Origin of the sequence: Mesorhizobium sp. M7A.F.Ca.CA.001.08.2.1 (genome assembly GCF_003998455.1) — a bacterium.
GTDB lineage: Bacteria > Pseudomonadota > Alphaproteobacteria > Rhizobiales > Rhizobiaceae > Mesorhizobium > Mesorhizobium ciceri.
The window spans coordinates 1-45,801 of record NZ_RZPW01000001.1 but is presented as its reverse complement, the minus strand read 5'-3'; the positions used below and the strand labels follow the sequence as shown (position 1 = coordinate 45,801).

41 protein-coding genes, 1 tRNA gene and 4 pseudogenes are annotated in these 45,801 nt (G+C 57.0%); 10 read left to right on the top strand and 36 right to left on the bottom strand.

Annotated features, from left to right (window positions below; genetic code table 11):
* Window positions 1-246 precede the first annotated feature (246 nt).
* Window positions 247-354, top strand: coding sequence for a DUF982 domain-containing protein (locus tag EN914_RS39945; protein WP_081714269.1), 108 nt, complete (start codon window positions 247-249; stop codon window positions 352-354).
* Here EN914_RS39945 and EN914_RS38930 read toward each other — a convergent pair.
* The 3 genes and pseudogenes from EN914_RS38930 to EN914_RS00225 all read right to left on the bottom strand — a co-directional run bounded on the left by EN914_RS38930 (window position 351) and on the right by EN914_RS00225 (window position 1,159).
* A pseudogene (locus EN914_RS38930) lies at window positions 351-627 on the bottom strand (hypothetical protein). The gene EN914_RS39945 and the pseudogene EN914_RS38930 sit on opposite strands and share 4 nt — an antisense overlap.
* Window positions 617-934, bottom strand: coding sequence for a hypothetical protein (locus EN914_RS00230; protein WP_024503113.1), 318 nt, complete (start codon window positions 932-934; stop codon window positions 617-619). Before EN914_RS00230 ends, EN914_RS38930 begins: the two are co-directional and overlap by 11 nt.
* Window positions 935-949: 15 nt before the next feature.
* On the bottom strand, window positions 950-1,159 hold the full coding sequence (locus EN914_RS00225) for a hypothetical protein (RefSeq protein WP_024503112.1): 210 nt from the start codon (window positions 1,157-1,159) through the stop codon (window positions 950-952).
* A gap of 260 nt (window positions 1,160-1,419) precedes the next feature.
* On the opposite strand from EN914_RS00225, the gene EN914_RS00215 reads away from it, so the two are divergent.
* Window positions 1,420-1,761, top strand: a complete 342-nt coding sequence (locus tag EN914_RS00215; RefSeq protein WP_245265323.1) for a hypothetical protein — start codon at window positions 1,420-1,422, stop codon at window positions 1,759-1,761.
* Window positions 1,762-1,906: 145 nt separating this feature from the next.
* On the opposite strand, the gene EN914_RS00210 is transcribed toward EN914_RS00215, so the two are convergent.
* Complete coding sequence (locus EN914_RS00210; protein ID WP_024503110.1) at window positions 1,907-2,623, bottom strand: SOS response-associated peptidase; 717 nt, start codon at window positions 2,621-2,623, stop codon at window positions 1,907-1,909.
* A gap of 57 nt (window positions 2,624-2,680) precedes the next feature.
* Here EN914_RS00210 and EN914_RS00205 point away from each other — a divergent pair, with 57 nt between their 5' ends.
* The 3 genes from EN914_RS00205 to EN914_RS00195 all read left to right on the top strand — a co-directional run bounded on the left by EN914_RS00205 (window position 2,681) and on the right by EN914_RS00195 (window position 4,501).
* Window positions 2,681-2,953, top strand: coding sequence for a hypothetical protein (locus EN914_RS00205; protein ID WP_127218527.1), 273 nt, complete (start codon window positions 2,681-2,683; stop codon window positions 2,951-2,953).
* Between the two features lie 416 nt (window positions 2,954-3,369).
* Window positions 3,370-3,933, top strand: a complete 564-nt coding sequence (locus tag EN914_RS00200) for a recombinase family protein (RefSeq protein WP_024503108.1) — start codon at window positions 3,370-3,372, stop codon at window positions 3,931-3,933.
* Window positions 3,934-3,976: 43 nt separating this feature from the next.
* Entirely contained in the window at window positions 3,977-4,501 is a 525-nt protein-coding gene (locus tag EN914_RS00195; protein WP_024503107.1) for a hypothetical protein, read from the top strand.
* A 40-nt stretch (window positions 4,502-4,541) separates the two neighbouring features.
* Here the strand turns inward: EN914_RS00195 and EN914_RS00190 are convergent, their stop codons facing one another.
* The 19 genes and pseudogenes from EN914_RS00190 to EN914_RS00100 all read right to left on the bottom strand — a co-directional run bounded on the left by EN914_RS00190 (window position 4,542) and on the right by EN914_RS00100 (window position 22,316).
* Window positions 4,542-5,804 (bottom strand): hypothetical protein, encoded by a 1,263-nt coding sequence (locus EN914_RS00190; RefSeq protein ID WP_032899138.1) that lies wholly within the window; start codon window positions 5,802-5,804, stop codon window positions 4,542-4,544.
* Window positions 5,805-6,076: 272 nt separating this feature from the next.
* Window positions 6,077-6,256 (bottom strand): annotated as a pseudogene (locus EN914_RS00185) (MucR family transcriptional regulator); the annotation flags it as partial.
* Window positions 6,257-6,295: 39 nt separating this feature from the next.
* Entirely contained in the window at window positions 6,296-6,616 is a 321-nt protein-coding gene (locus EN914_RS00180) for a hypothetical protein (RefSeq protein WP_024503105.1), read from the bottom strand.
* A gap of 83 nt (window positions 6,617-6,699) precedes the next feature.
* Window positions 6,700-7,752, bottom strand: a complete 1,053-nt coding sequence (locus tag EN914_RS00175; protein WP_127218525.1) for a hypothetical protein — start codon at window positions 7,750-7,752, stop codon at window positions 6,700-6,702.
* A 667-nt stretch (window positions 7,753-8,419) separates the two neighbouring features.
* The gene (locus tag EN914_RS00170; RefSeq protein WP_024503103.1) at window positions 8,420-8,755 is read right to left on the bottom strand and encodes a hypothetical protein; all 336 of its coding nucleotides are present in this window, start codon (window positions 8,753-8,755) and stop codon (window positions 8,420-8,422) included.
* A 150-nt stretch (window positions 8,756-8,905) separates the two neighbouring features.
* Window positions 8,906-10,030: a hypothetical protein gene (locus tag EN914_RS00165; protein WP_127223434.1), complete on the bottom strand. Its 1,125-nt coding sequence runs from the start codon at window positions 10,028-10,030 to the stop codon at window positions 8,906-8,908.
* A 54-nt stretch (window positions 10,031-10,084) separates the two neighbouring features.
* The gene (locus EN914_RS00160) at window positions 10,085-10,552 is read right to left on the bottom strand and encodes a MucR family transcriptional regulator (RefSeq protein ID WP_024503101.1); all 468 of its coding nucleotides are present in this window, start codon (window positions 10,550-10,552) and stop codon (window positions 10,085-10,087) included.
* A gap of 499 nt (window positions 10,553-11,051) precedes the next feature.
* A complete protein-coding gene (locus EN914_RS00155) occupies window positions 11,052-11,687 on the bottom strand; it encodes a hypothetical protein (protein WP_127388982.1) in 636 nt (211 codons plus the stop codon).
* Between the two features lie 38 nt (window positions 11,688-11,725).
* Complete coding sequence (locus EN914_RS00150; protein WP_024503099.1) at window positions 11,726-12,853, bottom strand: hypothetical protein; 1,128 nt, start codon at window positions 12,851-12,853, stop codon at window positions 11,726-11,728.
* Entirely contained in the window at window positions 12,843-13,844 is a 1,002-nt protein-coding gene (locus EN914_RS00145) for a hypothetical protein (RefSeq protein WP_024503098.1), read from the bottom strand. Before EN914_RS00145 ends, EN914_RS00150 begins: the two co-directional genes overlap by 11 nt.
* A gap of 251 nt (window positions 13,845-14,095) precedes the next feature.
* Window positions 14,096-15,325 (bottom strand): hypothetical protein, encoded by a 1,230-nt coding sequence (locus EN914_RS00140; RefSeq protein ID WP_024503097.1) that lies wholly within the window; start codon window positions 15,323-15,325, stop codon window positions 14,096-14,098.
* A gap of 1 nt (window position 15,326) precedes the next feature.
* A complete protein-coding gene (locus EN914_RS00135) occupies window positions 15,327-15,806 on the bottom strand; it encodes a hypothetical protein (protein ID WP_024503096.1) in 480 nt (159 codons plus the stop codon).
* 69 nt (window positions 15,807-15,875) lie between these two features.
* Complete coding sequence (locus EN914_RS00130; RefSeq protein WP_127218523.1) at window positions 15,876-16,388, bottom strand: hypothetical protein; 513 nt, start codon at window positions 16,386-16,388, stop codon at window positions 15,876-15,878.
* 21 nt (window positions 16,389-16,409) lie between these two features.
* Window positions 16,410-17,222, bottom strand: a complete 813-nt coding sequence (locus tag EN914_RS00125) for a hypothetical protein (RefSeq protein WP_127218521.1) — start codon at window positions 17,220-17,222, stop codon at window positions 16,410-16,412.
* A 72-nt stretch (window positions 17,223-17,294) separates the two neighbouring features.
* Window positions 17,295-18,455, bottom strand: coding sequence for a His-Xaa-Ser system radical SAM maturase HxsC (gene hxsC / locus EN914_RS00120; protein WP_024503094.1), 1,161 nt, complete (start codon window positions 18,453-18,455; stop codon window positions 17,295-17,297).
* Window position 18,456: 1 nt separating this feature from the next.
* Window positions 18,457-19,914 carry a His-Xaa-Ser system radical SAM maturase HxsB gene (gene hxsB / locus EN914_RS00115; protein WP_024503093.1) on the bottom strand — a complete coding sequence of 486 codons (1,458 nt, stop codon included), beginning with the start codon at window positions 19,912-19,914 and terminating at the stop codon, window positions 18,457-18,459.
* Window positions 19,907-20,239 carry a His-Xaa-Ser system protein HxsD gene (gene hxsD, locus EN914_RS40075; RefSeq protein WP_024503092.1) on the bottom strand — a complete coding sequence of 111 codons (333 nt, stop codon included), beginning with the start codon at window positions 20,237-20,239 and terminating at the stop codon, window positions 19,907-19,909. The genes hxsB and hxsD overlap by 8 nt, the downstream gene beginning before the upstream one ends.
* Window positions 20,239-20,499, bottom strand: coding sequence for a hypothetical protein (locus EN914_RS00105; RefSeq protein WP_127218519.1), 261 nt, complete (start codon window positions 20,497-20,499; stop codon window positions 20,239-20,241). Before EN914_RS00105 ends, hxsD begins: the two co-directional genes overlap by 1 nt.
* A 152-nt stretch (window positions 20,500-20,651) precedes the next feature.
* The gene (locus EN914_RS00100) at window positions 20,652-22,316 is read right to left on the bottom strand and encodes a RecQ family ATP-dependent DNA helicase (RefSeq protein ID WP_081714267.1); all 1,665 of its coding nucleotides are present in this window, start codon (window positions 22,314-22,316) and stop codon (window positions 20,652-20,654) included.
* Between the two features lie 361 nt (window positions 22,317-22,677).
* Here EN914_RS00100 and EN914_RS00095 point away from each other — a divergent pair, with 361 nt between their 5' ends.
* Window positions 22,678-22,992, top strand: a complete 315-nt coding sequence (locus EN914_RS00095; protein WP_127218517.1) for a hypothetical protein — start codon at window positions 22,678-22,680, stop codon at window positions 22,990-22,992.
* A gap of 129 nt (window positions 22,993-23,121) precedes the next feature.
* On the top strand, window positions 23,122-23,937 hold the full coding sequence (locus tag EN914_RS00090; protein WP_024503089.1) for a hypothetical protein: 816 nt from the start codon (window positions 23,122-23,124) through the stop codon (window positions 23,935-23,937).
* A gap of 91 nt (window positions 23,938-24,028) precedes the next feature.
* On the opposite strand, the gene EN914_RS00085 is transcribed toward EN914_RS00090, so the two are convergent.
* The 5 genes from EN914_RS00085 to traA all read right to left on the bottom strand — a co-directional run bounded on the left by EN914_RS00085 (window position 24,029) and on the right by traA (window position 31,632).
* Window positions 24,029-24,895 carry a hypothetical protein gene (locus EN914_RS00085; RefSeq protein ID WP_024503088.1) on the bottom strand — a complete coding sequence of 289 codons (867 nt, stop codon included), beginning with the start codon at window positions 24,893-24,895 and terminating at the stop codon, window positions 24,029-24,031.
* A gap of 99 nt (window positions 24,896-24,994) precedes the next feature.
* Window positions 24,995-25,798, bottom strand: coding sequence for a hypothetical protein (locus EN914_RS00080; RefSeq protein ID WP_024503087.1), 804 nt, complete (start codon window positions 25,796-25,798; stop codon window positions 24,995-24,997).
* 432 nt (window positions 25,799-26,230) lie between these two features.
* A complete protein-coding gene (locus EN914_RS00075; RefSeq protein ID WP_081714266.1) occupies window positions 26,231-27,961 on the bottom strand; it encodes a DUF6538 domain-containing protein in 1,731 nt (576 codons plus the stop codon).
* Between the two features lie 277 nt (window positions 27,962-28,238).
* Window positions 28,239-28,454 (bottom strand): AlpA family transcriptional regulator, encoded by a 216-nt coding sequence (locus tag EN914_RS00070; protein ID WP_081714265.1) that lies wholly within the window; start codon window positions 28,452-28,454, stop codon window positions 28,239-28,241.
* A gap of 127 nt (window positions 28,455-28,581) precedes the next feature.
* Complete coding sequence (gene traA / locus EN914_RS00065) at window positions 28,582-31,632, bottom strand: Ti-type conjugative transfer relaxase TraA (protein ID WP_024503085.1); 3,051 nt, start codon at window positions 31,630-31,632, stop codon at window positions 28,582-28,584.
* A gap of 172 nt (window positions 31,633-31,804) precedes the next feature.
* On the opposite strand from traA, the gene EN914_RS00060 reads away from it, so the two are divergent.
* Together EN914_RS00060 and EN914_RS00055 are read left to right on the top strand one after the other, a co-directional pair.
* Window positions 31,805-32,131, top strand: a complete 327-nt coding sequence (locus EN914_RS00060) for a conjugal transfer protein TraD (protein ID WP_024503084.1) — start codon at window positions 31,805-31,807, stop codon at window positions 32,129-32,131.
* Between the two features lies 1 nt (window position 32,132).
* Entirely contained in the window at window positions 32,133-32,381 is a 249-nt protein-coding gene (locus EN914_RS00055) for a conjugal transfer protein TraD (RefSeq protein ID WP_024503083.1), read from the top strand.
* Between the two features lie 379 nt (window positions 32,382-32,760).
* Here EN914_RS00055 and EN914_RS00050 read toward each other — a convergent pair whose 3' ends face one another.
* The 8 genes and pseudogenes from EN914_RS00050 to EN914_RS00010 all read right to left on the bottom strand — a co-directional run bounded on the left by EN914_RS00050 (window position 32,761) and on the right by EN914_RS00010 (window position 45,337).
* The gene (locus tag EN914_RS00050; protein WP_081714277.1) at window positions 32,761-33,783 is read right to left on the bottom strand and encodes an IS110 family transposase; all 1,023 of its coding nucleotides are present in this window, start codon (window positions 33,781-33,783) and stop codon (window positions 32,761-32,763) included.
* A 163-nt stretch (window positions 33,784-33,946) separates the two neighbouring features.
* Entirely contained in the window at window positions 33,947-35,287 is a 1,341-nt protein-coding gene (locus EN914_RS00045; protein ID WP_024503081.1) for an HlyD family type I secretion periplasmic adaptor subunit, read from the bottom strand.
* Complete coding sequence (locus tag EN914_RS00040) at window positions 35,284-36,984, bottom strand: type I secretion system permease/ATPase (protein ID WP_024503080.1); 1,701 nt, start codon at window positions 36,982-36,984, stop codon at window positions 35,284-35,286. Before EN914_RS00040 ends, EN914_RS00045 begins: the two co-directional genes overlap by 4 nt.
* Window positions 36,985-37,168: 184 nt before the next feature.
* Entirely contained in the window at window positions 37,169-40,735 is a 3,567-nt protein-coding gene (locus EN914_RS00035) for an S-layer family protein (protein ID WP_164756382.1), read from the bottom strand.
* 773 nt (window positions 40,736-41,508) lie between these two features.
* A pseudogene (locus EN914_RS00025) lies at window positions 41,509-42,423 on the bottom strand (IS91 family transposase); the annotation flags it as partial.
* Window positions 42,424-42,697: 274 nt separating this feature from the next.
* A complete protein-coding gene (locus EN914_RS00020; protein ID WP_024504769.1) occupies window positions 42,698-43,885 on the bottom strand; it encodes a phage integrase central domain-containing protein in 1,188 nt (395 codons plus the stop codon).
* Between the two features lie 160 nt (window positions 43,886-44,045).
* A tRNA-Phe gene (locus tag EN914_RS00015) sits at window positions 44,046-44,121 on the bottom strand.
* 322 nt (window positions 44,122-44,443) lie between these two features.
* Window positions 44,444-45,337 (bottom strand): helix-turn-helix domain-containing protein, encoded by an 894-nt coding sequence (locus EN914_RS00010; RefSeq protein WP_024504770.1) that lies wholly within the window; start codon window positions 45,335-45,337, stop codon window positions 44,444-44,446.
* Window positions 45,338-45,422: 85 nt separating this feature from the next.
* Here EN914_RS00010 and EN914_RS00005 point away from each other — a divergent pair.
* Window positions 45,423-45,801 (top strand): annotated as a pseudogene (locus EN914_RS00005) (extracellular solute-binding protein); the annotation flags it as partial.

Below are 45,801 nucleotides of genomic sequence, written 5' to 3'. Positions count from 1 at the left end.
GTTCTGTTCCCAATGGGAAGCTTGGTGGGCCGGTTGGCGGAGGGCGAAGGTTTGATGATGGCGACCTCCTTGAATCTCTCCTTTGTCATTGATGGCAGCGAATAGCGCTCATGGCTCTCCATTGGTTCAACCCTCCCGTCTACGTCAGACCGAACGTCCTGGCCTTCGCTACGGGGTTAGTCATGTCCAGGGTGCCGCCGAGCAACTCATGAAGTGGACCAACAAAGGGCAAAATGGGACTACGCGATGCGCGTTTGCATGGCCGCTCTGGCCGACGAGATACCACCTCAAGAAGCCCGCAAGGCATTCGAAGCAGCTGCCAAGGAGGAAAACATGTTCCTCCCTCCCGGTTAGATCTGCCGGGCCAAGCCAACGCTATCCGGCACGTCGCCGCCGACAAAGTGGTGGGCTCCCATATTCGCCAAGCGAAGGGTTGGCATCGCGCGACCACGCAATGACGCCAGCATGCTTGCCCGCCAGTCCCCTCGCAGTCCGTATCGCTCGATCCTCAGTCGGCTGCTCTGCCGGTCCGAAGACGGGTTGGAGGTCGCCGGTCTCATCGCGGTCGAAGGCGGTGACAACGATCAGCTTGGGTGCTTTCTGTTGGGGGAGCAAATTATCCGACATGGAGGCTGTCTTTCCGCTGGACTAACAGCCGGTTGAAGTTGAGCGGTGCAGGGGGAAGAACCTCAGTCATCTCGAATAGAGGCACAGGGACTTCCGGCTCTGGTGCTTTCTGCTTGGCTTTCAGGTCCGTAATCTCCTCGTCACGCCTCGCAATCCGACTTTCCAGATTGGCGATGCGCTCAGTAAGGAAATAACGCCCAACTGCAAATCCGGCGCCGCCGAACAACGCGGCAAACGTGGCGAAGGCCGCTGGATTGGCGACCACTAACGCAGAGTTACTCTGTATGAACTCGATAAATTCTTGCATGGAGCACTGTCACTCTCATCCCAGAACAGGCGGCGTATCGTCGTATCCGATTGAGACAATCCCGGGATGCCGATGGGCTATGGCGAGTATCTGGGTCTCAAGCTCGCAGTTGTAGGCCATGAGCGCTTTCACCGTCTCAAGCGGGCTGTCGTAGCGGGCAATGAGCTTCTCCGCTTCGGAATGCAGTTCGGCCTTAGCTGCAGCATCTAAGTGCATCCTACCCATTGCGGCTCCTCCTAACGTGTCGCGCGGCGAGGTGCGGCGAGGGCGTCAAGTCGTTCCTGAAGATGCCCATTGAGCACGATCATTTCCTTGAGCGCCTTCATCACGTCGCCCTGTGGACGGCGATGAAATCCTCGGCGTGAGCCTGGAGGGCGGCCTCCTGGCGACTGTTGAGTGTCACAATGCGGTCCATGGCAATGACTCCAAACGCTGCATTGTCACAGTGAACAAAAAGGGAACATAAATGTCAAGGGCGAATTGACATGGCGAGGAACTCATTCCTATTTTTGGCCATGCCGGAGCAGCCCAGAAAACCCCGCCGCCTCGTGCAGACCCTGTGCAAAGCACATGAGGTTGGTCAGCTGATCCGCGTCCGATGTGTCAACTGCAACATCACGCGGCACTATCTGCCGGGTGACCTCGCCAAATTGGTGGGGGACATTCCGTTTTGGGACGTTGACCGGCACATGCGCTGCGAGCGGTGCAAACGTCGCGATCTTGACGTCGATATCCTGCTGCCAAGTGCATCCGAGGGCCTGAGGATACGCGTGAGGCGGCTTGTTGAAATCCGCATGGTGCGGCGCGTGGTCTGGAGGGATGAATAACTGGCGCTAACAGCCCGGCATTTCAATCACCTGCCGCCGATTTGCTAACGCCGGTTACGACGAACAAACACCACGGCCAAGATTTCAAGAAAGATGGCAATCGCAAGGCCCGGTGCTACATGCGACAGTATCCGAAGGCCAGCCACTAGAACAACGAGCCTTGTCTTGGCGGTGGTGGTGCCTGCTCGGGAACCTTGATCTGCGTCGCGGGCTTCTCGACAATCACAAGGGCGTCATCCGGTGCCGTTCGCTGCAGGCGCTTGGCCTCAGACCATGGGGCGGTAAGCCATATCTCGGTTTCCTCCGGCGTCGTCAGGATCACGGGCATAGCTTTTTCGTGGATGGGCGCAATCAGGGCGTTCGGCTTGGTGGTCATGAAGCCATAAACCTCGTGATCGCCGGGGCCTTCCTTGACCTTGCGCACCCCTTGCCAGCGGGTCCAGAGGCCAGCGAAGAAGAACAGCGGGCGGTCCTGGTTCAGGGCAAACCAGAAGTTCCGCTGAATGCCGCCTGTCTCGGGATCCTTGTCATTCCGCGTGGGGCTGGGCTCTGCGAAGCTCGTCACCGGCACGACGCAGCGATGCTCGACGCCGACATACTGCTGCCAGTGGCCGTATTGCGGATTGCGGATATTAGTTGTGCCGGAGTCGGCGTTGCCCCTAACGCGGTCTAATGGCGTCGGCATTCCCCAGCGCAAATTGGCAAGCTCACGTGCGCCGTCTGATGCGTTGCGTACGACCGGGCCGAACTGGTTGGGATATATGTCTATCGACGGCTCAAGGTTGCCTAAGATGTCGCGCAAAGTCCGGGTCCACTGGCGGACGGCTTCTTGCGACGTGGTGATGTTGTAGAGGTTGCACATGGCCACTAAGCTGCATCAAAAATAGGTCAGACACCATGGGGTGCCCGGGGAGGAAACGTGCCGATCAAATACAGGGTAACCACAAGAAGCCGCCTTAACACCGATGGTGTCTACGGCGCATGGATGCTGGTGATCTCGCCACTGCTCCAAGCACTCGGCTGGGCTTGGTATTTCTCAGTGCCCGAATGGTGGGCGCTCGGTTTGATTGCCATCACCAGCGTAACGTTTTTCGGTGGCTTTGTGCTCGTCCTCATTGGCCGAGAATACGATAGCGTCGTCGACGAAACCAGCGCTCCAGTCGATCCCAAGTTTCAGCTTGGTGAGCGCTAGACGACTGATACGGTCGGGCAGCATGGTGGGCTGGATCTGAAGGTTAAGCTGCAATCGAATGTCGTTTGCTCAGTTGTCTAGCCCAAAGGGTTCGCCAGCAACTGTGAACGCACACAGCCTCGGTATCCAAATTTAACTTCAGAGTAAGAGGGGCAAAATCGCGCCTATTTGTCGTGTCAAGCATACGGCTGCCCGAGAAAAAATCAGCGGGGGATTGGAAAGTGGGTTCAGATGGTGCGAACACAAAAGTTTATTTGCGCACCGCTTTGACGAGGACGCGCAACGCTGGCATCGCATAGCATCAGGGTATGCCCTGAGGTGACGTCACATGACGCGGCAAGGGCCGTGTAACATCTGGGTTGACATCGACTATTTGTGACAGTGTAGCCTCGGGCCTAAACCTTGAGGTGACACAAATGAGCCGCATTGGCTATGCCCGCGTCAGCACCGTCGACCAAGATCTCGAAACGCAAATGGCCAAGCTCAAGGCCGAAGGATGCAACATCATCCGCTCGGAGAAGGTCTCTGGCGCCAACCGCGAAGGCCGAGTGGAGCTTGCCACCATCATCGACTTTCTACGGCCGGGGGATGAACTGGTCGTCACTCGGCTCGACCGGCTTGGTCGTGACACGCGCGACGTTCTGAATTTGATCCACGAGTGTGAGCAGCGGGGGGCCTTCGTCACTGTCCTCGACCCACATGTTTCGACCCGTGGTGAGATGGGCCACATCGTTCTGACGGTCTTGGGAATGGTAGCTCAGATGGAGAGGCGGTTTATCAAGGAGCGGCAGCGAGAGGGCATTGAAAAGGCCAAGGGTGATGGTGTCTACAGAGGCGGTAAACAGCGGCTTGATCGCGACCAGATACTTCAGTTGAACGCAGACGGAAAGGGACCTGCGGAAATCGCTAGGGTAGTAGGCTGCTCAAGAATGCAGATTTATCGGATTCTTAAAGGCGGCGAAGCTCTTGCTGGCGCGTAGCGGCCAACGTATTGGTACGCCACAGCTAATATAGTGTTTCCGAATGGATACCGAGACGACAGCCATTCCTGCTTACAGCAACGATCAGTGGCTTCACGCCATCACGGCCGTAAACGCATGGCGTGGACGTTGCCTCGATTTATTTGCGCGGAGTGAGGTGGCCGTTAGCGAGACACTTCTCGTGATGGCGAGCACGACGATGGACGGCGCTGCAGCAAAGCTACCCCATCTGGTTGGACACCGTTTCGAAGAATTGGCGACTTTGATTGGGACCACTGGGGCCTTCGCTTCGGAGGGGAAAGCATCGGCGGCAGCGCTGTCGGCCTTCCGTCCCCACGAGGGCTTGCGCGCTTCGCTGGCTCACGGCGTCGGCAAAGTTGTGCTTGACCAACAAGGTAACTGGTTGCTCGTGCTGCGGACGCTTACTTTCCGATCAAAGCAGCCAGAGCGCACGGCCGTAGTCATCGAACAGAATGAGGCCCATGAAATAGCTAAGTCGCTCCAGACCGCGGGGCAGCGCCTCGTTTCCGAGTTGGCGGACCTCCGCCGGGCGCTTGGCTCGACGTGAATGCTCGGGCTGGCAGAGGATACATCACCGAGAAGGCACGCTAACCGCCAGCCAGTGTAGCTTTCGGCATCGACGCAATCATTTCGTCAAAAGCGGCAAAGAAATTTGACAGGTTTTCAGCGTCACCCTCTCTACCACTATGGTCCCGTTGATCTTCAACAGGATAGTAGATCATTGCAGCTTCTGATGCGCTGATCTCCTCGGCCGAGATATCTGTTACTCCCCAACGTAAATGCTTGTTCTCGCGCCTACGACCACGCCACCCCAATTCGTAGAAGCGCTTCATGTAGGTGTTTACGAAGGCCAGATTCCCCGTTTGATTCAGGACTGCCTTGAAACGCGGATTGATCTTGAGCGTCTGACCACCGTCGATTTTAGCGTGACGCTCCAGCGCTTTCGCATCCAGTTCAGATGTGCCGACAACCAGAAGAGGAATCGAACTTCCGCCAACGGGAATAATAGCATTGAATGCACTACGCTTTGCCACGTGCCGCTCATTCCAGCCAAGTGCGTGAAGCCGAGGATAGACGATGGCGTCGAGAAGATTGCGACAGGCGGGAGATACTAGCGAGCGAAGCCGGGTTGGTGTAACGAGCTGCATTTTCTCCGGCACGAAATCGCTCGTCACACTTGCACTTATTACCGACCCTGGATCGGCTCCCGGCCGGAAGTATTTTACGTGCCAATGAAACCCGGTCTCATCCGGATTGACGACTGCATATGCGACTGGGCCGCCATGCACCGTGTGCGCAAAGGATTCGGCCGCGGCGCGATCCGATGCCTTGAAGTAATCCGACACCAGCATAATACCAAAATTGCCGGAACGAAGTCGCTCCGCCATTATCGACGCAATCGAGCCATCAGGGGCTGCTTCTGCTTCGGCCGCGACCAGCCACTCGCCGATGCATTCATCAAGGCTGCCTGCATTCTTTCGGAGGGGAAGCTGAGGTTTGGTCTGCTCGAAGCCTGTAAGGAACCGATGCGTATAACGCACGATCTCCTGCCAGCTCATTGTCATCAACGCATTGCGGTACCTCGCCAGTTGGCCGTGCCAAACTTGTGTTCCAGATTCGAGCGAGAAATTGAACTTTACCTCGATAAGCCAGACCATCCCGGTCTCGTCGACGGTCATCAAGTCAGCACTTCCGTTTCCGCCGCCGCGACCGGCATCATGAAGTGTAAGCTCATGAGCCCAAAACAAAGTACGAGCCGCCGGTGCGCCCCGAAACAGAGCAGGGAAGGCGTCGGAATTGTCGATAATGCGCTGGTGGAAGTCGGCCTCGTTCGCGAAGTGTCGGGACATCAGATGTGACCGGTGACAGGACGAGACAGTCCATTATGGTCGAAGGCTGAGGACGGCCAAAGGCTATGTTTGGCGGCCTCAGAGATGATCGTCACGACATCACCACGCACTCACCATATCGGCGAGCCCATTCTGTAAAACCGCATCCAGACATTCGAAAATGATATTTTAGGTATCACTAAAATTCAAGAACGAATGAAGGCGGCAGGGTCATTCGCGAGCGTCGGGATCATCATCGCGTCCCTGATTTTTTGAATGGCTAGCCGCGAGGTCTAGTTGCAGAGGCAAGCCGATTCCGCGTAGCTTGGCGCGACCATAGGATAGTCCTTCGCCAGACCCCATTTGATTCTGTACTGGTCCGGGGTCATGCCCAGCAAACCGAGGTGGCGCTTCATTGATTTGACTTTGCGCCCACCCTCTAGGCTCACAATGTAGTCGGGAAACACCGACTCCCCAATTAGCGCTTCCCGCCGTGTAGGACTGACTAAGCGTCAGCTCTTGATGTCGCATTGCGCTTGAACCTCTCCTTCCTTTTTAATTTCCCCATACCCCTGAGTTGCGGTACAGAAGTCAAAAGACGTGCGGTTGCCCTCTACGTGCCATCCGTAATTGGCGCACACGCTATAGTCACTGTCGGAGGTTGACTTAGTTATTTGGTAAGTTTGGCCTCTCCATTTGAGAGTGTTTGCGTCGGTATCCACCGTAAGGGGATAGATTTTGACGCCAAACTTGCATCGGTAGTCAAAAGTATCAGCCTTTGCGACGCTGATGCCAAGGGAAGCAGTTACAAGGCAGATCCCGGCTTTCAACATTCCAATCTCCTTCAGCGTAATTCATCTGTTGCGTGAGAAATCACACATGGGACAGTCGGGCTGACTGTCAGTGCCCAAAAAGATCAGGTTTTGTCAAAAAAGAAGGATGTGATTTTAAAACAGGAGCGGTCCTTAACAAACGATATTCCGTCGGCTGTCTCTGTGAGGGCGTCTTTAAGATCGCAAGAAATATCCGGATCTATATATTGAACGGCGTCAGGCGTCGTAGAACACATCATGGAGTAACCGCTTTCGCATTTGATCTCGGAAAATACCTTAATCTCGCTAAAGGGTTGGCCGGACTTGTTTCCGTTTGAATCTGACACCGAGGAACCGGAGAAAGAATAACTTAGCAAATTGCCATTCTTATTGACCTTCAAGAACGCCTTAAACGACTCCTTATCTGTGCTTGCAATGTTATAACAACCATCCGTGCATTCTCCATCTTCCGGGTACATTTGAAACTCGATGTCAGTCATAGGGAAGATTGCCTGAAGCTTTTCTTTAGTGATCAAATCCCCCAAAGAGATTGAGAGGAAAGAATTCTGATTAACAAGCGAGCCTTTGTCACCAATGAACGATGGGAAGGGTGAGGCTGAGGGCTGATCGGATTTGGGAGTGCTATCTACGCTCTGAGACGACGATGGCTTAGGGTCAAATTGCGCCGCCGTTCTTTGCTTGTCGGCACAAGCGGTAAGTCGCTCCACTGCCTTTGTCGTGCCTCTGAGGGGTGCGGCAACCCAGCCCCCATCCCCGTAATCCAACCTCATTGACCGTCCAGCGGTGAACACATGCTTGAGCAGACCCTTACGTTCAGAGGAGAATCGAAGGTAGTCTTTCTGCACGAAGTGCCCTACGACCTCGATAGGTGGGTCACCATCGATAAGAAGTTTGCCGGGAATGTCCTGTCCCATTATCGCTGAGTAGTCCGCCTCGATCCAGCGAACACCAATAGTGATGTCATCAGAATCAACCATCTCCACCGCCAGCCCGGTCTTTCCGTCCGGAAACGGGGAGATCATGATGCATCCAGTGGCATCGTAATTCTGGAAGCCAATCCAAGAGTTGATTTCAAAAAGCGGCGAGGCCTCGACGCTACTGAGCAGCCCCAGCAATAGCCCAGAAGTAAGAAGCAAACGACAAGCCAAAACTACACCCCACACTAACCGTTAGACGACTCTAATCAAACCGGAGCGTTTGCCAATATCAAAACCGCACTAATAATTTTCAGAGCCTAGGCGCGACGCAACGGAGTGGGTCATTGGACAATCCGTGATATCAGTGCGAGGCATATCGTACACCCCCTAGGGCTTTTCCGGGCTCTTGCCCTTAACGCATATCGCGGCACGAGCGTGTTTTTTGCAGTAAGCTTCGTCGAACCCAACACTTGAGCCCCAACCAACGATATCGGGAATTTTGCGGCCCATACACGACCCTATAAGCCGTTGAATTGCTTCCGCTTTTGAAGATTCGCCGCTCTCGGTAGCTCCCCACATGTACAGGGTGTCCTCATCCTGCTCTATTGCCCAGTGCGTACAGGTCGCTGACGTCGCTGGATTGGGCGAAGCTGTCAGGACTGGCATTGAGGCCAGCGCAGGTCCAGACAATAACCCGAGAGCCATCCCGCCCATCACATACCTGCGCAAATTCATAGTGATATCCCGTCGCTGCAGTTAAGTTTTGAACTTAAGGTTGGCTATATGTTTGGATCGCACGTTATAGAGCGACCTATATATCCCATACAGGCATGCCATCAGTATATAAGAAACCCGCGTCATAGTGAATTGAGACAACTTTGCGATCCTATTTTACCACAAGGTGTGAGGCGTACTCTGGGCTTTCTTGATCCATTCGATCTAGAAACGAGAACCGACAGTTTTTGAAAAGTAGGTTCTTGAGCTCGACTGCCGCTTCATGGCCACCACCGGCAAACACCATCCCGTTCGTCATAATGTGAATTATAGTGAAATAGACTTTTGTCCCTTTTTTTCCCACCATTGACGTCTGATCACAATCCTCAATGCTGTATGCGACGGCTGGGCAGTTTGGGACCGGCCCTTTCAAGCGGATATCACACGCTGCAGAGGCAGGATTGATGTAAGTCGCAAGAAGAACAAGAAGGATGCCAAACTTTGACATGTGGAGGTTCCAATTTTGAGCCGGTTTTAACGCACCGCGTGGACGGCTGGTTTTGCAATCACTCTGCGACCCAAACTCTAAGGCAGTAGGCCTTGAATTCGGAGTGACTGAGATGGGAAGGCATGGCTACCCGTTACAGCTAAGAAAGTATTAGCAGCCATCTAACGCTCGAATCGAGGATATGAGGTTTTTGCTTCCCCTACGAACCGTATGCACAATGGAGCGTCCTACACAAATGCCCGATTTGCTCGCGAAACCGTAACGGGCGAGAAATTCGTCGGCATGTTGCGGCTCGATGCTGGTCAGTTGCAAAGGCTGCTTGAGATGCCCATAGAATGCGGTGATCGCGGCAGCGGAGAGGGGGCCATGCCTCCGCTTTTCCGGGATTACGTATTGCGCTGCTTGAACGCCGTCACCCTGCTCAAGAGCATAGTAGAATGCTCTCACAGTGGTGGCTGCGGTCCCATACTCGTCAGTGGTATCTTGGCTTAAATTGACTTCGACGGCCGTCGCCATGAGGGGCGCGTGGTGATGAGCCGTGGTCGCGCCCGCCTTCTCGGCAAGTCGGACATAAACCTCGCTTCCTACCAGTGAACGAAGCAAAGCTTCGACGGCGGGGCTTCCAGAGAGCTGAACCGTGGAAACTTGATCAGCCTCGTTTACGAACTCATCCCCTGTCAGACAAATAGGCGAGGCTAGACGGAGTATGTAGGCTGGCTCCGGTTCGTCTCCTGCCTTCACATCTTCGAAATTTGGTGATCCAGGGAATATCCGGTAGGTTAGTTGGCCGAACAAGTGCTCCGGCTGCCCTTTTGAAATATCAAAACACTCACTTGCCTCCCGCCGTGCTGACACGACGGGCAAAGAACACCGGTAGTATATTTCCGGTGCCGTTGCCGCAGCTCTTTGTAGAGAAATGACGTCACTTGCCGCCCCAACCTCAAGCCGAAGCGATTCTTTCGTGTAAGGCTGTTCCTCAGATCTGCATTGGGCGTCTAACCTCAACGCAAGCCCCGCCGCCTTCGCTGATTGGATATTGCAGTCGCCCCCTTCGCCTTCGTAGCTGCGGAATACAAACGACGGCCCAGCGTTATTTTCGCCGTCTGGATTTGAGATGATCAGGGCCGTTCCTACCGTCTTTTCGGCATCGGTCTTGCCACAATAATCTACACTGGGCTCCCAAGTGCCAGTTAGGTTTGATGGGAAGATCGAGTTCGTCTCTTCTGCCATGGATGCGCTTTGCAGCGTCAGCGCGCCAACGAGGAGCACTGCCATAAAGCCTAGTCGGAAAAGAGGACTACAAGCCGCGGTCCTGTTCATCTAATCACCTCAGGACTTTGGCCGCCTAGGAGCGGGCTTTTTTGTTTGGACCTTCTTTGAAGGTGCTGCTGCAACGGTCTTGCGACCTAGGCCAGAAGATTTTGCAAGGGCCGACCGCTGAGCCGCATAGCTAGGTGCCACCATAGGATAGTCTTTCGCCAGACCCCATCTGGTTCTGTACTGGTCGGGCGTCATGCCGAGCAAACCAAGGTGACGCTTCATAGATTTGAATTTGCGCCCGTCCTCAAGGCTCACAATGTAATCGGGGAACACCGACTTCTTGGGGTTCACCGCTGGCGTGAGCATTGGCGTCGGTGGCTCAACCGGCTGGACTAGGTTCGACAACGCAGAATTGACGCTGGCGATCAAATCCGGGAGACCGGCCACCGGCGTCGCGTTGTTCTGGACATAGGCGGCGACAATGTCTGCGGTCAGTTCCAACAGGTCCGTGCGCGTCTGCTCGCTTGCGTTGTTCATGCGATTCAACCTCTTGTTTGCCCCATCTCGTTCCTATTCGGGAAGTTCAGAAAGCGCAATTACTGCACGCCAAGGCCAAAGGTCCGGAGAATCGTCGATTGGTGAATTTCAGCGTTACCACATGAGTAGCCGGGCGCGCCGAAACGAAGGCGTGGGGCAGCCCTACAGGCCCCGCATTGAGCGCCGTCACCGCTTTGGGGCGGCGCAACGGCGGTTGCGCCCTTATGCCCTTCACGGCCGTCGGGCCTGCGCGCTGACGCGGGCGTAGAAAATGGTTGTCACTTCGAGGTTTAGGCTCACGGCTACGTTGTCACAAATACCCGATGCCAACCGAGATGTTACATTGTTGGCGGCCGATCATGTTACGTCACCTCAGGGCATACCCTAAAGTGACATGTTCTCGTCTCTCGTGGTTGACTTGCGCATATGGGCGGTGCTGGCCGAACAGCGTCCGTTCGTTGAAGCGGTGTTCAGTCACCTATGGGCCTGTCAAACCTTCTCAATCTAATGAATAGCGTAGGGATCTCCGCAGTGCTTCGAGCAGGGGTTCAGACGCGCTCTTATCAATGCTCGCCGAACCCTGTCTGGTAAGGATGAGGGTGTTAATCGGTGAGCCCTCAATCTGAACTCTTATTTTGTCGTTCGTATATGAAGCGCCATTCGTCAATTTATCAGCAGCTAGACGAACGTCATTGGCACCTCTTAAAATCGCCGTTGCCATAACACTTTCAGTGAGCTTGATATCTCGCATCTGGCAGCTAACTATTTTTATGTCCCTGTTTGTCTCCTTCGAGAAAAGCTCGCACCATCTAATAACATCTACCTTAATTTCGCTGACAGACACTTCGAAATTGCAAGCTTCCCCAAGGCGCGACAAAAATAAACTCATGCTCCTAGGCGGATTTATGATTTCGAGGTCCGAATATGATGGGTTAACCGCGAAGCCAATGCCCCGAAACTCGGTTCTTTCATAAACAACTTTCTCTCCTAAGGGACTCTCCACAATCTGACTGATATCTTGGCGCTCGATAAACCGCCCCTCCAAAGAGTTGGGCCGCACCCGATCCAAAATGAAGCCGTTTTGTGTTGCAGCCGTGAAGGGTATTGCTCTCAGCCTCTCCGCCAATGTTCTCATATCGAAAGGCCAGCGGACACGGAGCCATCTACGCCGGGTCATGCCGCTGTCACTCTTTCAGCGGGTTCTTGAACGGGAGCTCCTGAAGCAATAATCTCATCGAGTGCGTTTGCCGATGTGCGCTCCACCAGACTCCAAAGCGCGGGCTGCCTATTTGGGTCAAGGGGTTTGAAGTCGGAAGTGGGAGTTCCGTCAGTCAGTCGCCGAGCGATCCTGACCCCAAATTTAAAACCTTTGCCTTGGCGAGGCTCGTCAAATGAAACGTCGAACTGCATGAGATCATTAGGCCTCTCTGTTTGAAGCGCCCTCCAAGTTACCGCTGTGATGAAAAACCCATTCTTTTTGAGCGACTGATATTCCTCAGACTGCAAGAGGTTCATACCGCTTAGAGCGACGCTGTTTATTTTGCCGACGATTTCGCTCTCGACCGCGCGCTCCTTCTCTTCGATATCCATCTCAAGGTCTTCGCCGACGTCATCGTCGCCCGATGCGCATTTTATGCTAACGACCGTCTGCAACTGGTATCCGGGAATATTTCGAAGCATACTCATAAAAAAAGTAGTCCGTTGATCCGCCGTCAATCCATCCAGTGACAAATCCTTAGGTGTAAGAGACTGAAGCTTAAGTTGACTAATCTTTTTAATCAATCGATCAACGACACCTCTCGCCTTTTCCGTTGCAGGCATCCTTATCGTAGTTCGATCACTCTCCAAGATAAACTCGATGTTTGCGTCTCTTCGTTGCCTCTGTATTAATCTTGTCTTCGAATAGTCTATTTCATCGTATGCGACATTCAGCTGGACTTCTCTCAATCTCCGTTGCTGAGTGGTCAACTCATCCTCACCTGCAAACTCTTCCTTATAACTTCGCACGACTTCACTAATCTCGTCATGAGTAAGAGACACAAGCACGTCCACGTAAGCCCTCTTCTCGTTTCTATTCTGATATTCGCGTCTCTCGATCAGTTTGGTCAACGAGGCAAAATCATGAGGCAGGATGGAAATATCACTGGCAAGCCGCTCTCGGTCAGTTTTGGGAGAATAGATAATTCCTCGGGTTAGCGCGATTCCACGTAGCACACCTTCGCTCATTCTCCCCTTAGATGACATGAGCAAGTCAAATATATCTTTGTCTGTAGCTGCCAAAAAAGGCAATTTATCCGTCATATGACATTCCTATCTGGATCTCGGAGAATGTCGATATTACATTGTTTATCAGCTCGAATCGTATGTTATTTAAGACGTCCAATAGGCTATTCTTCCCTTCATCGGTCGCGCCCATAGCTTCTATATAATGAAGCCGTGCCTTTTGAAAATTTTGTAGCGACGTGCCCGCTTTGTCTATAGAGCGAATGAATATTTGACGCTCAAGGTCAAACAATCCATGCTGGCGCATATAATCCAATAGGTAGAGGAATTCATCAACCGTTTCACCGGGTGGTCTGTAAAACACCACCAACCCCGCTTTTCTCTCGCTGTTTCCGTCATATTGCAAAATAATCCACGGGCCGGTAAGCATTTCCAACGACGCGGCGCATCGCTGTTTTCCGCGGAGCTGTGCACGGCGCACCGTCTGCGGGTAAAAAAAAGAGCAAGCTCCTCGATCTGGTAGTCGCGCCGCCCCTGATCTCCCTCTCATTCGTAGTATTTCTTGGCTGACATTATTGAGCCAATGAATTTCGGCGGGACCAAGAACGACCAATTTTCCATTCTTGGGAGTGTGTAGGTCGTCAAAGTCCAATTTCTCAAGGTTATCACTAAATGTCCGATCGTACCCTCCGTCATGATTGTAGATGAATAGGAGACCTGAGACTGAGAAGTCCTTGTGCTTGTGCACATATCGCTCTTGCCACTCGGCGCTTATCTCTGCGCAAGCGACCTGAGCGGAAAGGCTAACAATGGCTTTCTCGATTTGTGACCGCCCGATCGAAGCGGCAGCGTAGCTCTTGAGATCGCATTGAACATAGGTTGTAACGTCGTCGTAAGGCTCATCGTAATAAAAGACGACATCGGTTGGATGCGTAGCTACCTTGTGGCTCTCGTAATTATCGCATTTGAAATCAACGTTGACTGGTCCAATTTTTGTCCAGAGAAACTCGGCAAAAATCTGGTCGGAAATTATCTCTGCAATTTGCGCTATACCCGCAGTCTCACCCATGCCTATCCTGCTCCCACATGCGAATCTCCGTTGTGTAGCACTCTCCGAGCCAATATTACAGGTTTCCTGCTTTGTTGGGTGTGGTCGTTAAAGAGCACCTGTCAACCGAAAGGAAAAGGCCTCTTTGACTACTCGGTCGAAGTGTTGAGTCGGCTCGTAATTATCTGGTATACGTAATGTCGGAACGTTATTGGCCCGCTCCTATTGACCGGCCCCTGCAGGTTGAAAAGATTGCTATCATTTGCCGCTGTTTATGGCGACGGGATATTCATTTCATCTGCTTGGTACTGCCCCACAATCTTGCCAACGTCATTTAGTTTTGTCTCGGGCGGTACCATGTCGAGGACCCGCATCATTGTTTCAATCGGGTCGGTATGACCAATTTTCATAGTTGTTTGCGAGCTGGAGAACTCCCACCATTGCCCGCTTCCGTTCCTCAGTTCTGCAAACAGCTCCTCAACCGTTCCGGCGGGCTTGTAGATCGTTGTGGCATCAGATCCGACGGGACCAAACAGGCACCAGACAAAACTTCTACCATCGTCGGTTTTCGCTATCGGTGTGAACACCACATTTGTTGAACGCTCGCCGTACTTGATGCGCCGGACGCCGAAGACCTCCTTCTCCTCACCATTCTCAAGGAGTTTCGAGCCTTCGACAAATTCTTCTCTGACAGAGGCTGCCATTCCGTACCCGGCGAGGCTGCTTCGCCCTCGGAGATGGTAGTATCGATTTACGCAGGCGTTCAGGATCATCGATGGTGTAATGCCCTTAAGGTCGCGAATCTGCAGGGCATAGTCGATGTAGTCGATTCCTAGAAATCTGACCGCATCAACGTTGTCCGCCATATAGAGGTCATCTCGTGTCGGTTTGAGAAGTTTCGGCAATTCGGCGGTAGACACATACAAATGGTCGGCAGTGGCTATAAACCGCGAAATTCCCAAGACAGCAGCGGTATACGCCTCTGAGACGTTGTCAGCAGTGTATGAAGACCCGCTCAGGGCGAGATACGGAGCGTGGAAACCAAGCAAGGCGTCACGTGCGATTGAACGATCCGGAAGCTGGTCCGGGATAGGTCCATCCTCGGGGGCTGGTGTCGGATCCGTTGCCCGCTGAGTGCCGCCAAGGAAAGCCAGCGCACAGGCGGAAAAACAATGGTCTCCAGATTTGACAACTGTCGCCAGCCCTAACCTGCGGAAGAGCAGCGCTAAGTCGAGCCCAGCCTGATAAGATCCACCCGAGCTGTTGAGTTCGACGACAATTCTTGGCCAGACCTCGCCATCATTTGAGATCCCGGCTTTCGCCAATGCGACCTTGACGCTAGCGGAGTCAGTATCATTGATCTCGCCTTCAAGTCGAAAACCTACCGCCTCACTTCCTTTGTGCTCGACCTTCCCGACAAACCTCACCTCGGCAGCTTGCACCATCCCGGCTAGACCGAGAAAGATGCCGAGCGAAAGCGACGCGCAAAGCCTCCAACGCATGTTACTTCGCAATTCCGGGACAGAGGTGCTGGAAAATGCCGAGCTCGACCCAGTATCCCGAAGCCGTTGTGCCGTCGAGAATCTCGCCAGTTTTGACGCGCTTTATAGCGTAATCGGCGATCATTTCGTCTGACTTCTTGGCGGGGCCGAGGAACGCGAACTTTTCGTTCGATAGATCCAACCAAGTCCGTTTGACGCAATTACCGGTCACATAATCGTCGATTTTGACCAAAGCCATTGTCTGCTTGACGCAAGCCATCGAGTAGTCCGAGTTATATTGGACACAGAAGGCTTTGGCATCCTTGGGCGTGTGCCGTACGTGAATCTTGGCGTTTGCCGTGCCGATGCCTTCCGTCGACACTGTGGTAAGCTGCATACCGGCCCGACTTCCGTAGTAGATGGGATCGTGGTCATCGGCCCATCCTGCTGAAGCGGAGATAGCGATGGCCAAGACTGCAGATACGTACCTGAAAAACTTCATAGTCGTCCCCAATGATACTCCAAAGCACTCTAATCACTCGCAGCGGCCCCAATCGGCCAGACGGCCGGTTCAGTCTGTAGAATAATTGAAAGTGCCGCAGAGGTTTGGGCTATTGATGTCGTGCGGAGTGTCTTTCGATCCAAAGACCGCCATCCCAAGCAGCAGGGGACCACCAGACGACGATCTTTCGAAAAACACGACGTACTGGGCTGGGTCAGATTTCGGATCACCGCAAAGCGTGTTGCCGTTTCTAAGAGCACCCGGATCCCGCGACAATTTGAAAACTTCCGCGGTCGCTTTTTTATCGCCCGTTTCGTCCCACTGACGCCAAGATGCGCCCACCGAGGTCAGACCAACTTTTTTGCCGTTTCCGAATGTGATCGCCAGCTTGCTGCCCGGGATGGCGAAATCTGGATTTCCCGAGAGCCGTATCGTTCCGGTGATTGACTCTGCCGTACGACTATAGGGATCGAATTTACGCTTATCTTGCCAGAGGTGGTGTTCCATGGCTGATTGGGCCAATACCGGACCGCAAACGACGCAGGCCGCGATTGTAAAGGCTAACGGATATCTCAGCTGCAAGATTATCACCTCAAATCCGAGCTACATCCATTTTCGCGCCCACGTTGCCAGTTCGACCCGAGCCTTGTCCGGCCAATCATCTAGAGGCGGCCGGACTTCTATCTTCTTTTGATCCGGTTTCCACGCCGCGTAGACGCGATGTTCTTTTGCGGACACGAAAACCAATGCCTCCTGAAGGCCGCACATATGCGGGGTGCAAGCCGTTCCTACATAGTCGTCGCCGACGAATTTGCCGGAGCCCGTCCCATCAAGCGTTTCCCGGTAGGCACCGAGGTCGGGGCCGAGGAGGTCGCTGATGGCACTGCTAATTTCCCCGTAGCTGAAAAGGTCAGACGGGTGTTTGACAGTGCGCTCTCGCAAGGTCGCGAAGCCCTTAGTCAAATCAGGCTGCATTTCAACGGACGCCTGCTCAGCAAGGCCAGCGGAGGGCGTCCAGACCCATATCTTGCCTACCCTTCCGGCACTTGGAGCTGTGGAAAAAGTAATCGCAGTGTCTTCAACCTTGCGGGTTACCAAGGCGCAGTCGGCTCCCTCGATCGGCCCGTCAATGCGAGGCTGGCCGCTAGGGGGGAACGAAACAATGAAGGGTGAGCCTTCGCAAGCGTTGCCGCCGGACAGGCTGTTGCCGACCAATGTTGGAATTCCGTTCACAATTGTGATTTCGTCGATTGTGAGTCTACCGTCTGTAATGGTCGGCTTTCCATCAAGGTGCATCGTCTCCTCGGCCTCGCCGTAAATTTCGACTGAATGACCGAATAGAATGGCATTGAAATCATCTGCGATTGACGCTGTCGTGAAGCTGAGGATGACAATTAGCGCGAGAAAGTTTCTCAAGTAGCTTCGCATTGGACGGCCTTAGCTTTTGAATCGGGTTTCGTGAAAGTCCCGATGCACATCGGTGTTCTATTATTGGAACGCCGCGATGTGAGAGCTCTTTGCGAGGCTGCTGGATGAAAAGAAGCCGCCACACTTATTGCGTAGGGAGCAACCTCTGCACTCATCGGCGTATTCATTTTTCCAATCGCTGATCGAGCGTTTTGCGTACTGATGGATGGAGCCATCAAGAAGACAGAGCTGGTGATTGTAGACTGAAACATTGATCCTAGCCGCAGCCAGATATTGCACAGCCGCCCGCAACTCACTTCGATAGTCGTACGGGTCTATCCAGAGCTTATCCATATTTGCCCTTGTGAAGCCAGTGATCTCCAGCCCCATGAACGTCACGTGGTCTACGAAGGTGAGGTTTCTAAAAATGAAATCTGACAGGTCGGCGAGACCTTCATAGGTCTGCTTGTGAACGACAACTCGTATCTCAACCTCAGCCCCGACGGACTTCAGGTTCATGATCCCGCGGATGGTCTCATCGAAAGCGCCTTTGGATTGAACCACATAGTCGTGCACTTCCGGGTCCGCTGAGTAGATCGGTATGCCAACGGAAAGACGAGGATGCCCGATTGCTTGATAGCGATGCGAGAAGGCCTTGTCCTTAAATGTCCGGCCATTGGAAAGAATATGAACCGGCGTAGAAGGAAGGTGGTCACGAGCTGATGACAAAATGTCAAAAAAGTCCTCACCCACCAGCGTCGGCTCACCGCCAGTGATCCCGAGAAACGGGGTCGTTGCGGGCAGCAAGGGCAGCACATCCAAAATCTCCCGCGCCAACCAGCGATCGTCAACGTCTTTGGGTGGCTGGGAGCACATCAAGCACAGGTGGTTGCACCGCTCCGTTACGAGGAAATAGTTCGCGTTGGCACCCTTTCTGAACAGGACACGCACTGCCTTCCGATCCGGGACAAAGCGGATAACGTCTCCCTCGCTGAGGTAGTCGAATTCGTGGGGCAGAACGACTAGTCGTCGGTCTGAAAACAGTCGCTCAGCCTCCGGCCGGTGCTCCTCAAAGGTGACAACCCACTGGCATTCAGGATGTAACGCCTGCCCCTTGAAAAGATACGCATCATGCTCCGGGTTGGGCGCTTGATCAGCTTGGCCCGTCACGAGCCTAAGTGCCACTCGCTGTGAGAAATCACCGACGCTTGCTGACGCAGCGAAGCCACTCAGTCGCAACATCCTAATTCGCCCAACTTAGAAAGAGTTCTCGGGCGGTAACGTCCCTCTCCATAAGGTCGATCAGCCTCTTGAAGATCGACATGTTGCGATTGCAGAATCCCGACCGCGTTTTGAGGCCAACAAAGTCGCCCTGCGTTGCGGTGTGGAACACCGGATCGGAGCCACAGAACGGTTCGTAAGCGCAGTCGGCGCACATCGGTACGGAGCCTGCAAAAGACTGCTCGATAGGATCGAGGAGAGCGTCAGACCCGAAAATCTCCGCATACGTGTTTTCGTGGACGTTCCCGAGCAGAAATGTCTTGTCGCCCATCTCAGCCAACATGCGCGCTTCGTCGGATGCGTAGACGCTGGCGTCATAGTTATAGACAACGGCGGAGATACCGATGCCTGCCGGGCTCATCAGGTCCACATATCCCGGCTCGAAAGGCGTGAGCATTTTTGTAAGGATGGTGGCCGCGTAAAACTCCTTGAAAGGAATGCCTTTCCGATTCAGTTCGAGGATGTAATTCAGCCCGTCGAAGTAGAAGTCGAGCCAGTGGTCCACGTCATAGGCAGCGTACGATTTCGTCTTGACCGCGAAGCCGTAAGGAGAAAGCGGCCGAAGGAATATTCCGGGGAAATCTAGCCGCACGTATTCGTCAATGATCTCGCGCACCAGTGGAAGGCTGGCTTTGGTCGTCGTCATAAGTGCGCTGACGCGTCCATGGCCGAGAGCCAGTCTGGCCTTGTGGATACCTGCCACAGCCAATTCATAGCTGTTCTTTCCCGGGCGTGGTCGACTGGCATTGTGAAGAATGGCCGGACCATCAAGCGACGTAGAAATTAGGACGCTGTGCTCGCAGCAAAACTCCAAGATTTCGTCCGTAACGACAGCGAGGTTCGTCGTGATAACGAATTGCAGCGACCGCCCGGCGACCTTGTTGATCGCTTCAGCCCGATGCACGACGTGTTGGATCAACGGGAAATTCAGAAGCGGCTCGCCGCCTTGGAACTCGATCTTGATAGCCGGACTTGGAGACTGGAAAATGAGCGCCAACGCCTTCTCGGCAGTCTCCTCTGACATATCGAAGGCTGAACGATCTTCGCTTTGACGGGATACCTGACAGTAAGGGCAGGAGTGCTCGCACCGCAAAGACACGACCATTATATGAAGCGATGTGAAGTTCTCCAGCCTCTTTGCCTTGGTCCGAACCTTAAGCGCCAGCAGCTCCTTGCCGATATTGGAGGATGCATCAAAGAGGAACTGCCTGCTGCGCAGGCGGGAGTAAGCGGGGTGTGTGCTGGGAAGCTCGTGCTTGACAAACGAAGCCAGCACGGCGCGCGGCAATACCAGATATTCGCCCGCTTGGTTGGTCAGCATATACCGCTCGTCATCCAACTGGGAAAAACGGAAGTACGCGAGCTGGTATGTGTCGTCCAACGGTCGTTGGAACTCAGTTGCCGGAGCAAACTTAGTCATCGGACTGTAGGCCCGATCTGGAAAACGCCAGCGCCAGTATAGCGTTTCTAACCGTGGCGGTTTCGGCGGCGATGCTGCTACGCAGGTCCTGATCCAAGACCTCTAGCCGCAGCCTTTCTATCGCTGCGTCGGCCGCAGCTCGCGCGGCCGCCTTACTGAAGTTGATCGTGCATACTGCGAAGCCGCCTTCGATCGTGATCTCAACCGCAGCGTTTCCAGTTACCCGATACGCTGCGCGCTTCACACAGTCGAGGCTGAAGACTGACAGATCAAACTTGACTTGGGCAGTCTGGACGAGCTCGCTATCGCGAGAAGTGTCCGCCATCAACAATAGCTGTAGCCAGAGCAGTGAGACCCGTGACTAGCATGGCTCGAATGGCTGGTGTGGTACGCCATGATAACGTCCGTACCATTTGAGCGGTCGAGCACCTCACCGTAGCCGAGGTCCGCCGGAACAGTGCCAGCTTCAGCGAGCTTGGCCGAAGGCTGATTTGCCGATTCGACAAGGACTGCAGCCTGAACTTGGCCGCCGAGAATCATCGTGGCCGACAAGGCCATTGGTGACAGAAAATTGCGCTTCGACATTATCCAAACCCCCGTTTGTACGGACTCATTAGCAAAACGGGCCAAGCCGGACAAGTACCGATTGTGGAGACGTGCTTAAGATATCAACAATGTTCCACCAAATACTGTATTGCGGGAGTTGCCGGGTTCCGTCTTCTGAGCGCAATCGATCGTCATTTTCGCCCTGAACGCGAGAATTCAGCTCCCATGACCCGCGCAACATAAGCTATCGCGCCGTGCTTTTTGATTGTTGCGGAGTCGCAGCTATCGCAGCAAGCGGTGTGGTGGGTTCTCGGCGCACGTGTTCCAAAAACCCATTCAAGGATCCGCTCTGCAAGGCTCAGTTTGTGCCGTGCCTCGCTATCGCCGAAATAGTTGCGGATCGACTTACGAAGACAAGAAGTCGAGCGGAGCATCCCGGCCACTTGATCGATGTTCCGGGTCCGCTGCTCCAGCATGACCGCTTTTTGGTGCTCATCCCCCGGTGCATTCGAGACAGTCATCTCGGCCATGAATTTGAGGCGTCCCGTATCACCTCGACCTTTACCGTCGTGGAACATGACCGAGACCGACGGCTTCCCATCTCTTCCAGCGCGGCCAAACTCCTGCAACAGGTCTTCAACAGATGCTGATTGTTGCCAGTGCACCACCAGCCGCACGTTAGGAACGTCGAGGCCCATGCCAAAGGCGTTGGTGCAGACAATCTGATCGACCACTGGGCGGCTCTGCCCCAAGAAGCGCTTCACGAGTTCCTGCCTCTCCCATGCAGTTCCCAGCTTGGAATGATAGAATGGGATGTCCAACCCCATCGCCGACAAAGCAGTCCGCAGTTCGTCACCCACTTTTACCGTAGGGACGAAAATCATTGCCTTCTGCCCCTTCAACTGGGGCAGCGCCAGCATGGATGCTATTTCCTGCGCCCGTTGTTCAGATCGGCAATGCCGTCGCAACATCGCGATGTTTGGCCTATCCACATCGCGGACGAACACCTTTGCATCCGGGATGCCAAGCGAGGCGAGAATCCGGTCCTGCATTTCCTTTCCAGCAGTAGCTGTGAAAGCCAAGACTGGGGGAGCACCGAGCTTTTCCCGAACCTCGCGTAAGCGCCCGTACTCGGGGCGAAAGTCCTCACCCCAGCGGTCAACGCAATGGGCCTCGTCTATGATCAAAAAGGACGGTTCGCTCCGCTTAAGCTGGTTGCGCTCGGCGTCGCTACGAACAAAAAACCGCTCCGGCGCAACATAGAGGAGCTTTATGGCCTTGAGGCCAAGCAGAGAAAAGCGGGTCTCCTTCTCTTCGCGGCTGAGATCACTGTTGATGAACGTTGCCGGTATTTTCTTGGCTAGAAGGTCGGACACCTGTTCGGACATCAGCGCCTTCAAGGGAGAAACAACAAGGGCGACGCCACGCCTAAGCACCGCGGGAAGCTGAAAACATAGGGTTTTGCCGGAACCTGTGGGACTGACGACTAACACGGATTTTCCCGAAAGCGCCGCCAATATGATCGGCAACTGACCGTGACGAAATCGCTGCAGCCCAAACAGGCGTAGAGCAGGTCCGAAGTTACCTGTGGCTTCGGTCACCACTCCTTCGCGGTCCACCCATCTCGCGAGCCTCACGGCCCATCTCTCAATCGCCCGTCTTGCCAGACCACCAGCCAAGTTTGGGTGATGGCGCGCGTGACAGCCGTCGCAGAGCGTGACCAAGTTCGACATCTCGTCGGTTCCGCCCATCGAGCGAGGGAGCAAATGGTGAACGTCGGCATCCGCCGACTTGAGCCTGATGCCGCAGGACACACAGCAATAGCCGTCACGGTGCAAAACCTGCTGCCGGATCATGGACCAGCTACTGGATGGCACGTTCAGATCAAAATTCCCCGATTGTAATTAGCAGGTGGCAGGGTAGTTCCCTCGAAAGCATCGCAAGTCTACGCGGAATAGTGAGAGGTCTCAGTTAAAACCGGGTGTAGGAAACTCTTGACAGGTTTAGTGACCGGAGGCATTGCCGTTCCGTAAGGGGATTTGGGCAGCATGATGAAACTGATTTCAGCGTTATTGGCCGCCATTTTCCTCGCGGTCCCACCGGCAGCGGCAACCCAAATTCGGCGACTATCCCACAAAAATGTATCTCAAAGGGAAGTCAGCCCTGCCAAAATTTGCGGGCTCCGCTGCCCAATTCAAGACGAGGATTCGGAACGGTATGAAGTCCGGCCCGAACTACGGCGGCCACTTTACAATGATCGAAATTGGCTGTGGCACGTCGTGCATTTTCGCGTTTCTGATCGATGGCCGTGATGGCAGGGTGGTCGATTTTCCACTCGGCGGCGAGGACAACTATCAGCTTCAACTCCGCTACGGTATCGACAGCACTCTCCTGCAAGCGGATTGGATGGACACCAGCAATGACAAGTACGACACGTGCGTCCGGCGCTTCTACGATGTCGGGTCGGGAAACCTGACGAAGGTTTCTGAGACCACGTATACGATCAAACAGTTCGCGTTCTGCGGCCAATGAAAACGCTTGGTCCGCTTTGGGGCAGGTCTCTCGACCCTATACCGTCGAATGGTTTTGGGAAGGCAACGTGTTGAACGCCGTCGCGTGGTATCTCCGGGAGCGGTTGTTCGCATCGGCTTAGGGGCATCTATGGCCAAATCTATCACAACGGAAGGCCGCATTTTCGCTCGTCAGGTTGGGCGAGAGATAAAGCGACGCGAGTTAATCGGCGCCGTAGCAATTTCGAATGGTAACGAAAAGGAGTGGTGGCCAGCAGTGAAATGGTTGGCCGGTAGTCTAAATTTAGAGGGGTCTCCAGTTAAACGTGTGGCCTTGCTGCAAGCTGTAGGAGACCGCCTCAAGTCCATACCCGAAGCCGACAAGGGAGCTTTTGTCGACATCACCCTCTTTGCTGGCAAAAGAGCCTGCGAAATTATGTTTACCACGCTGCTAGCCGACGACCATCCAATGGAAGCACTCACCGGCCTAGAAACCGGCGTCACCATTCAGTGTCATTATCTCAAGATTGGGCGGTCCGGCACCGATGTCAGGCTTGGGGTCCTTGTCGCACACGCTTCCGCCCATGCCTTAGGTCGCCTTCGTGAACGCGCGCGTGATGACGTTGAGATCAAAGATGGTATCGGATTCCTAAGGGTGTGTGGGAAAGCTGGCCTATTCGCCGCCACCGAGACACGGCTACGGAAAGCCGAGATCAACATTGCCCTCAACGATGATCTGATTGCAACCGGGTCGACGAAAGTAGGAGGCCAAGGTGATCTCGCCAGTTCATTCTTTGATTGCCGTACCGTGCTTCCCCGCGATGCGTGTGATGGTGAGCAAATTGCACAAGCCACCGCTTTCGCTGAGGTCCTCAAAGGACGCGCTACTGCAAACGAAATTCCCTTTTTGGTTCGGCCCAATGATTTCGTGCTGGAGAAGCTCAAGCGTTTTGAGGACGGCAGCTGACTGCTGCTCAGAGTTCCGAGACTTGGCGCCGAACTGTTCCCAAAGTGGCTCCTCGCGCCATAGCAGCGTCCAAGTTGGATAAGAAACGGTCTCAGGCAACGGCCCGGATCAAGGCATGAAGCCGGTCAACGTCCTGCCGAACGATGGTCGAAATGGACCGAGCCGTAGTGCGCTCCAAAACTTCCCGACCGCCTAGTCCGGCGACGCATAGCTTGTCGATCTCCGCGCCGTGCATAAACCGGCAAACGGCAGCAGCTTCACCCGACCTATGCCAATCTTTCTTTTGTTGGTATTCCCCGGTGGGCCGCTTGTCGGAGCTTTTGATGGCGTAGACGCGGTATGTCTTGAGCGGGGCCTTCAGCATGTAGATGAGGCTCTGACGAAGGCCCTTCCAGCTACTACGAACACGGACATGCGCTGCCTCGCGATTTGGCAAGAGCGATCCGTACCGTTCATTCACTGAGTCCTTAAACGCCTCCATTTCATCACGGCTCGCGCCCCACACAATGGCGTGGATATGCCACGATACAACCTTCTCCCGTCCTGTTGGGGTATTGGCATACGGAGCTGCATCGACGATGCCGAAGTAGCAAAATCCCTTGAGCACCTTATCCGCCCACACTTGGAGAACCGACCAGTCGTATGTCTCTGCTTCGGCAGCGGTGGTTACGAAATCGATCGGCGATAGCGTCAGAAAGTAGGCTGGCCTTTCAGGCATTGGCTTAGTTGTGGCCTTCATGACGTTGCGGGCGGCACGGCAGAATTCGATTCTGGCCCGGCAATTTGTCGCTTTAAGCGACAGCGATGAACGATCTGCGAGGTTTTCCCTCATAGCTTCGTCCAAAGCGAACTCGCCCTCACGCCCTCGTTTGCCGAGCGCATATCTCTTCACTTTTTCGTCGAATTGTTGATGGGCGGATACGAAAGTCTTCCATTTCACGATGGGTTCGGAAGCCATGATGGATCTCATGATGGGGGGTGATGTCGAGTGCACATGGTGCGTCACAAGACGGGTTTGTGCACTCGACGATTGAGGTGGTGGTGGGGTACGGCGTTTTCAGTGTCTAATGGGCGTTGGCACGTTGGTGGGTGCTGTCACGTTTTTTGGTGCTACAACTGACCCCAGAGGCCCGACCCAGCGAAGATACGGGCCGCCCTTTTTAACGAGGCTGATCTCGAATTTGGAGGGGTCGCCATCTGAACGCCGAACTGAGAGCGTAGCAAAAGACGAAAGCCCGATCTTGTTTATTTGTGCGAGATGCTCCTCGCTCGCCAAGATCTGGAGAGCCAAATATGGAGCGCTTCCGTCGACATGAGGTGTCACGCCAGCCGTGTGCTCTTTGGCGGTGGCTGGCTTTGACCTTGCGGCGGGTAACCGTGCTCGCCTAGCCCTGTAAGCCTTCTCGATGCCTCCTCGCTGCTTTAGCCAGTCGGGTATTTCGCTGTGTGGAATCTCGGCCTCCCACGCGTCAAGCAGCGCAAACTTCAGCTTTGAAGCCTTTTGTCGTCCGGTTCTGCTTCCAAGGCCGCAGACTATGCGGAGCACGTACTCCAGAGCCCTCTCGGGCTCATTGATTTTGGGTCGATCGGCGACATCGTTCCAATCGAGCCTATGACAGAAATCGCTCCAAGTGTCGGGATCTTTGCGCATGACCGACGCCAAATAATAGCCATCGGCGAGGTATTCGCGATAATGCTGGCGATACTGCGTTGCTAGAGTAGCGAGGCTGTTGCTTAGGGTGTCCAATGCGCCGTTGATGGCACCTTGGTTGTTCAGCAAGTCTTCGATTGGTGGGCACCTATCTTTTGATTCGAGCGCAACCGGTAGCTTCCGTTCTGGTGAATTTCCTTTGGCGCTCATTGCGCACCTCCGGCGTTCACGACCGTAAATTCCTTGGACAACGCGACAGCGTCCAAGATTGCACAAGCTAGATCGCAAGGCATTTTTCTACTCCGCAAAAAGCGGGATCGATGGAGATGGAAAAACAACGAATCCAGCAGCACCGACCCCAGATTGATCTGTGGTGATTTGGCCGAGCTGAACCGCAAAATCTGCGGCGAAGTCCGTGAGCTTCTTGGCTCTCCAAAGGAGAACTCGGCGCTCGGCCGATGGCTGCTGCCATTCGTCTAGTTGGGGAAATAGGCAGTCACTTGGTTATTCGCAAGGGTGGCTACAAGGTAAATTGCAATTGCTTGGTCCCGTCACACCGCCGACGGAATGCGCAAAGCTGCTGGAAGTGGCCCACAAGGGGAGCGAACGCGCGTCAAACTACACCAGAAAGAAAATGGCTTATCACTGTGGCCGCGACGCTAAATTCTGATTTGCGTCAACAAGTGAGTAGAAGGGTAGCTTGGCAAGCTGCTCGGCCATCGTTTTGAGTGTGACCTCGCCGTAAGTGTCGGCAACCGTCCGAGCTGCCTGACCTTGGATTGCGTCGAGGATGCGCGGAGGAATACCGGCTTCCATGCCAATTGTTTTGAAGCGGTGCCGCCAGCCGTGGTTCGGCGCCACATTTGGGTCTGGCACGAAGGTCCGCCCAAACTCGGCGAGCCGGTTCTTCAAGCCTCGCAGAGCCCCTCGGACGTTTTCAGACGAATCGACGTTCAAGAAGAGGTGGCCGCTTGTAGCCTCTTGTACAAAAGCAGGGAATCCAAGGTCTATCACCTGCTGATGGAGAGGTACCTCGCGGGCTTCATTAGTCTTAACTGTTCCGGCCTCAGGGGTGATGCGAATGACCCAGAAGTCGCCGCGCAGGGATACATCCTGCTTCCGCAACTGGGCCAATTCGCCTACGCGAGCTCCTGTGAATGCACACAACCATGGTACCCAACGCTTCGCCGCAAATGTCTTCGGATTTTCCTGCCCTCGCTGATGAGATAGCGCGCCAGAAAGGATCGTCTTCGCCTCTTCATCAGAAAAGCCCTTCGATCTATGGCGAGCAGGCTTTCCGACCTTCAAGGTCACACCGACAGCCGGGTTATGAGCGACAAGTCCGTTGGCGACCCCCCAGCCGAAGACGACTTTCAGAGCCGACAGATTGCTATCCTTAACCGTTTTGGCGGAAATCATCTTTCCAGTTTTCGGCGAGGGTGTGCTCAGTCGGTGATCTTTGAAGGCAATGACATCCTTAGCCGTGACCGTCGATGCGTCGTTGTGTTTCAAGAAACGAGCAAGATAGGCAAAGGCGTCTCTATAGCTTTCATAGGTGCTCGGTTTTCTGCCTGCTGCCTTGCTCTCCTTCCACCAACCGTCAACGAGGCCGGTCAACGTCGCTGCGTCGGAGTTCCCAGCCGTCGCCTTGTAGGACTGACCGTCTGCTGCCTGAGTATTTGCCGAACGAGGAAGGCGCCCGGGCTGCTCTCCTAGCTCAAACTCCCCGCGTTCGAGCCTTTGTAGCGTCAAGCTAGCTCGCTGCAGAGCAGCCCCAACAGCTCGTGCTGTCTTGTGAATGCTCCAAGGATCATCGCTGTAGCCATTGTCAGCTAGGATGGCCTCAGCCCTGCTAATGCATCTGGCCCTCATCGATTTCCAAAAGACATTCTCAATTGGCATTGTCCCCGGGATGGGATCAGCGATGCCTTCCACTCCAGCGACTGGATCAGTTGATGGCAACGGATACTTTTCCCACATGCCCTCGTACAGGTCGGTGTGCCAGTGGAGCTGTTCACTCGGATTGTCGTAGAATTTCGCAAGCCACTCATCGTGCACCGCCGTGGCAAGAAGATGCGCCTCACGGTCCGTAATGAGGCGCGGTGTGAGGGAATCTGCACCAGCAGGGGCAGGACCACCCCAGCTGCTTCCATTGACCGAGCCGTTTCCTAGCCGAAGCTGCGCCCACTCACGTTCGTACTCCGCAAGGACTTCCGCGAATTTTCGCTTTGCCTCTTCGGGGTCCTTCGTTCCGAGCGTCTTGTTGACTTCTCGGCGGCCGGTCAACAAGGCGATATCGGCTGGCATCCGCTTTCGGAACCAGTAAACGCCGGTCTTACGATGTTTTGTTGGACGGCTCATAGCTAGGACCATGTGTAACACCTGTGTGTAGCACTCGGGTAGCCCTAAGCAGTTAGTTTTGCTGGTTTTTCAGCTGTGTCAACACCTTGCGAGGGTGATGGTGCCAGAGGCGGATTCGAACTGATAGTCTATGTTTTTGAATTTATTAATAAATCTTCAGTGCAAATAATGGCCGATACCCGCAAAATTACCCAATTATAAGCTTTACCTGTGGTTCGATTCCACTTTTCCACAGGAAATTGCATCGCAACGACTCCGGCTATCATTTTTCTATCTCTTGCATCGGGATTTATCGGATTCCACCACCTTCTCGCCTCGGCCTCCAAGATGCGGGATTCTCTACCCACAGGTTGATATCGGATTCGTGCCATCCGGCACCGTTGACGCTGATCTTGATCTGCGCAGGAAATGTGCCCTCAGCGATCTTGCGGTAGAGGGTGGAGCGGGAGAGCCCAGTACGGGAAAGGACGGTTGTGAGGCGGATGATACGGTCGGGTTCTGACATGCCTGGCCTGCTTCTTGCTAGATGCTTCTGATATCTGGTGGTCAGACAGAACAGGGTGCTGCGGCCGCGCAATACGGATTGCCGCCGCATCGTAAGGTGACGTGGAATCGGCGGCAAATCGGATGGGTCAGATCCCTATGCCGCGCGCCCTCCCGAGTCCGATGCCGTGATTGAAGGCGAGTTCCGCGCCGAGACGCCGGCCTGATTCGACTTGGATGCCAAGCGCCTTCTTATGATTGGCAAGGAGGGATTCAAGCTGCGGATCGCGTTCGAGGCTTTTGGCCATATCTGACATGGCTGACCGCGTTGACTTGTAGCCGGACATGTCGCCGACCTGGTATTGATGCTGGCCCCTGCGGTCGAGCTTTTGCCAACGTTCCACGAAACGGTCGGCGCGGCGGCCGGGATCGGTGTCCAGGCCGGTGCGGATTTCCGTCTCTAGCTGGAGAGCAAGCACAATGCGATTGACGCGGCCGGCGCCCGCCTCACGGACCAGCTCGGGATTTTTGACATAGGCCGCTTCGGCATCGCGCCAGCCATGCGGCCGAACTTTCTCGAACGCGCTGCGGGCATCCCTCAATTCGAGCAACTGCTCGGGACTGCCCTGCCAGTCCGCATTTTCGCTGCCGATAACAGCGTCGAGAGCGCGCGCGTGACGCACAAGCGCCTTCGTGCGAGCGCGGCGCAACGCAGCTTCCGCGTCCACCGGCGCATCCGTTTCGCGCTGCGCTCCCTTGGCGGATGCCTCTCTTCCAGGTGCTGGGCCCGCATCTCCGATCTGCGCTCCAATATCTTCCTTTCCCGGCCGCCCGCGTTCCTGGCCGGGCTCGGCGTCGCCAGGCGAGCGCAATCCGTCGAGTAACCCGCCGATGCTGTCGCGCAGCTTCTCCGGAACGATGCGACGCACGATCTGGACCACACGCTGTCGGAAGGTGATGCCGTGCCTCTCGGCATAGCTTTGCGCCGGGTCGGCTTGCTCATAGTCGGATGCCATGTCCTTGGAGCGGTCGCGTGACAGCGTACGGACCAGCCGGTCGCGTGTGGCAAAGTCATCGGTGCCGTAGTGCAGATCCATGCCATCTCGATGGCGGGACAGGGCGACGTAGCTCCCGTGTGCATCCATGCCTGGCGTAGCAAGCACATGGGTGCGGTCAACTGTCATGCCCTGAGCCTTGTGGATGGTCGCGGCATAGCCGTGGTCAATGAGGGCATAGTTTTTCAGGTCAAAGCGCACCGACCTGCCGTCGTCGGTGCGCACGGCCATGCTCTGTGTGCTGACCTGTTCGATCACACCAAGCGTGCCGTTCTTGACGCCGAGCCCGCGCTCGTTGCGCAGGAACATGACACGGTCGCCGCCTGCGAAGTTTCTTGGGCCGCGTTCGACAGTCACTTGCACTTCGTCGCCGAGATCGCCGGCAATGCGCATGCGCTCGCGCGCTGCCTGGTTTAGGGCGCGCACCTCGTCGTTTGTGTGTGTGAGAATGATCCGGCTTGCCTCTGGATGCGCCTGCCTGTCACGATCCCAGCGCTCGACGAGTTCAGCTCGCGCGTCATCGCGCGTCGCGGCCTGATGCACCATGCCTTGCGCGTCGTATGCACTGATCGCGGCGCCGATCCTGCCGGTCGCCAGATCGCGCGTGGCATCGCGTTGCCAGTCCTCGCGCTGCCGGCGCACCTGGCCGATTTCGACGCCGCCATGACGCTCGTGAATCGAGCGGAATGCAGCACCGGCTTCGATCGCCTGCAACTGCTGGGGATCACCAACAAGGACGACCTTCGCCCCAACGTCCGCCGCATGGGAGAGCACGCGCTCCAACTGGCGCGTGCCGACCATGCCGGCCTCGTCGATCACGAGCACGTCGCGCGCAGTGAGCAGATCGCGACCCTGTCCCCAACCGTGTTCCATACTGGCGATCGTGCGAGACGGGATGCCTGATCCGCCTTCCAGATTCTCGGCCGCAATGCCTGAGAGTGCGGCGCCTTTAACCTCATAGCCCGCTGCCGCCCATGCCTGGCGTGCAACGCCCAGCATGGCGCTCTTCCCCGTTCCGGCAAAGCCGACGACGACACCAAGACCGCGCCCATCGGTGATGTGATCCAGTGCATCGGTCTGCTCGTCCGACAGGACAAGCCCGCGTTGTGCTGCCCGTGCCAAAGCTGCCTCGCGCTGTGCGTCACTCACCGCGTGACGCTCCTCGCCGGCCATGCGTTCCGCCGCGCGATGCAGGCACTGTTCGGTCTCGATCATCTGCCGGGTGGTGAACCGATCTTCGCCGCGTCCGTCCTTGCCGAGTTCGACCAGATCGGGTGAGTTGCCGATGGCTGCCATGACCGCGTTGAACTGCTCCATCCCGTCGCTGTGGCGATGCGAGAATTTTGCCATGTCCTTTCGGGTGAAGGTCGACTGCTGATGCGTGATTGCCACCAGCGCCACGGACGGATCCGCGATGATGCGCGCGCCATTGTTGCGCGCGATTTCGCGGTGCAGCTGGGCGCGATCTGCTTCAATGTCGGCGGCGTCAGTGCCACCGCCCTGAATGCGTTGAGCCGGTGCGCCAATCTGGGTTTGCGGCTCCAGGACAATACCCTGTGCTTCCAGACTGCGATGATCGATGCGGGCGTCTATGTCGAGTTCGGCCAGGCGCTCATTGGCAAGCTCCGCCCATCGCTCGCGCCAGCGTTCGACCATCTGGGTAGCATTCCAGTCGCGCACTTTTGCGCCAAAGCCATCTTCGTCCACGGACCGCATGGTCAGCATGACATGAGCATGCGGCTTGGGGCTGCCATCCTCTGCCCTGTCCCAGTGCACATTGAGATCGGCAACCATGCCCTTGCTGACAAACTCGACTTGTACAAAGTCGCGCGCCAGTTCGATGCCTTGCGCCTGGCTGAGTTCACGCGGGAGGGCAAACTCCACCTCGCGGGCCAGCTGCGCATCCTTGCGCAGCTCGAACGCCTCGACATCGTTCCACAGCCTCTCGCGGTCGCGCCAGGCCTCCGGTGCATCCTCCGGCAACATCACCTCGGAATGGACGACACCGCGCTTGGCCGAGAAGTCATGCGTGCGTTCGATCCGCTCGTCATGCAGCCGCGAAGCCGAACGGTAGGCGGCCGACGCCACAGCGCTGCTCCCTGCCTTGCGGCCAATGACCTTGACGTGAAGATGATAGATCGCCATCGCGACCAGATCATTTGCACGGCAAAGCGCACGTCGGCACGACGTATAAGCGCGCCCTCCCTCGAAAAATTCTCGGGATGGACCAGCCCGTCCCGGGCTGTCTCGGCAACCCTGAAGCCTTCCGGCGGTCGCTCGCCTATCATCGCCGCATCGCCAATCGATGGAGGCAGCCATGCGCAAACCACGGGACTTCGACGCAGATCTGAAGGCGCTGGAAGAAAAAGCGCGAGAACTCAAAACGCGAAAGGTGCAGCAGCTTGGCGAACTGGTCATCGCCACCGGCGCCGATCAACTCAGCACCGACGAGCTGGCTGGCGCGCTGGTCGCAATCGCCGAAACGACAGACACCGCAAAGCGTGAGGCATGGGCCAAGCGTGGGGTGATGTTTTTCGATAGCCGGTCGCGGCGAACTGCTCCGCCATCTCAGCGCAATCTTCGTGGCGCTTCAGCGCAACCGGGCAGCTCACAATTGCCTGCAAGCGGCACTGGCTCGCAATGACATGCGCACCTGGCAGGTCGAGCGCCGCAAGCGGACCCGACATCTGATCGAGCTTGGCGGGCTCGTTGTTAAAGCAGGCATTGTTGAGTTGGCCAACGACGATCGCGCCGTAATCTACGGAGCGATGCTCTGGATCGCCGCCAAGCTGCAGAGCGATGAAGGCAAGCATTCGCGCGACTTATGGGCTGTGAGGGGAAAGCAGGCGTTCAATGCGGAACAGCATGAGGAGAAAAAGGGCCAGCGAACGTAGCGGTGTTTGGCACGCGCGGCGGGCGGCGCGGAGACTTCAAATATCGTAGCGCCGCCCGCTTTGCTCCGGCAGTCGATTTTAGGTTCTAGAATCTCGAAGGTCTCGACGGGGCCCTGTATGGACGGCTCTCCGTTGGCAAGGGATTCTTTGAGCTTTGCCTTTGCTGGTTGGTGCGGCCATGTATCCGACCTGTAGGTGCGGCCTATCATGTGCCGCTGGCCATAATGCCATTCGCGCGTCTCAGGTCCCGATCGTAAGCTCGCACTCGAGGTGCACGGCCCCAGTGGGTTTTCCTGATCCGGCGGTATCAACCGGCTTTGTGCATTAGCTCCTGTCCGCCCTTTCCAACCTCGTCAGCGATCGCTCGCCTTATCTTGTTCTATGCGATGACCGGCTCCCTGTAGCGCTCACTGTTCGTCATCAGTGCCCAGACCATCCGGGCGGTCTTGTTGGCCAACGCAACCGCCGCAACCTTGGCTGTTCGCCGCGCCATCAACTGCACGAGCCATGGCCTCCTGGTACCGTTGCGCTCGGCATAGCGGATGACCGCCATCGCACCCACCACGAGCAACTGCCGCAAGTACCGATTGCCGGCCTTGGAGATACTGCCGAGCCTCTCCTTCCCCCCGCTCGAGTTCTGCTTCGGCACGAGTCCGATCCATGCCGATAGACAGCGCCCCGACTTGAACGCATGCGCATCGGCGACCGTAGCCACGAATGCACTTGCCAGCAGCGGGCCGACGCCTGGGATTTCCATCAACCTGCGACCAAGCTCGGTCTCACGCGCATTCGCCCGAACCCTACGATCGTTTTCGAGGATCTGTTTCTTCACGACCCTGAGCTGCGCCTCAAGCATGCGAAGGCATAGCCGCGCGTCAGCTGGTATCCTGGTCTCGTTCTCGTCGTTGACGACCACGAGCAGTTGCTCAATCCCATTCCGCCCGATCGGCGCTACGATCCCGAACTCGGATAGGTGTGCCCGCAACGCGTTCGATATCTGCGTGCGCTGGCGGTTGAGCATCAACCGGACCCGGTGTAGCATCATCACACTTTGCTGCTCGGGTGATTTCACAGGCACGAAGCGCATGGTCGGCCGAGTGACCGCCTCGCAGATCGCCTCTGCATCTGCGGCATCATTCTTCTGCCGCTTCAGATAAGGCTTCACATATTGTGCCGGCAGTAACCTCACATCGTGACCACGTGCGATTAGCTCGCGAGCCCAATAATGCGACGAGCTGCAGGCTTCGATACCGACCAGGCAACGTGGCAGGCTCTCGAAGAATGCCATCACGCGCCCACGCGTCAGCTTCCTGCGAACGACAACCTCACTCGCCGCATCCACCCCGTGGATTTGAAACACTGACTTCGCAATATCCAGACCAATCGTCGTAACGTTGCCCATCATAGATCTCCTCCAGCTTCTGGCCCAACGATCATACCGCAGGGCGGGAGGAGAGCCGTCCACCGCATCATAAGCGGAACATCGGCTTTCAGCATGCTCGGGCCAAAAAGCGTACATTCGCATCAGCCAAAGCCCACCTGGATGCAGTCTGACGACGCGTTGTCTACTTCTGCCGGAACGCTGTGTGCAAAGACGTCGTCAGTGGTCCAAGAATGTAGTCCAGCGCCGTGCGTTTCTCGGTCACGATCATCACGGAGGCCGGCATGCCTGGATAGAGCTGGATCTGCGGTGCGGCGGCGAGTTCCTGCTGATCTACGGCAATGTCGGCGACATAGTAAGGAAAGCCAGTTTTGGGATCGGTGATCCGGTCCGCGGAGATGTGGGTGACACGGCCGTGGATGACGGGCGTCGTGCGCTGCTTGTAGGAGGTGAAGCGAACCTCGGCCGTCATGTCGGCGCGCAGGCTGGATATGTCCTCAACCCGGACCTGCGTTTGGACGATCAGCGAATTCCTGGTCGGCACGATGTCGAGGATGGTCTGGCCCGGGGAGACGACCGCGCCAGTCGAGAAGATGGTCAAATCCATCACCTGGCCGTCGTAGGGAGCGCGCACTTCGGCGCGGTCCACGGTCGCCTGCGCGGCAAACATCTTCGGTACCAGGTCGGCGAGATTCGATTGCGTGTCGATCAGCATTGCCGAGAGTTTTGCGCGCCGTTCGTTGGTGAGCTGCGCGATCTGGCTTTCCAACTCGGCCTTGCTCTGGCGGTTGCCGGCAATTTCGCCAAGCGCCTGGTCAATGAGGCCCTGCAGGTCGGAGGCGGAACGGTCGAGTTCCAGGATGCGCGTGCGCGTCGTCAGCCCGGCCTTCAGCAATTTGTTGAGGCCCGCCTTTTCGTCGATCGTGGACTTGAGCTGCGCGCGAAAAGACTCGACGCGTGCCTGTTTGCCGTCGATTTGCTCGTCCAGTTCGGCTATCCGCTTCTGTAGGATCTGCTTTGCGCCAGCCATCGAGGCGCGCTGGCTCTCGAGGTCGGTGATCTGGTTGGCCATCGCGTCCTGCAGATAGCCTTGGTGCTCGGCGGAAATATCCTTGGGGAAGGCGACCGCCTCGCTGCCGTCGAGTTCGGCGCGGATACGAGCATCCGTTGCGCGCAGCAGCGCATATTGTTGAGAATAGAGGTTGAACTCGGAGCGGGCGCGGGTGTCGTCGAGCATGACCAGCATATCGCCGGCTTTGACGATATCGCCGTCCTTGACGCGGATTTCCTTCACCGTGCCACCATCGAAGTGCTGCACGCTCTTGCGGTTACCCTCGACTTTCACCACCGCGTCGGCAAGCACCGCGCCATTGAGCGGTGCTATCGCCGCCCAGCCGCCGAACACACCGAAGAAGACAAGAATGATAAGCAGCCCGACCAAGACCGGGCCCCGGATCGAATCCGGGTTGGCGCTCGCGTCTTCGGCGCCGGACAGGCTGTGATAGGTGGCCGCGATGTCAGTCATTGGGTTGCCACTGCAATCGGCGCGGCGCGCTGGTTGAGCAGCGCCACGATCTCGTTCCTCATGCCGAAGGCCTCGACCCCGCCGTCCCTGAGGAGCAGGATCTTGTCGACATTGGCCAGCGTCGAAGGCCTGTGCGACACGATGATCACCGTGCTTCCACGACGCTTGAGTTCCAGCGCGCACTCCGCGAGCGCACGATCACCGTCGGCGTCAAGGTTGGAACTCGGCTCGTCGAGAACGATGAGGTTTGGCGTTCCGAAGACAGCTCGGGCAAGCGCGATGCGCTGCCGGTAACCGCCCGACAGCACCGCGCCGCCTTCGCCGATCTGCGTCTCATAGCCTTGCGGCAAGCGGATGATCATCTCATGCACGCCGGCGAGCCGGGCCGCCTCGATCACTTCGCGGTCGACATCGATTTTGAAGCGCCCGATATTGGCAGCCACGCTTTCGGAAAAGAGCTCGATGTCCTGTGGGAGGTAGCCAATATGGTCGCCGAGCGCCTCCCTTCCCCATTGCGTCATGTCAGCGCCGTCCAGCCTGACCGTGCCCCGACTCGGCTGCATGATTCCGGCGAGGTGACGGGCAAGCGTCGACTTGCCGGCGCCGGAAGGACCAACGATGCCCAGGGCCTCGCCGGCCTCGAGCTTGAACGAGACATCGCGCAACAGCACCTTCTGCAGGCTTGGAATGGCGAAACTGAGCTGTTCGACGGCGATCTTGCCGGTGGGCTTGGGAAGGCTAAACGAGCGTTCCCCTTGCGCGCCGCCGTCAAGCAGCTTCTCGGTCCTGCCGAGAGCAGCCCGCGCCAGGATCAGGCTGCGCCAAAGGCCGACGATCTGCTCGACAGGCTGCAGCCCCCTGCCTAGAAGAAGGCTCGCCGCAAACATCGAACCGCCGGTGATCTGCCGCTCGATCACCAGATAGGCACCAAGGCCCAGAATCAGCGACTGCATGGTGAGGCGCAGGAAGCGGATAACCCCGGACATGAGTGCGGCCCGGTCGCTGGCCTGCCCCTGCTGCTGCAGCGCCAGGCCGCGGTCGCGTCCCCAGCGGCGGACGAGGCCGTCGATCATGCCCATGGCGCGAACGACTTCCGCGTTTCTCAGGCTCATTTCGGTGAAATTGTAATTGGCCGTGGCGAGATCGTTGGCCTGCTTCAGCGGCACTCGCACGATGTATTCGTTGAGCACAGCCATGGCGATCAAGAGCAGCGAGGAACCGAGCGCGAAGAAGCCGAGCCATGGATGAAGAAGGAAGATGATGCCGATATAGATCGGCGACCACGGCAGGTCGAACAGTGCGTGGATGCCGCTGCCGGTGATCACCTGGCGGAACGTGTCGAAATCCCGGATCGGCTGGCTTTGCGAGGCGCCTAGCGATGGCCTCTCGACGGAGGCCGCCAGGATCTTCGCCGAAAGCAAACGGTCGAGCCGCGCGCTGGCGCGCGTTAGGATAGCGGCGCGTACGAGGTCGAGACCGGCGAGCGCCAGGAAAGCGGCAAGCAACACCAGGGTGAGCATCACCAGCGTGGTCTCGCTGCCGCTGGTGACCACCCGGTCGTAGATCTGCAGCATGTAGAGCGGGGATGCGAGATAAAGCAGGTTGATCGCTAGGCTGAACGCCGCCGCAAACAGGAAATAGCGGCGGCAGGCGCGAAGCGCTTCCCTCACCACCTTGGATTTGCTGTCGAGACCCAAAATACCCAACGGAGAACCGCCCCCTGTCCAAAATGCATGCCCGGACCCGATACTACTCCCGATCCCTCAACCGGCCACCCGATCTGCACGTAAACCTTCCGTAAACCTTAATTCGTAAGCTAAACGCTAGGCCGGCTGAGAAACCGGGCTAGCCGCGCATGATTGCGGGCTCGCTCTCTTTCTGTCACGCAGCGAACTCGCTTGTTCCCCCGGCTACGCCAGTCAGCGTGAACTCCGGATTGTAGGTGACGACGGTATGGCCTTCGCCGTCATCGGCAAGCCTGAAGCCGTTTGCATCATAGGTGCCGAGCAAATGCAGCGTTGCATTGTGGGCGCCGTCGGAGACCGTCAACGTGCCGCCGCTGCCGTCCTGGCTCGCCTGATAGGCAACCGTCGTGCCGGTGCCGAACAAGACGTCGTTGAGGTCCAGCTTGTCGTCGTTGGTGATGCCGCCGATCCGTCCGCTGTAGTCAAAGGAGTCATCGAGCTCCAGCGTGCCGGCCGCGTTCTGCGCGAAGGTGACATCCGTCGACGACGCTGCGCCGAATTCCAGCTTCGACAGGTTGCCGATAGTGGCATCGCCGTCGCCGGTGACTTCACCGTGGATGACGATGTTGCCGCCATTGGCCGAGAGCATTCCGGAATTCGCGATCCCGCCGGCGACGATCAGGCCGCCCGAACCGGTCGCCTCCAGTGTGCCGGAATTGGCGACGACACTGCCGCCGGTATCGATGACGAGCGCATTGGTGCCCGAAGCGATGATGGTGCCCCTGTTGTCGAGGCCGAGCATGCCATTGCCCAACTGGCCGGCGCCCGAGATCGTGTTGTCAATATTGATCAGGGTGACGTCCGGACCGGTTCCGGAGATGACGTTGAACGCACTGTCGGAGAGCTCGAGCTGCCCCCCACCCTGCAGCGTCACGCCATGCTGGATGACCTGCAGCAGGGTTTCGCCGCTGGTCGAGTTCAGCGAGATGACGCCGCTGTTGTTGACCGTGCCGCTCAGCGGCAGCAGCGCGCCGTCGCCGATGGTCATGGTTCCGGCATTGTTGACCGCCGGCGTCTGGTCGAAGACGAAATTGCCGGCGCCGAGCGCGGAGGAATGCACGCCTTCCAATGTGATCGACTGCCCGTCGCCCAGCGTGATCACCGCATTGCCGCTGGCGTCGTCCGCGGTATGCGCCTGGACGTCGGCAAAGCTCTGGAAGCCGGAATAGCCGACGAGGTCGACCTGATCGGCGGCAGCATCGAAGCTGTGCACGGTGTCGTTGCCGATCGGCTGCGAGAAGACGAACAGATCATTGCCGCTGGAGCCGGTGAGCACGTCGTCGCCCGACCAGGCGAAGATCGGCGAGCCCGGCGCATAGGCCTCGACATTGTCGGCAACCGACATGCTGCCCGTCGTGCCGTCGGCATTAGTCCAGGTCATTTGAACGTCGAGCACCGCCGCGCCGGCGAAATCGGCCGGCGTGGTAGCCGTCAGCTCGTGGACGGCGCTGGACTGCACAGTCCAGGACCCGTCTGCGTTCTGCGTCGCGCCGTCGATGGTCCAGCCGGAAGGCACGCCCTTCACAATAACGGTGACGGCCTGGCCGTCCGACGGGTCGGTCAGCGCGAGGTTAATGGGCTCACCAGCAACACCAGCGGGCAAACTGAATATCGGGCTTCCTATGCCGCCATGTCCGGTAGAGTCTGTCCAGAATGACGAGCCCGTGCCGCTACTTATCACGCTAATAGTGTGCGACCCCCCTCCAGACGCGCCCTTAAGAGCCAGCGTGTAAATGTCATGGCCACCGGTCATCCCTACGTGAATGATCGGTCCATCGACGGTTGCTCCGACAATCTGGAGGTCGCTGAGACCAAAACCCGTAACCGCTTCGCTAAAAGTAAATGTAACCGTAGGTTTCGAACCGTTGTTGTCCGATGTTATGACCACTGTCGGCGGCGCATCGGCGGTGTTGACAGTATAGTTGACCGAGTTGGTTGTGGCCGCTGGGGCATTACCCGCTGGGTCTTGCCAGGAAGTGCCGACGGTGATCACGTTGGTAGCATCATTGATCGACGCGATCGGTGTTAGAGTGGCAGTGAAGACCTTTGGATCGCCCGTTGGCGTGATTGCGCCCAGGGTTGCGCTCGTGGTGTCATAGCTCACGTCTGCAGCAGAGAAGTTCGACGGTACTTCACTGAAGGTAAAGGTCACTGTTGCGACATCGCCGGTCGTGAGTGCGGTGTCGTTGATCCCGATCACAACCGTCGGGACGACGGTGTCCACCGCCTGCACAGATTGCGCCGCTGCCGTGCTACTGTTACCCGCAGCGTCAAGGGCCGCAGCCGCCACTACATTGACGGTCATATTGCCTGTAAAGCCCGCGTTCGGCGTCACGGCCAGTGTGTAGGTATCGGCATCGATTGCGGTGAACATGCCCTTGGTGCCGTTTGTGACTGCGACGTCACTAGCATCAAAGCCGGTTACCGCCTCGCTAAACTGGAAGGTGTAGACAACGTTGCCGCCCGCAATGTTGGCGGTGCCAGGCTCGTCGTCCGTGATCACAACGGATGGCGCCGAGGTGTCGAGGTCGATGGCGGCGCCGTTGGCCGAGGCCGTGTTGCCGGCATCGTCGGTGACGTGGAGCACCGAGCTGATCGGCCCGTCATTCATGCCCGACAGATCGACCGTGCCCGCCGAGGCGAGAACCGTCACATTGTGTGCCAGGACGCCGTCGCTGAAGGTCACCGTCGCATCCGCGCCGGCCACATCCGCGTCGATCCCGGAGACCGTGAAGGCAACCGCGGTCTTCTCCGAATTGTTGATCGTCGTGTCGGTGATCGACAGCGTCAGCGGCGCACCCAGGTCCGCCGAGGTGTCGATGGCAACCGTATCGCTACCACCAGCACCGGTATTGCCGGCAGTATCGGTGTAACTGCCGGCCGTTATCGAAACGGACCCAATGCCATCAAAACCGTCTGCTGCCGTGAACTTCGCCGTATAGTGCGAAGCATCAATTATCACAAAATCAGTCAGCGTGCCGTGAGACGCCGTAACATCGGCCGCAGTGAAGCCCGTCACCGGGCCAGTGAATGTGAACGTCACGACCGAGCTGTTATCGCTATCACTTAAGGCAGCATCGACAATGTTGACCGCTACAGGAACATGTCCGGCGCCATCGAGAACCACAACTTTCTCAACACCAGTGACCTTGAGATCAAGCGTCTTGAAGGTGTAGACAGAGCTGTCGGCCTGGGCAGTTTGTGCGCTGATATGCGCCGGAAGCCAAACGTTCTTGAAGTATGCAATCTCTGCCGTGATCGCGGCATCGCTCAGTTGGGCCGCACTGAGCCATATCTGCAAAGTGTCGGCGTCCGGCGTGGACCCAGCTTTGCCGAGCTGCACCGCGCCGTTTCCACCGTCGTAAGAGTCGTAGCCTGTAAAAGCACTTCCGCCGAGCAACGTCTGAGTGGGCACAGTTCCATCGGTGGTCTGGTCTGTTCCGGAATAGAGCGTTGCACCGGTTGTTGTCAGCGTGGAACTCGTGAATGTGCTACCCAGCCAATATTGGTTCTCGAAGGCCTTGTAGATCAGGATGTCCGATCCCGATCCGCCAAGCACCGTATCGAAACCGCTACCACCATTGAGGATATCATCGCCCGATCCGCCATTCAGGCGGTCGTTTCCAGCACCCCCGGAGAGCATGTCATCTCCGCTGCCGCCAACCAGATTGTCGTTGCTGCTCGTGCCGACAGTCGAAGCCATTGCTACCCCCTGCGGACAGACGCACCCAGCGTCCGCCTGTTTGCCGTCCTTGACGGCTGATTACCCCATGCCGAAAGAGTCGGCACCCAGTCCAACGGGAGAGAATAGCCATGCAACCAGGCGCAATGCGACAACCCGGCCCGTGAACGGCGCGCCTTATAAGAGCGGTTACAGACAGGCGGTGGCTCCGGTGGTGATGGCTGCAGCGGCTACATATAACCGCGCTGCGTTTCCCCTGCCCCAGTAGCGCCTAACCCGTTGTTGCCGGTCACGAGGTAATTTGCGCTACCACTACATTAGCATATTATTAACTTTGCCAAAGGCTGCGTCAACCTCCAATCGAATGAAGGGTTAACGACAGTATGCGTACTTGTACGTCATGCATCTAAATTGTACTTCGGCACCCCTAATGCATCGGTCTCCAGGACGGGGATAGGCTCCAAGCCGTCATCAGGTTTCATCCTGAAACCCCTTTGAACGCCGCTGTGGGCAACCAAGACCTCCGGTTTGCCGGCCGCAATCGTCCGCTTTCGGGAAATGGCACGTCGGCGTGCGTGTCCGACATTGGGAAGGGTTTCGGGTACCGTCAGGCGGACGAAAGCCTCTCATGCAGGAACCCGTGGGCCACAGTCGATGTCCATGGGGATTTCGGAGTTTGGCTGATGTCGGCGATGGCACGACCGCCTCTGGGAAGAGTCGACATGGGTGCCGACAGTCCACTTCGTTGCCTCTCGGCGTGAGACTGTCTGGGTGTGGCCGGACGGGCGGAAGTCCTCGGGTTCGCCTGGTGTGTCGTCATCGGGCGGCGCGGCGACGTTCAGCAGTTCCCGGGCGAGCGCGAGACTGGCTTTGCGGGCGGAGCCGGCGAGCAGCCCGTAGTGCCGGATGCGGTGGAAGCCTCGCGGCAACACATGGAGCAGGAAGCGGCGGATGAACTCGTCGGGGCCAAGCATCATGACCTGCTGGCGATCGGCGCCGTCGCGGCGATAATCCTTGTAACGGAAGGTGACACTGTTCTTGTCGAATGCGATCAGGCGGCTGTTCGAGATCGCGACCCGATGGGTGTAGCGGGACAGATAGGCGAGCACGGCCTCCGGTCCTGCGAACGGCGCCTTGGCGTAGACCACCCAGCGCTTCTTCCGGACGGGAGCAAGGTGGCGCAGGAATGCTCGGCGATCAGTGAGGTGTGCGATCGACCCGAAGAAGGCGAGCCGGCCGGCATCGTGCAGCGCGATCAGCCGGGTGAGGAAGAGCCGGCGGAACAGCGCCCCAAGCACGCGCACCGGAAGGGAAGGCCGGTCGCGACGAGACCCAGCGACTTCCGTCCGGCGCGATGCCGCCGCCCGGCACGATCATGTGGACATGCGGATGATGCGTCATCGCCGATCCCCAGGTGTGGAGCACGGCGGTGATGCCGATGTGTGCGCCGAGGTGCTTGGGATCCGCAGCGATGGTCAGCATCGTCTCCGACGCCGCTTGAACAGCAGATCGTAGACCAGCGCCTTGTTCTGGAACGCAATGTCGGCGACCTCGGCCGGCAGCGTGAACACGACATGGAAGTAGCCGACCGGCAGCAGGTCGGCCTCACGCTCGGCAAGCCAGGTGCGCGCGGCGGCGCCCTGGCACTTCGGACAGTGCCGGTTGCGGCAGCTGTTGTAGGCGACACGCCAATATCCGCAGTCCGTGCAGGCGTTGGCCTTGGAAGCGGAAGGAGCTTCGGAAAGCAGTAAGTTGCCTGACCGCGTAATCTAAGTTTGAAGTGCGTAGGAATGACGATTCTGGAGGACAATGGCCATTCCCGATTTGTGGGTCGCCGGACCGGGCAGGATTCGGATGCAAAAGAGCCGACGAGTCCGATTAGCCCGCTGAACGCTAGGTTGCTGCCAAGTGAGCAGCTTAAGTACTTATGCCGGCGGTGATCGCGCCAACCCGGAAAACAGCGGCCCTACCGTGAAATGCGAACTAACGGTGCGCCTTTAGGGCGTCTAGCAAATCTCCCCACTCGTGCATCAGCGTCACGCGTTGCTCCCAATAGGTCGCGCGGTTGTAGGTCCGCCGAATGGCGTTCTTGTCTTGGTGCGCCAGTACCGCCTCAATTACGTCTGGATCGTATTTGCGGGCGTTGAGGATGGTGCTGGCAGTCACCCGAAAGCCATGGGCGGTCACCTCGTCCTTTCGGTAGCCCATACGCCGTAGCGCGGCATTCATGGCGTTCTCGGAAAGCGGACGCTTGGTCGAGCGGATCGAAGGAAAAACCAGGCCGCCGCGCTCAGAAAGGGGCCAGACTTCTCCCAGGATCCGGAGCGACTGCTTGGACAGTGGCACATCATGCGGAGCACGCATCTTCATGCGCTCGGCCGGGATGTGCCAGACAGCCTTCTCTTGGTCGAATTCGGCGCGGGTCGCCCCCCGCACCTCGCCGGGACGGACGCAGGTCAGGGCGAGGAACTGGAGAGCAGCTTTGAGAGTCGGCCAGCCATCGTACTCATCGATTGCCACCAGGAGCTGACCGAATTTCTTTTCATCGGTGATAGCGGCACGACCATTGGCTTTAGGCGGCTGGAGAGCACCGCGGAGGGGCAGGGTTGGGTCGGTCTCTGCCCGCAGGGTGACAATCGCCAACCGGAAGACGCTCCCGATCACGCCGCGCAAGCGTCGCGCTGTTTCCCGTCGGCCGCTCCTTTCGATCTTCTGGAGAAGTTGGAGTATTTCCGCCGCAGTGATCTCTTTGATGGGACGTTTGGCCAGCGGGCTGGCCAGGTCTTTGAGTAGCCACTTGGTTTTGGTGGTGGTGGCCGCCGCAGCGTCCCGTTCCTCCATCCGCGTGACATATTCCTCGGCGATCAGGCCGAAGGTAGTCCGTGCTTCCGTGATGGCCGCGATCTTCTCCTCCTTGCGTTTGGTGGAGGGGTTGATGCCGGCGATTAGTGATCTCTTGGCATCGTCCCGCTTCCCTCTCGCGTCGAGAAGTGACACCAACGGGTATTTTCCAAAGGAGAGGATGTTTTCCTTCTCCAGGTAGCGGTATCGCAATTGCCAGAGCTTGGAGCCGTTTTTTTGGACGAGAAGATAGAGCCCGTCGCCATCAGCAAGGCGATACGGCTTGCCTTTGGACTTGGCGTTCTTGCAGGCTAAGTCGGAGAGCGACATGGGTAACGGACCTCCGGGGTAATGGGTAACACCCGGATCGTTACCCATAAACTGATGCGTTGCAACGGCACGCGGCGGGTCACCATGAGCAGCCAGGACAGACTAACTCATTGGTTTAATTGACTAGTGGGATGCTGTGAGAAGCTCTGGGAAAGGAAAATGGTGCCCAGAGGCGGATTCGAACCACCGACACGCGGATTTTCAGTCCGCTGCTCTACCAACTGAGCTATCTGGGCCTGTTCCGGCAAACGAAAACTCGCAGGCCGGAATTCATCGAGGCGCCGTGGGGCGCCCCTTGAAAGCGCGTGGGTTATAGCACGGGAATTCGGCCTGTCCAGCGCCTAGGTGGCGATTTCAGGCAGGAAAAGCGATGCCGTGCGGCGCCCGGGTTTCCATGCCGCTTGTGGGCCGGAATCGCGCACGGCATGGCACGATCCGGCCTTCGCCATTCTTGTCCGTGCCGCTATTGCAGGCTGAAACGCCGTGACATGTCTTTTAGCCGGGGCGGTCGAGGCGCAGCAATGCTCGCGGCACCGGGCGCCCGCAAGTCGCCATCGCCTATCTGGCGCCGGTCACGCCGCGGCGAAAATCGGAAGGCGACATGCCGGCGAGCTTGCGGAACGACTTGTTGAAGGCGCTGAGCGAGCCGAAACCCGAATCCATGGCGACACGCAGCACATTGGCGTCCTGATGCATCAAAAGCGCCTGCGCATAGCTCAGCCGCAACAGGTTCACATACTCATTGAGCGTCATGCCGGTGGATTTCTTGAACAGGCTCATGGCGTATTTGGGATGGATGTCGGCGGCCGCGGCGATGTTCACGCAATCGATGTCATAGAGGAAGTTTTCGGCGATGAAATCGCACATGCGTCCGACATTCCGCGACGATTGCTGGTCAAAGGGGCTGCCTGTTTCCTGGTCGGTCGGAGTTGCGGATACCAGCCGATAGGGCTCGAACCGCACTCGCTCCAGCCGCAGCAGCAATTCGTTGACGGCATGTTCGGCCTTGGCCTGGTCGCCGGACCGGGCGTAGCGGTTCCAGCGCTCGAAATTATGGTTGTCGGACTGGTCGGTGGCCGATGTCACCAGTGTTGCGCCCGTCATCAGCCGGTGCCTTATATCCGTGGGCAGGTGCAGCCGGAAGAAATGCACCAGCGGCAGATGCGCTCCGGCATAGATGGCGTCGTCGGACAAATCGTCCATCTGGTGCGGCAGGCCACCCCAGAACAGGCACATCTCGCCGGCCGAAAGCGAAATCTCGTGGTCGTTCATGCGGTAATGCACGCTGCCGCGCACGATGAAATTAACCTCGACCTGGGCGTGCCAATGCGGCTTGAGCATCACCAACGGATTGGTGTGAAACATCTGCAGGAGCAGCGGCAGGCCTTCCACGCTGCTGGCCCCAGGCTGGTAGAACGGCCGTTCAGGCATCTTACTTTCCGCCAATTTCATATTCCCTTTGACGGCGACAGGCCTTGCCCGGTGCATAGTCTAGCCACGCTCACAGTGAGAGAGCAAATGAAATGGGAGGATTTCAATGCGCATCACAATGACCTGCGCCGCGCTCGCGCTTGCCCTGGGCTCAGCCCCGGCCTTCGCGCAATCCGGCGAAATCACCATCTGGAGCTGGAATGTCGCGGCTTCATCGCTGAAAGCGACCATTGCCGGCTTCAACAAGCAATTTCCCGACGTCAAGGTCACGGTCCAGGATCTCGGCAACCAGCCGACTTACGACAAGTCGATCGCCGGCTGCGCCGCCGGCGGCGTCGGGCTGCCTGATGTCGTCACCATCGAGAACGGCGAGGCCGAGAATTACTGGAGCCAGTTCCCCGACTGCTTCGTCGACCTGCATACGCTCGGTTACACAGCCGACGACCAGAAAAAATTCCCCGATTTCAAGCGCACCGAGTTGGAAG

Bases quoted from the DNA above. Each gene is read 5' to 3' on its own strand.
- EN914_RS39945 (WP_081714269.1), top strand. From the start codon at position 247: ATGCGCGTTTGCATGGCCGCTCTGGCCGACGAGATACCACCTCAAGAA.
- EN914_RS00230 (WP_024503113.1), bottom strand. From the start codon at position 934: ATGCAAGAATTTATCGAGTTCATACAGAGTAACTCTGCGTTAGTGGTC.
- EN914_RS00225 (WP_024503112.1), bottom strand. From the start codon at position 1,159: ATGGGTAGGATGCACTTAGATGCTGCAGCTAAGGCCGAACTGCATTCC.
- EN914_RS00215 (WP_245265323.1), top strand. From the start codon at position 1,420: ATGGCGAGGAACTCATTCCTATTTTTGGCCATGCCGGAGCAGCCCAGA.
- EN914_RS00210 (WP_024503110.1), bottom strand. From the start codon at position 2,623: ATGTGCAACCTCTACAACATCACCACGTCGCAAGAAGCCGTCCGCCAG.
- EN914_RS00200 (WP_024503108.1), top strand. From the start codon at position 3,370: ATGAGCCGCATTGGCTATGCCCGCGTCAGCACCGTCGACCAAGATCTC.
- EN914_RS00195 (WP_024503107.1), top strand. From the start codon at position 3,977: ATGGATACCGAGACGACAGCCATTCCTGCTTACAGCAACGATCAGTGG.
- EN914_RS00190 (WP_032899138.1), bottom strand. From the start codon at position 5,804: ATGTCCCGACACTTCGCGAACGAGGCCGACTTCCACCAGCGCATTATC.
- EN914_RS00180 (WP_024503105.1), bottom strand. From the start codon at position 6,616: ATGTTGAAAGCCGGGATCTGCCTTGTAACTGCTTCCCTTGGCATCAGC.
- EN914_RS00170 (WP_024503103.1), bottom strand. From the start codon at position 8,755: ATGTCAAAGTTTGGCATCCTTCTTGTTCTTCTTGCGACTTACATCAAT.
- EN914_RS00165 (WP_127223434.1), bottom strand. From the start codon at position 10,030: ATGGCAGTGCTCCTCGTTGGCGCGCTGACGCTGCAAAGCGCATCCATG.
- EN914_RS00160 (WP_024503101.1), bottom strand. From the start codon at position 10,552: ATGAACAACGCAAGCGAGCAGACGCGCACGGACCTGTTGGAACTGACC.
- EN914_RS00155 (WP_127388982.1), bottom strand. From the start codon at position 11,687: ATGAGAACATTGGCGGAGAGGCTGAGAGCAATACCCTTCACGGCTGCA.
- EN914_RS00150 (WP_024503099.1), bottom strand. From the start codon at position 12,853: ATGACGGATAAATTGCCTTTTTTGGCAGCTACAGACAAAGATATATTT.
- EN914_RS00145 (WP_024503098.1), bottom strand. From the start codon at position 13,844: ATGGGTGAGACTGCGGGTATAGCGCAAATTGCAGAGATAATTTCCGAC.
- EN914_RS00140 (WP_024503097.1), bottom strand. From the start codon at position 15,325: ATGCGTTGGAGGCTTTGCGCGTCGCTTTCGCTCGGCATCTTTCTCGGT.
- EN914_RS00135 (WP_024503096.1), bottom strand. From the start codon at position 15,806: ATGAAGTTTTTCAGGTACGTATCTGCAGTCTTGGCCATCGCTATCTCC.
- hxsC (WP_024503094.1), bottom strand. From the start codon at position 18,455: ATGTTGCGACTGAGTGGCTTCGCTGCGTCAGCAAGCGTCGGTGATTTC.
- hxsB (WP_024503093.1), bottom strand. From the start codon at position 19,914: ATGACTAAGTTTGCTCCGGCAACTGAGTTCCAACGACCGTTGGACGAC.
- hxsD (WP_024503092.1), bottom strand. From the start codon at position 20,239: ATGGCGGACACTTCTCGCGATAGCGAGCTCGTCCAGACTGCCCAAGTC.
- EN914_RS00105 (WP_127218519.1), bottom strand. From the start codon at position 20,499: ATGTCGAAGCGCAATTTTCTGTCACCAATGGCCTTGTCGGCCACGATG.
- EN914_RS00100 (WP_081714267.1), bottom strand. From the start codon at position 22,316: ATGATCCGGCAGCAGGTTTTGCACCGTGACGGCTATTGCTGTGTGTCC.
- EN914_RS00095 (WP_127218517.1), top strand. From the start codon at position 22,678: ATGAAGTCCGGCCCGAACTACGGCGGCCACTTTACAATGATCGAAATT.
- EN914_RS00090 (WP_024503089.1), top strand. From the start codon at position 23,122: ATGGCCAAATCTATCACAACGGAAGGCCGCATTTTCGCTCGTCAGGTT.
- EN914_RS00085 (WP_024503088.1), bottom strand. From the start codon at position 24,895: ATGGCTTCCGAACCCATCGTGAAATGGAAGACTTTCGTATCCGCCCAT.
- EN914_RS00080 (WP_024503087.1), bottom strand. From the start codon at position 25,798: ATGAGCGCCAAAGGAAATTCACCAGAACGGAAGCTACCGGTTGCGCTC.
- EN914_RS00075 (WP_081714266.1), bottom strand. From the start codon at position 27,961: ATGGTCCTAGCTATGAGCCGTCCAACAAAACATCGTAAGACCGGCGTT.
- EN914_RS00070 (WP_081714265.1), bottom strand. From the start codon at position 28,454: ATGTCAGAACCCGACCGTATCATCCGCCTCACAACCGTCCTTTCCCGT.
- traA (WP_024503085.1), bottom strand. From the start codon at position 31,632: ATGGCGATCTATCATCTTCACGTCAAGGTCATTGGCCGCAAGGCAGGG.
- EN914_RS00060 (WP_024503084.1), top strand. From the start codon at position 31,805: ATGCGCAAACCACGGGACTTCGACGCAGATCTGAAGGCGCTGGAAGAA.
- EN914_RS00055 (WP_024503083.1), top strand. From the start codon at position 32,133: ATGCGCACCTGGCAGGTCGAGCGCCGCAAGCGGACCCGACATCTGATC.
- EN914_RS00050 (WP_081714277.1), bottom strand. From the start codon at position 33,783: ATGGGCAACGTTACGACGATTGGTCTGGATATTGCGAAGTCAGTGTTT.
- EN914_RS00045 (WP_024503081.1), bottom strand. From the start codon at position 35,287: ATGACTGACATCGCGGCCACCTATCACAGCCTGTCCGGCGCCGAAGAC.
- EN914_RS00035 (WP_164756382.1), bottom strand. From the start codon at position 40,735: ATGGCTTCGACTGTCGGCACGAGCAGCAACGACAATCTGGTTGGCGGC.
- EN914_RS00020 (WP_024504769.1), bottom strand. From the start codon at position 43,885: ATGTCGCTCTCCGACTTAGCCTGCAAGAACGCCAAGTCCAAAGGCAAG.
- EN914_RS00010 (WP_024504770.1), bottom strand. From the start codon at position 45,337: ATGAAATTGGCGGAAAGTAAGATGCCTGAACGGCCGTTCTACCAGCCT.